Raw genomic sequence first — 42651 nt, 5'->3', positions numbered from 1 at the left:
GCCGCCGGGCCCGTCATGGCCGTCGCGGTCGTGGTGATCGGTGTGGTGTACCTCGTCTGGCGCGCCGGGACGCTGGACGGGACCGGGGTGGCCGGCCGCCTGTTCTACACGGCGGAGGTTGTCAGCTACCTCGCGATCGTGTGGACGGCGGTGATGATGTGCCGGGTGCGGCCCGGCCACGTCCGGCGCCCGCCGGCACCCGCCGGCACCCTCGACGTCTTCGTCACCGTCTGCGGCGAACCCGTGGAGATCGTCGAGGCGACGCTGCGGGCGGCGCTGGCCATCGACTATCCGCACCGTACCTACGTCCTCAATGACGGCCGGATCGCCCGTCGGGAGAACTGGCGCGACATCGATGCCCTCGCCGCCCGGCTCGGCCTGACCTGTTTCACCCGAACCGTCGGTGCGAAGGGCAAGGCCGCCAATCTCAACCACGCTCTCGCGCGCACCGACGCAGAAGCGATCATGACGCTGGACGCCGACCACGTCGCGGTCCCCGACCTGGCCGAGCGGGTCCTGGGCTACCTGCGGGATCCGGAGGTCGGGTTCGTCTGCACCGAACAGCGCTTCGACCTCGGCCGCTACGACGTGCTCAACAACGCCGAGCCGATGCTGTACCGGGCCGTGCAGCCGGCGAAGGACCGGGACGGCGCGGCGTCGTCCTGCGGGAACGGCACCCTGTACCGACGCACGGCGCTGGAGTCCGCCGGTGGCTTCAGCGAGTGGAACATCGTCGAGGACCTGCACACGTCGTACGAGCTGCACGCGCGCGGATGGCGCAGCGTCTACCACCCGGAGGCGGTGTCCGTGGGCATCGCACCGGCCACGGCGGCGGAGTACGCCAAACAACGCAGCCGCTGGGCAATGGACGGGCTGCGCCTCCTGCTGTTCGACAACCCGCTGCGCAAGCAGGGGCTGACCGGTTGGCAACGGGCACACTACCTGCACACCGGCATCGGCTACCTGGTGGCGTGCGTACAGATGATGTTCCTGCTCGGGCCGCCGATGAGCGCGCTGGGCGGGCTGGAGATCGCCTCCGGGGTCTCGCTGACCGGCTACGTCCTGCACGCCCTGCCGTACCTTCTCAGCTCGATGCTGCTCGTCGCCGCCTACGCCGGCCTGCGCGGGGCACAGCGGACGATCGCGAGCACGCTGTTCAACGCGCCTCTGTACGCGCTTGCGTTCATCCGGGTCATGCTGTCCGGGCGCCCCGAGTCCGGGGCCACCGCGAAGGCCGCGCTGCCGCGGATGTCGATCCTGCTGCTCCCCCAGGTGCTGTTCGCCGCCGGGCTGGCTGCCACCATCCTCGCGATCGGACTCGACCCGGCCACGGCCGACCTGTCCGCACTGGTGTGGGCGGGGATACTGCTGGCGATGATCGCCGGGCCGCTGTCCGCGCTCTCGGAGCGGCGGGCTGTGGTGGAACGGGCGCAGGTGCCCATCCGCGCGGTCATCGCGGTGACGGTGCTGGGCTTCGCCATGACGGCCCTCGTCGCCGGCTGAGCATGCCGCCCCGCCCAGAGCCAGGACGGACCCCCTGGATGAAACAGTCGTTCTCGCCCATCGAGCCCCACACGCAGGGGCTGCTCACGGCGGCTCGTGGGGCTCGACGCTGATCCTCGCCTATGCCGAGCGGTATCCCGAAAGGGTCTCGGAGATCGTCCTCGTCGGCGTCACCATGACCAGGCCCGAAGAAATCGACTGGCTCTACCACGGGGTCGGCCGCCTCGTGCCGGCTCCCTGGGAGGCGTTCCGCCGATGCGCGTATGGCCTTCGTCCGCATCTGCGCGCACTACTTCGCGAACAATGCCTGGCTCCAGGACGGCCAGCTGCTTCGCGACGCACACCGACTGGCCGGCATCCCGGCAGTACTGATCCACGGCAGGCTCGACCTCGCCAGTCCACTCAGGACCGCCTGGGAACTGGCGAAGGCATGGCCCGACGCGGAGCTGAAGGTGATCGACGAGGCGGGCCATACCGGAAGTTCCGCCACGCAGGATGCGATTCTCGATGCAATCGAACGGTTCGGCGTGAATGCTCACCGGCCCGCCGGCGAGATCTCCGTCAGGAGACCGTGCCGTCCGGAGGACCACGGGTCGCAGGGCATCTCCCTGCGGAAGAGCCGCGGGGCCGGCTAGCGTGTCCGTCCATGCTCGCCGTGTTCGGGTCGCCAGGTCGCTATGTCCAGGGGCGGGACGCCACCGCCGCCCTCGGGCCGGAGATGGCCCGCCTCGGGCTCACCGGCCCGGCGGTGATCGTCACCAGCAGGGCGCCGCTGCGGCTGTTGGAGGACGCCTGGCGAACGAGCCTGGATGGCGCCGGGATCCCTTACACGGTGCACGTGTTCGGCGGCGAGTGCAGCGACCAGGAGATCGACCGGGTCCTCTCCGCGGCACGCGACCCGGAGGCGACGGTGATCGTCGGCGCCGGGGGCGGCAAGGTCCTCGACACCGCCCGGGCCGCGGCGGCAGCGCTGGATGTGCCGGTGGTGACCTGCCCGACGACGGCGTCCAGCGACGCGCCCTGCAGCGCGTTGTCCGTCGTGTACTCCCCGGACGGGGCGTTCGAGCGCTATCTGTTCTATCCACGCAATCCTGATCTGGTGCTGGTCGACACGGCCGCGATCGCGGCCGCGCCGGCCCGGCTGCTGGTCGCGGGCATCGGCGACGCGCTCGCCACCTGGTATGAGGCGCGCACCGTCCGGGAGGCCCGGCGGGCGAACCAGCTGCACGGGGCGCAGACAGCGTCCGCGGGTGCGCTCGCCGAGCTGTGCCGGCGCATCCTGTTCGACGACGCACCGGCCGCGATCCGGGCCGTGCGGGCCGGGGCGGTGACGCCGGCGGTGGAGCGGCTCGTGGAGGCGAACACGCTGTTGTCCGGCCTGGGTTTCGAGTCCGGTGGTCTCGCGGTTGCCCATTCGGTGCACAACGGGCTGACGGTGGCAGCCGAGACGCACCGTTTCCTGCATGGCGAGAAGGTCGCGTTCGGTCTGCTCGTCCAGCTGGTCGTCGAGGGGCGGCCGGAGGAGGAACTGGCCGAGGTCCTCGCGTTCAGCGCCCAGCTGGGGCTTCCTCGCACCCTTGCGCAGGTCGGACTGGCTGATCCGCCGATCGAGCTGCTGCGCGGCATCGCGGTACGGGCGCTCGCCGAGGGCGAGACGGCGCACAACGAGCCCTTCGACCTCGACCCACCGACGCTGGTGGATGCCCTGCTGGCCGCGGACGCGGCTGGGCGCGCCCAGTAGCTGCCGGGCGGTGGCTGCCGGGCAGCGGGACACTGCGCACCGGCCCGGAGGCCGCATGTTGGCGGGTGACCGGCCACCGACAGGCGACATAAGGGCGACAGAGCTCACGGGGGACCCCATAGCGGCACAACCGCGAGGGACAGTTATCCTTGACAAGAGAATTCCCATCCTCTAGCGAGGCTGACCAGAGGAGGTGGCCGCTGTGAGTCCTGGCGGGTGCTCCAGTAACAGCCGCTTCCTGCTGGTGGACGCCGGCTGACGTTCAGCCCGGCGGCCGGCGTGGTCGGTGCCGTCTCCGCTTTCTGAAGCGGTCCGCACGACCAGTCAGTCCGGCCCGCGTCCATGACACCCAGGTCCTCGTGAGACCCGGGTTTTTCCGGCAGGTGCGGCCGATCAGCGACGTGTCGGTTCGGGCCGCCGTGGGTTCATCTCCTCGCGGCCTGCTCTGGAGTGCGTTTCGGCCTGCCCATGTGCGGCAGCCCGAACGCGGAGGGGACGTCTCCCATGAGCGTGAACACCACCACCCGCCTCGCAGTGCGACGAGGGGCCCACACCGACCGGCTCGACGTGCCGGTCGCCGGACGCTCCCCGCTGATCTCCGCCCGGGTGGATCGTGAATCTCTGAGCCGGGGAGCGGAGACCATCGCCCGTTTCCTCGGCACCGGGCGGTACCTCGCCATTCAGACCTGTGTGGTGATCGTCTGGATTGCGCTCAACGTGGCCATGCCGCTGCTGCGGTGGGACCCTTATCCCTTCATTCTGTTGAACCTGGCCTTTTCCACCCAGGCGGCCTATGCGGCGCCGCTCATCCTGCTCGCCCAGAACCGGCAGGACGACCGGGACCGCGCGTCGCTGGCCGAGGACCGGGCCGCCGCGATCCGGATGCGGGAGGACACCGAGTTCCTGACCCGCGAGGTCGCGGCGCTGCGCCTGGCGCAGAGCGACACGGCCACCCGGCAGTACATGCGGGGCGAGCTGTCGCATCAGCTGGAGTCGCTGCGTGGTGACATCGAGGACCTGATCCGCTCGGCGCTTGTACCGGTGGCGCCGGTGGCGCAACCCCTTGTGGCAACCCCGAACGGGTCCCCGGCGCTTCCGGCCCGCACGGCCGTGGCGGCATCGTCAGCGTCCGGAACGTCAACCGTCGTCCCGCCGACACCCGCGGAGCCAGCTCCGGCCGCCCCTGCCGCGCCGGAACTCGCGCCGTGGGATCGCGCCGGTCAGGGCACCGCGCCCGGCACCGACCCCACGCCGCGGACCGGTGCCCCACCCGAGACGACACCCGCGGACGCGGGTGCCACAGGGGGCCATCTCTTCATTCCGACGCGAACTGGTTCGCGGGGCGGACGAAAGGTGCCTATCCGCACGACCCGCACACGTATCCGAGACACGTGAGCCGAGAAACTCACCAGACGAAGATCGACCGGTAACGTTCGGTAGGTGCACGCCGGCCGCACGCGTCGCCCCTGCCCTCACCAGCCTGCCCCGCACCGCGTCCGGCAGGCGGTCGCCGCGACGGTGGGCGTCGTTGCCACGCTTCTCATCGCGATCACCGTTTTCCCGCCACCCGCCGCGGCGACGTCAGGCCAGGGCCAGGCGAGCACCGGGCAGGCGAGGAGCACCGGGCAGGCGGCGGCCGGTCCGGGTGCTCCTCTTCCGCCCTGGCCGCTGGCCGCCCGGGCGATCCCCGGTGAGCCGCTGGCCGCGGTGCCCCCTGCTGCTCGGCCGGCGGCGACTCCGATACCGGCCGCGGCCGCGGTGACAGCGCCGGCACCCGCGGCAGGGGCGCCAGCCACCTCCGGCGGGCCGGAGGCGGGCGTGTCGCCGCCGGCAGGCATCACCGCCGAAGCCTGGTTGGTCGCGGACGCCACCAGCGGCGCGATCCTCGCCGCCCGTAACCCGGAGCTGCCGGACCTGCCGGCCAGCACGATGAAGATACTCACCGCGCTCGTCGTGCTGCCGAACCTTCCTCCCGACCGCCAGGTGGCGATCAGCGACGAGGCGGCGCGGGTCGACGGCACCCGGGTCGGGCTCGTTCCCGGCGTCCGCTACACCGTGCGTGACCTGGCCACGGCGATGCTCATCGCCAGTGGGAACGACGCCACGGTGGCTCTGGTGGAGGCCGCTGGTGGTCGCCGGGCCGTCCTCGACCGGATGAACCGGCTGGCCGCCGAGCTCGGCGCCCGCGACACCGTGGCCGGGGATCCGACCGGGTTGGACTCCCCCGGCCAGCACACGACAGCCCATGACCTGGCGGTGATCGGCCGCGCGGCGCTCAACCAGCCGGTCGTGCGCGGCTACCTGACAATCCCGCGGGCCTCGCTGCCGGGACGCGGCGGCGAGCGTTTCGCGATCGCGAACCACAACGCGCTGATGGGCACCTATGACGGCACCATCGGGATCAAGAACGGCTACACCGTGGCGGCCGGCGCCACGTTCGTCGGCGCGGCTACCCGCAACGGCCGTACCCTGATCGTCTCTCTGCTGCGCACGGTCCCCGCCTATGCGGCGGATGCGCGGGCGCTGCTCGACTGGGGCTTCGCCCATGCGGCGGACGTTCGGCCGATCGGCCGCCTGGCCGACCCGGCCGAGCCCGGCGGCGCCGCGGCCGCGGCGGGCGAACCGGGTCTGTCCGGCGACGCCGGCGAGGGTTCCGCGGGCGCTGCCGAGACGGCGGGCGGCAGCAGCGCCGGTGATCCTGCCGACGCCAGCGACAGCGGTGACCGCGGTGACGGCCAGACCGGACCGGCGGAGGTCTCGCGGGCCGGCAGTGTCGGAACGGTGACCTGGCTGGCCCTGGCCGTCACCATCGCCGCGACCGTGCTGACCCTCGCCGGGCGCGCCCGCCGCCGAGCTCCCACTCCCCGCCGGGGCGCCCGGCACGCCACCCGCACCGCCACCCGCACCGCCGCCCGACCAGCCCGCGGCCGGAGCCGTGGCCCCGGCCCGTCATGGGAGCCCGCACCCCCGCCGGGCCACCTTCCCGGCCACCGCCGTCAGCCCGGCCACAGCAGCAACCACAGCCGCAGCAGCGCCCGTGACCACGATCGCGACTACGGCGTCCGGCACGGTGACAGGGTTACGAGTCGGGTTGCGACTCGGCAGCGGATGGCACGCGACGCGGCTGGAGGGCAGCCCTGGCGAGTCCGGCCGGACGCCTCGACCGGCTCCGGCGAGACAGTGGCGCGTACCCGGTCGCGCCAGAGCCCGCCCCGCCCGCCCGACGGCCCCCGGCACCTGGTCGGGCTTCCCTCGCTACGTCCTGTACCGCAGCAGGACGAGGCCGAGGGCGAGGGCGAGGATCGACGGCACCTCGAGACTCCGCCCTACGGAACCGTCCGCTCGCCCGCCCCGTAGCCACCCCGTACCTCCGCGAGGTCAGCGCCCGGCAGGAGTCCGATCGCGGTGGTGGGCAGCCTGCCGGCGGCGCAGCCAACGCTGCCGCCAGGACCCGACCTGGCCGGCCGTCCCGCCGGTGGGCGGCCGGTCAGCCTGACCGCGGCCAGGCTGACCGCGGCCAGCCGTCCGGCCGGGCGGCCCCACCGCGGGCGTGCCGTCGGGGCCTGGGCCCGGGGCCTCTGGTGTGCCACCGTGGGCCGCCGCTGCACGCTCGTCCACGGACGTGGCCGGTCGGCCGTCGCCAGTGGCCGGCACGCGTACGTGTCCGTCCACGGGGGGGTCCTGGGAGCTGTCCGTGGAGGCTGTGCCGGAGGGGTCGACGTCCGAGTCGAAGGGCGCCGTCACGGCCCAGGCCGCGACGAACAGCATCCACCGCATCATGATGTTGATCCAGATGAGCAGCCCGACGATGACGGCGAACGCCCCGTACACCGGGTTGGACGTCGTCTGGCCGACCAGCCAGGTCCCGAGGAGCTTCAGCAGCTCGACGCCGAGGGCGCCCAGCAGGGCCGCCCGCAGCACCCGGTGACGGTTCGTGTGCTCCGGCAGCCGCCAGAAGATGTAGACGAACACGACCATGTCGAGGACCAGGGCGAGTCCGACCGCGAGAACGCCGGTGACCCAGGCTGCGGCGGTGTTCCCCTCGAGCCCGATCCAGCGCAGAAACCAGCCGGTGGCCGAGGTCGCGAGGCTGGTCACGACCAGCGATGCGAGCAGGGCGAGCCCGAGGCCGGCGAGGATCGCGACGTCCTTGAGTCGCCGCAGCACGAAGTTCCCGGTCTCCAGGCTCTGGTGCCAGATGATCCGGATGCTGTCACGCAGCGCGGACAGCCAGGCGAGGCCGGCGAGCAGCAGACCGGCCAGACCGATCAGGCCGGCGCCGACCTTCGCGTTGCCGATGCTCGCGACATCCAGGCGGTCGGCGAGACCGGGCAGATAGTCGTTGATCTTCTCCACGATCTTTGCCTGGGCGTCCGGATAGGCGTCCACCACGAAACCGGTGATCGAGAACACCAGCGCCATGATCGGGAAGAAGGAAAGGAAAGCGAAGTACGTCGTGGACGCGGCGACACGGTCACCGCCATCCCCCGTGTAGCGGCCGTAGGCGCGTATCGCGTGGTCGATCAGCGGGCGTCGGCGGCGCACCTCGCCGACGGCATCGCCCACCGAGGCCACGCCTGACTTCACTGCATCCCGTCGTCCTGCCACGTCGGCCTGCCACCCCCGCATGCAAACGGAAAACGACGCAACTGGCGCCAGGCGCAGTCATCTCCGCGTTCGTAGAGCTCGAAACCTGTCACCTCGAACTGCGCACGGTATTTGGCCAGCAACTCGGCGGCGCGATCCATCGACTCCTCGTCGATGTCGTGGGCGACGGTCACATGTGGGTGGTACGAGAACCGGGTCGGGCGATCCAGCGGGCCGGACCGGACAGCCTTCTCCAACAGCTCGCAGCAGGAGATTCCCATCGCGAGGGTCACGAACACCACCGGCGACAACGGGCGGAAGGTCCCGGACCCGCGCAGGTGGATGACGAACGGCTCGCCGCCGGCGGCGACCTCGGCCAGGTGACGTTCGATGGCCGGAAGCTGGGCGATCGGCACTTCGGTAGGGCCGAGCAATGTGATGTGCGGCACGATGAGTGCCGCGTTGGGGTCACCCACCCGTCTGCGCCAGTCCCGGAGTTCTGTGCGGAATGGCTCCGGGATTCCGATGGCCACTCCGATGGAGCGCACGGAGTCCATCACCTGGCGCCGTTCCCGGCCGCCCGTGCGGCGGCTGACCAGGTGGCACGGGACAAGCTCTGCCGACCTACCATGGCGCCATCATGGCCCACGAGACCACGCTGTCTCCTCGGGACCAGAGATGACCTCGCTCCGCTGTCGGACGTGGACGAATCGCACCAGGTCAGCCTTGCCGACCGTGTCCACGGGATGACAGATCGGCCAGACCGGGCGGGTAGATCAGGCCCCGGAATCCGCACCCACGCCGAGCTCGGCGAGGACCCCCGCGGACAGCTCCGGCCACGCCGCGGCGGCCCATTCGCCGAAGTCCCGGTCGGTCAGCGCGACGCAGGCCACGGATGCCTCCGGGTCGACCCACAGGAAGGTCCCCGACCGGCCGAAGTGGCCGAAGGTCCGCGGGCTGTTGGCCGGAGCCGTCCAGTGCGGGCTCTTGTGCCCGCGGATCTCGAACCCGAGACCCCAGTCGTTCGGGTTCTGCGCTCCGAAGCCGGGCAGGATGCCGTGCAGGCCCGGGAAGGCGACCGACGTCGCCCGTTCGAACGTCGCCGCCGACACCAGGGTCGGCGCGAGCAGTTCGGCCGCGAACGCGGTCACGTCCGCCAGCGTCGCCAGCACCCCGAAGGCCGGCGAGCCGGTCAGGGCCGCCGCCTTCATGCCGAGCGGGACGAAGACGGCCTCGGCGAGGTAGGTCGCGAACGGAATGTCGGTGACCTGCTCGAGGTGACGTCCGAGCTCGTCGAAACCGGCGTTGGAGTAGATCCGGCGGGTGCCCGGTCGGGCCAGCACCCGGCTGCTGGCGAACGCCAGGCCCGACGCGTGCGCCAGCAGGTGCGCGACAGTCGACCCCTCCGGCCCGGCCGGGTCGTCGAGGGCGAGGGCTCCCTCCTCCACCGCGACGAGCAGCGCATAGGCGCTCATCGTCTTGGAGACCGAGGCGAGCCGGAACGGCACCTCCGGATCGCCGCTGATGCCGACCTGGCTGACCCCCTCGTCGCCGTGCCGCAGCACGACGGCCGCGGCTGTTCCGACGGGCCAGTGGTCCAACTGCCGGAGCGCGTCCATGCCCGGCACTCTACGAACTGGCCCGGCTCCGGGCCGGCTCCGGCACCCGAGCCGGTTCTGGCCGGGTACCGCACGAAACCGGTGCCCGGTCGGCGTCTCCTGCCGGGCTGCGACACTTGCGGACGTGCCCGACCCAGTATCCAGCCCGCACCCGCACGCCAGGCCCGGAGCGGGGGGCGGCGAGCCCCCTCTGGACCTGCTTGTCGTGGGCGGTGGCCCTGCCGGCAGTGCTGCCGCGCTGCGGGCGCTGCAGCTGCGTCCCGAGGCCCGGGTTCTGATCGTCGACGCCGCGGAGTTTCCCCGCGACAAGACCTGCGGCGACGGCATCGCCCCGCACGGAGTGGACGTCCTGCGCGCGCTCGGAGTCACCGACGTGACCCGCGGCTACCGTCCGGTGGACCGGATGCGGCTGCGCACCCCCGGCGGCGCCGAGGTCGCGACCCCCTCCGAACGGGCCACCCATGTGATCCCCCGGGAGGTCTTCGACGCGCGGCTGATGGCCGCCGCCAGGGCCCGCGGCGCCGCCTTCGCCCGCCGGCGGGTCCGGGCGCTGGAGATCGTCACCGGTGACGGTGCGGAGCCGGTCGTCGCCGTCGACGGCGGCGCGCTGCGTGCCCGCGTCGTGATCGGCGCCGACGGCGCGCACTCGGCCGTGCGCCGGGCGCTCGGCATCGCGCCGAACCCGCCAGAAGGGCTCGCCATCGCCGTACGCGCCTACGCCGACGCGCCCAAGGACGACCGGCCACCCGAGCAGCTCATCGACATGACGGACGAGGGCTGGCCGGCGTACGCCTGGTCGTTCCCGATCGGTGACGGCCGGGCCAACATCGGCTACGGCATGCTCCGCTCGCGGCTGCGCGACAGCGACGGCACGCCGAAGGCCGTCCTGCACGGGACGCTCGCCCGCATGCTCCCGGACACCCCGGCCTACGAGGGCACGCTGCGGGCGCATCACCTGCCGCTGTCCACCCACCGCCCCCGGCTGCCGGACGGACCGGTGCTGCTCGCCGGCGACGCCGCGTCCCTCATCAACCCGCTGACCGGTGAGGGGATCTACTACGCGCTGCTGTCCGGCTCGCTCGCCGGCCAGGCGGCGGTCACCGCGCCCGGGCCGGCTGCGGGACAGGCCTACCGGCGCGCCCTGGGCCGGGAACTCGGCCGGCATCTGAGACACACCACGCTGCTCGCCGACCTCGCCGGCCGCCACCGCCCACTGATGGACGCGGCGGTGCGCTCGGCCAGCCGGCGGACCGAGCTCTACGACAGCCTCGTCGAGCTGGGGCTGGGCAAGGGGACGATCCCCGCCGGGTCGCTGGCACGGCTCGCCGCCCGCCGCGCCGCACGCGGCCTGCGCGGCCGGCACTGACCTCCTGCTGCCTGCTGCCTGCGCCCGGACGTCGGCCCACAGGCCCCGAGACGCGGGCGGTGCGGGCTGTGGGCCGACGCGGTCGTACGTGATCGTGCGGTGTTTCGGTGCTGCGGTGCTGCGGTGCTGCGGTTTCGGTGGTTCGGGGGTCGTGCCTACAGGCTGGCGACGTCCGCCTGCTTGGCGCGCACGGCCTCCGCCGCGGTCTTCAGCGCGGCCAGCTCGCTGTCGGTCAGGTCGATCTCGACGACCTTCTTCACCCCACCGGCACCGATCTGCGCCGGCACGCCGAGGTAGACGTCCGAGATGCCGAACTCACCCTGCACCCAGGCACAGACCGGCATCAGCACGCCGGAGTCCTCGGCGATGGCCTTGACCATGCGCGCCGCGGCCGCGGACGGGGCGTAGTAGGCCGACCCGGTCTTGAGCAGCGCGACGACCTCCGCGCCACCGTTGCGGGTGCGGTCCACGAGCTCGTCGATCTTCGCGGCCGGCAGCAGGTCGCTCAGCGGCTTGCCGTCGACGGTGCACTGCGAGGGCACGGGGACCATCGTGTCGCCGTGCGACCCCAGCGTCAGCGTCCGCACCGACGCGACCGGGACGCTCAGCGTCTCCGCCACGAAGTTGGTGAAGCGGGCGGTGTCGAGCATGCCCGCCTGGCCGATCACTCGCGACCGCGGGAAGCCCAGGACGTTGGCGGCGAGCGCGGTCATCTCGTCGAGCGGGTTGGAGACCACGACGACGACCGCGTCCGGCGACGTCTTCGCGATGTTCTCCGACACCTGACGAACGATCTTGGCATTGACCTCGATGAGGTCCATGCGGCTCATCCCGGGCTTGCGGGGCAGGCCGGCCGTGATGACGACGACATCGGAACCGGCGGTGTCGGCGTAGTCGTTGGTCCCGACGACCTTCGTCTCGAAGCCCTCGATCGACCGGGACTGGTTCAGGTCGAGCGCCTGGCCCTGCGGCTTGCCCTCGACGATGTCCGTCAGCACGACCGTGTCGAAGATGTTGTACTCAGCCAGTCGCTGCGCGGTCGTCGAACCGTAGAAACCGGCCCCTACGACAGTGACTTTTCCCGGCATTGGACTGATCAGCTCCCCAGTATCGCGATGATCGCCAAGGCGATCTCGGCGGTGCCCACGGCGGGGTCGGTACGCGCCGACGAAAAGGTCGCAGGTGACCGACGTGCCCTCGTCCGATCGGATCGGCGGCGGCCTCGCCATCCCCGAGGGGGAGGCCGGTCGATGCGGGCCGGGTGCCGCCGCCGGGTATCAGGGCTACGTGACGGTTCGCCATAGGCGCGGTTCGCCCCGCTCATCTGGGCACGGTTGTCCGATGACCTGCCGAGGCTATCGCGCGAGTCGGACAGACGGCAGGGGACGGCGACGCGCGCCACGTCGCCCGGGCCCGGCCCCCGGACGCCCGCCGACGGCCGACACAGCCGGTAACGGGCCGGACCTCGACCCCAGCAGCCGGTTTCCGCCTCCGGACCCGGTCACCCGCCGACGTGGGGAACCGCCAGGGTGAGGACGATCACAGCCGTACCCAGCACGACGAGGGTGACAGTGTCGAACAGCCGGCCACGGACGGCCAGCATGCCGACTTTCGGGGTGGGAAGACACAGACGCAGCACGGCCCCCACCAACATCACGCCACCCACGGTGAGGATGCCTCGCCGCCAGTGATCCTGGGAGACGAAGAAGAAGCCCAGCCCGACGCCGGCCAACACCCCCGCGAAGAGCACCCGGCCGAACCGCCCGCCGGGCATCGCCCCCGGCCCACCCGCACCCTCCGACCCGGACCCGGCCTGACCCGTCTGACCCGTCCGACGAGGCTGCTCGGCCGCCTGACCTTGGCCTACGGCGGGGTGCTGCGGATGACTCCCACGCCCGCCCGGCCCTCGCACCGTCGGCGGGGCGGCGGTCTCCGGTGACGCGGCGCCCGGTGGCCGTCTGTGGGCCGACCGCCCGTTCGGAGCCCACGGGCCCGGCCCACCCGCATCCGGGGCCCGCACCTGCGGCGCCCGGGTGTCCCGAGCCCACCTGTCCGGCGGTCGGGCCTCCTCGCGGTGATCCGGACGCCACCCCGGCGGGACCCGCCCAGCCGGCGGCGCCGCACCCGGTGATGCTGTGCCCGGCGATGCTGTGCCCGGCGATACTGTGCCCGGCGACCGCGCTTCGGGTGGCGGCCGGCCGCCCGGGCGCTCGCCCGGTGCCCGGGAACGGCGGCGCGGCAGGTCCTGCCCACCGTCGGCGCCCTGGTGGTTCCGTGCCACCGGTGGCCCCCAGGCCCCGGAGCCCCGCCCCGCTCCCTCGTCGCCCCACCCGGGCGGTCCGTTCCACCCGTCTGGCGCGCTGCCGCTCACCTGCTCCCGCCTCCTCGGCCCGTTCCCCCGCCGCGCCGCGCTGCCGGGTGCGGGTCGCGGGGAACGGCCACTCCGAGCCCACACAGTAGGCGCCGTCCACCCGCCGCGGACAGGCAGCCACCCGCCCCACCGACTCCGCCGACCGACGGCGCGCCGCCCCGTGACAGCCAGCCCGGGTCGGCGCCGGAAAGGCGGGCCATCAGCCCCGGGAGCAGCCGACGAACAGCCGGTTCCTCCCGGGCAACCGGCCCGGGATCACCGGAACCGACCAGTGCCGCGATGGCTCCAGCGTGGTACCCCGTCCGAGTATCTCCGGGTCTGCGGACGCCAACGTCATCACAACACGAACACTCGTCGCGCCTGCCGCTCCGATTCGCCCTCGAGCCGCGGAACCCGCTGGCCAACGGCACTCCTCAGCACCCACAGGGAATTCGAGGCCCTACCGAAGCACACATCATGCACTATGGGCGGCCATCCCGGGCCATCCCACCACCAACGACATAGCCCCCCCGAGTGCACACGTCGTGCGCGGCTGGGGGAGACTGCCGCCGCGGTCCCCAAATGGTAGGGAGTTCGACGTGGCAGACGAATCGCCGCACAGCAAGAAGCTTCAGGAACTGATGTTCCGGGCGTGGGAAACCTTCGGGGACGCCCGCCATCTCGACAGTGATGACCGGGTCTTCGTGCAGGCGCTCGCGCGCCAGACCGCGGACCGCATCTCCGTCCTTTACGGGGCGAGCTGGCGAGAGGCGCTCGACTGGGTGGCGCAGCGGTACGTGCCCACTGCGGATCTGCCGGGCGGAACGACGCCGGCGGCACCGACCAGCGCGTCCTCGAACGGCAGCCCGGCCGTGCCCCGGCGCGGGACGGCTGCCGCCGAGGTCGGTTCGACCTCCTGACCGCCGCCCCGGCCGCACTACGGCCCGGTTTATCCCCGGCCTGCCCCCTCCCGCGCCCACGGTCCCGCCGTAGCCCGCAGTAACGGGCGACGGCCGGTCCAGGCGGGGCAGGTTCCGGACGGGTACGAACCGCGCGCTGCGGACGTCCCGCCCCCGCCCCGGTATCACCGTGTACCGGCGTTTCGGTGTACCGGTGTCTCGGTGTCTCGGTGTACCGGTGTCAGTGCGCGAAGTGGCGCACCCCGGTGAAGTACAGGCTTACTCCGGCCTCGCGGGCGGCAGCGATGACGCTTTCGTCGCGCACCGAGCCACCGGGTTCGACGACCGCGCGCACGCCGGCGTCGGCAAGCACCTGGAAGCCGTCCGGGAACGGGAAGAACGCGTCGCTGGACGCCACCGCGCCCTTCGCCCGGTCACCGGCGCGGGAGACGGCCAGGCGGGCGGCGTCGACCCGGTTGACCTGGCCCATCCCGACGCCGACAGTCGCTCCGGCCGAGGCGAGCAGGATGGCGTTCGACTTGACCGAGCGCACCGCGCGCCAGGCGAAGCCGAGGTCGGCGAGAGTGGCCTCGTCCACCGGAGAGCCTGCTTCCAGGGTCCACCCGGACGGGTCGTCGCCCGCGGCGTCGAGGGCGTCGCGGGACTGCAGTAGCAGACCACCGGAGATCTGCCGCAGCTCCACGCCCCGTGGGTGGAGCGGGGGCGCGCAGACGAGGAGCCGGATCGACGGTTTGCGGGAGAGGATCTCCACGGCGCCGGGCTCGTAGTCGGGCGCGACGACGACCTCGGTGAAGATCTCGGCGATCTGCTCGGCCAGCTCGACGCTGACCTGGCGGTTCACCGCGATGACGCCGCCGAAGGCGGACACCGGGTCGCAGGCGTGTGCCCTGCGGTGCGCTTCGGCCGCGGTCGCGGCGACGGCGATGCCGCAGGGGTTGGCGTGCTTGATGACCGCGACAGCCGGGTCGGCGAAGTCGAACACCGAGCGCCAGGCGGCGTCCGTGTCGGTGTAGTTGTTGTACGACATGGGCTTTCCGTGCAGCTGCCGCGCGGAGGCGAGCCCGCCGCCGCCGTCCTCACCGACGTACAGCGCGGCCCGCTGGTGCGGGTTCTCGCCGTAGCGCAGCACGCTGGTCCGGTGCCACTGTGCCGCGAGCACATCCGGCCAGCCGGTCTCCTGCGCCGTCTCGTCAGGTGCCAGCGCACTGGCGAACCAGGATGCCACCGCCGCGTCGTAGGACGCCGTGTGCGCGAAGGCGCGGGCCGCGAGCCGGCGCCGGGTGGGCAGGTCGTAGCCGGATCCGCGGACGGCGGCGGCGAGGTCGCCGTAGTCACCCGGAGAGACGACCACCGCCACGGAGGCGTGGTTCTTCGCGGCTGCCCTCAGCATGGCCGGCCCACCGATGTCGATCTGCTCGATCGCCTCGTCCTCGCTCGCGCCGGAGGCGACGGTCTCCCGGAACGGGTACAGGTTGACCACAAGAAGATCGAAGGGCTCGATGTCGAGCTCCGCCAGGACGGCGGCGTGCTCGGCGTTGCGCAGGTCGGCCAGCAGGCCGGCGTGCACGCGGGGATGCAGCGTCTTCACTCGGCCGCCGAGTACCTCCGGGAACCCGGTGACGGTGCTGACCGGTGTGACGGCCACGCCGAGGCGGGCCAGGCTGTCGGCCGTCGAGCCGGTGGACACCACCTCGACACCGGCGTCGACGAAGGCCGCGGCAAGCTCCTCCAGCCCGCTCTTGTCGTACACGCTGACCAGCGCGCGGCGCAGCCGGCGGTGGCCGGTGGCCACCAGCTCACCCGAGGCGTCGACCCGCGACGCACCACCCGGAACCGCTCCGCCGCCCGTGCCGCCCTGCCCGACCTCGGTCGTCGACGCCCCCGACATGACCCCTCCTGAACCGTTCACGATGCCTCCGTTGGCATGAGCTTCCACCGCTGCGACCTCGGGGGCCGGACCGCCCGACGCGGTGGTTCCCGACGGCCTGCCCTCCCATGAGAGCTCACCGCGGACGAACCGGCCGATCGCTGCGACGAAGAGGCCACGCTCCACGGCCTGGATCCGGGCCCGCAGACTGTCCTCGTCGTCCTCGGGGCCGACCGGGACAGCTGCCTGCTCGATCACCGGCCCCGTGTCGACGCCCTCGTCCACCCAGTGCACCGTCACCCCGCTGATCCGCACTCCGGCGGCCAGCGCGTCACGCACAGCGTGCGCTCCCGGGAAGGCCGGGAGGAGGGACGGATGGGTGTTCACCGTCGGGAAGCGACCGATGACCTGCGATCCGAGGATCTTCATGTAGCCCGCGAGCACCAGCAGATCCGGGTCGAAGCCGGCGATCCGCTCGGCGGTGGCCGCGTTGAACGCCGCCCGGTCGGCACAGTCCTCCAGCCGCACGGTGAACACCGGCACGCCGGCGGCCTCGGCACGCCGCTGCGCGAGGGTGCCCGCCCGGTCCGTACCCACCGCGACCACGCGCGCGTCGAACGCCTCGTCCGCGCACGCGTCCAGGATCGCCTGCAGCGTGGTGCCCGCCCCCGAGGCAAGGACCACTAGACGTGCGGGCACACAACCCTCCGTGAATCATGAAACGACCGGCTCCACCGGCGGTGGCCTACCGGGTACGCGCCCCCGCCAGCACGGGCCCGGAGCGGCAACGGTCCGAATGTACTTTCTCGGTGCCCCAGACACGCCGGACCAGCACGGAACGCACCCGGCACACCAGCCGTGCCGCCAACGACGGGTGCACTGCCGCGTACCCGAGGAGGCGCCCTCAGGCAGCCCAGCCGCCGCCCCAGCCCGCCTCCGGACCGTCCTGGTGCACCATCACCGCGGCCGGCGACCGCACCCAGTCGACGTCGGGGCCGGGGCCGTCACAGGCACGGCGGCTGCGCACCCCGGCGGCGCCGGCCGCATCCGGACCCACCGCGTCATCACCATCCGTGAGGAGGCCACCGTTCTCGCGACGGTACCGGCGAAGGGCACCGCCGACGCCGGTGGCCGGCGGTGTCCGCCCGGGAGCGGCGTCGGCCACGGCCCCCGCCTCGCCGAAGTCCAGCCCGTCCAGCAGATCGCCCGGCCGGCAGTCGTAGAGCTCCGCGAGCCGCGTCAGCGTCAGCGCGGACGGCGCCCGGCCACCCCGCGCCGGCCAGACCTCCCAGTAGGAGATCACTTTTCCCGTCTTCACCGCGCCGGCACCGGGCCACCGCTCGTTCCACCGGCGGGCGACGTCCTCCTGGGTCCAGCCGTGTGCCAGCCGGTACGCGACGCGGGCGTTGAGCCCGTGGCCACGGCGCAGCTCCAGGGCGATGCGCCGATAGCTCCAGCCGAGCCCGCGCAGCCGGGCCGACTCGGCCCGCAGCGCCTTCGAGGTGCGTGGCATCCCACCTCCCAGATCTGATCAACAGGAGCCGGAAGTTACCGGATGGGGCCGACATTCCGGTCCGGGCCGGCCCACGCCCGTCCGACTCCTACGATGTCGTCCAGGGACGAGCCCCGGACCGCCGAAGGCCGGCTGCGCCGCGGGGAAACGGAGAGATCGGTGTCCAACCCGCCTGATCACGACCCCGTCGGCCCGCCGGGATCCGTCCCGGCGCCAGGCTGGCAGGGCCACCACGAGACACCGCCCGGCAGGCCGGGCCGGCGGGAGGCATCGCCCGGCAGGCCGTTCCCGGACGGCATCCTCGCCCGCTACACCCGTCGCGGCACCGACCCCGGCCAGCTGCCGCCGCCCGGCCGCGGCACGGGGCGGCTGGCCCTGGCGCTGGGTGCGCTCGCCCTGGTCACGAGCGTCTTCATCATCGGCGGGGTGATCGGCCTCGCCGCGATCGTGGCGGGCATGCGGGCACGCGCCCACGCCCGGCGCAGCCGGGGTGACGACGTCCGGAGCAGCCGGGGCGGCAGGGGCGGCAGGGGCGGGGAGGCCGCGGGTGCGGGCGGTGGCACCGGAACCGTGGGGCTGGCCCTCGGCGCGCTGTCGCTGCTGATCGCGTTCACCGTCGCCAGCGGGATGTGGGTCTTCTACGATCGGCACGGCGACGATCTGCACGACTATCAGGAGTGCCGGCGCGGTGCCCGCTCCGCCCAGGAGCTCGACGACTGCAGCCGCCGTTTCAACGACGCCGTCCGCACCGATCCCACCTCGAACGGCTGACCGGCGCGGCGCGCCGCCAGTTCCGCCACGCAGGACACGAGCACGGCCACCACCGCGAGCTCCGCGGCCGCGGCCAGGCCCACCGACCACGCCGTCGGCCCGAAACGCATCGACTCGCCGCCCACCCGGCCGGCGGAAAGCGCCGCGGCGAACATCATCAGCAGCCCGCTGACGCCCGCCGCGACGAGTATGCGGCCCAGCCGGCTCCGGTGGCCGGCCCCCGGTGTTCCGCGCCGCACCGACACCGCGAGCATGGTCCCGGCGATGACGGGCACGACGGCCAGCACCAGCCAGCCGCCCCGGGGCAGTGGGCCGGGCGGCAGCGCCGCGAACACCGGCAGGTCGGGAAGCAGCGCCACGTGTACCTCGTCGGGCCGTACGAAGCCGCCGCCGGTCCCGAACCCCGGGCCGAGGGTGTAGGCCAGCGACCACAGGACGAGGTTGGGCAGGATCGCGAGCTGGACCGCCGCCAGGCCGACCCCGCCGACGACGCCGGCCTCGAGCTCGCGGTCCGTCGCCGCGATCTCCGGAAGGGTGGCGGCCAGGACCAGCGCCACTCCGAACGCCGACACGGCGATCATCGAGGTGACCGCGGCCAGTGCCGACGCGACGGGCACCCGCACGGAGCCTGGCAGCGAGCGCCAGGCCGCCCGCAGCGCCCCGTAACCGGACAGCACGCCGATCGTCGCACCCGTCAGGCTGAACGACAGCGCTCCGACGAGCACCGAGAAGATGTCCGGACGAGCCGCCGGCGCCGACACGATCAGAGCGATCACGAGGACGAGGACCGTCTGGGTGCCTGCCACCAGAGCGACGTCGCGGGCCACAGCACCCCACGGCGGCGGCGTCTCGACCCGCGGCGGGCGGGCCGGCCGAAGGCCGAGGCCCCGGGGCCGCGGACCCCGCTCCGGTGGGAGTCGCTCGAGGCCGGCGGTGGCCGTCCGGTGACCGGCGGTCGTCGCCGCGAGGATCGGCAGGAGTGCGAGGCCGAGGGGGAGCAGGTCGACCGGTCCGCCCGGCAGGCGCACGGTGGCGCCGTGTGCGAGCAGCCACAGGTCCGCACCGATTCGCGAGGCGTCCTGCGGCCCGGCGGACGAGCCGGTGTCCGTCCCCCACACGACGAGCACGATGAACTGGATGAGAACGAGGCCGGCTGCGCTGGTCGCCACGGCGCTCACCACCGAGCGGCCGTGGCGCGCCCAGGCCGCCGGCAGGGGGCCGGGCATGACCTGTTCCTCGGTCAGATGGCTTCCGGGCCGCGCCCCCGGGGCAGCTCCGGTCGGCACACCGGAGTTTCGGAGGGAAGCAGCCACGCCGGCAGGCTTGCACGGACGGAGGACCACTTCCGGGACAACACGCCGGGATTACTGAGAACGACTCACGTCGGTAACAGGACAGGGAGAAAACCCCACGCCGGCAGGCCGGGCCGATAAGGTTCCCGGCCCTGTGCCCCCACTCAGGTGGTGTGTTCACCGGCCGCCCGGCCGCCGCCTGTGCGGCGGCTGCCCCTCAGCCGCGCGCCAAACGCCTACGGCCCCAAACGCCTACGGTTCCAAGCGCCTACGGTTCCAAGCGCCTACGGCCGCTGCGAGCGCCGCCTGGCCCAGGCGCAGGCAGCCAACTCGGCGCTGGTGCCCGCCAGGGCCGCGTACAGCCCGGCACCGGCGATGGCAGGCATCCGCGTCCTGCCCGCCATGGAGCGGGCGGGCAGGACCGGATCGACAAAGGCGGGCATCGTCAGCCAGACGACCACGACGGCCAGCACCGCGACGCCGGCCACCAGTGCGGCCGTGCCGGCGGCCGGCACCGGGAGCCGCCCGCGAGCGGCCGCCCGGCCCAGGACGGGGACCCGGCTCGACGCCGCCGGCAGGACGACCACGGAGGTCAGCCCGACACCGAGGGCCATCGCCAAGATCGCCGCAGGGCCGAGATCCGACCCGGCGGCGGAGCTCCGGTAGGAGCTGTCGACCGGGACGGACCAGGGCAGGAAGACCGACAGGCCGACCAGGAGACCACCAGCGAGGATTCCTGCCCTGGCCAGGCCAGGACCGAACTGCTTGCCGGAACGCGCACCGGTGCCCTCGGTCATCGGAACCGCGGGGGGTGGTGGGGGCCGGCGGATCGGCTCAGCGGTCGGAGGGCGGCTGACCATAGCCGGGCTGCTGCTGGCCATAGCCACCCTGGGGCGGCTGACCGTAACCCTGCGGGGGCTGCTGGCCGTAGCCACCCGTCGGGGGCTGCCCGTAGCCGGGCTGCTGCTGACCATAACCAGGCTGCTGCTGGCCATAGCCGCCCTGGGGCGGCTGACCGTAGCCCTGCGGGGGCTGCTGGCCGTAACCCTGCGGGGGCTGCTGGCCGTAGCCACCCGTCGGGGGCTGCCCGTAGCCGGGCTGCTGCTGGCCGTACGGCTGCCCGTACCCGGCGGGCGGCTGGCCGTAGGGCGGCTGGTTCTGACCCGGGTAGCCACCACCGGACGGAGGGGGGCTGCCGGCGGCACCGGACCCGGCGCGCAGGTTCAGCACGTTGAACACCGTCTGCACGATGGCCGCGATGAGGACGATGAACAGGCCGAAGGAGGGCCCGCCGTCGTAGCTGCTCGGGACGGACGGGTAGGCGATCCACCGGATGATGATCAGGAGTACCGCCAGGCCGGACGCACCGGCCAGCACCGCGGTCAGCGGGACGGGCAGCGTGGGCAGACGCAGGTTCGCGAACGTCAGCGCCGCGACGAGGCCCGCCACCGCGATCAGCAGCAGGATCGCCAGCCAGCCCCAGAACCAGCCTCCTGGATCGGTGCTCCATCCGCTGAAGCTGTTCGAAACGGATGAGCCGAAGAAGTCCGTGCTAATGGAGAACCACGGCAGGAAACTGAAGATGAACGTTGCGGCGCCGGCGCCGATCACACCGACGTCGTTGGTCGCGACGCTACGACCACCGATTTGTACCACGACAGGAATCCCCACTTCGTCTGGTCGGTCGGTCAGGTGGGCCGACCATCTTCCCACGACCCATCCTGACCGCAACAGGAGTCTTACAGCAAGGCCGCAAGACGGAAAGCGTTCGCGTCCGCGCCCCCCGCCCCGCGACCCAAAAACTCCTGGACCGCCCGACGCGGGGGCCTCCCTCGTGGCAGAAGAAGACCCCCCGCGAACAGTGTTACAGCGACCGCATGATGTCAGCCATCAGCCGTGCGGTTTCGCTCGGGGTCTTGCCGACGCGCACGCCGGCCTTCTCCAGAGCCTCCTTCTTCGCCTGCGCAGTGCCCGAGGAGCCGGAGACGATGGCGCCGGCGTGGCCCATCGTCTTGCCCTCCGGGGCGGTGAAACCCGCGACGTAGCCGACCACGGGCTTCGTCACGTGCGCCTCGATGTGGGCCGCCGCGCGCTCCTCGGCATCTCCGCCGATCTCGCCAATCATGACGATCGCCGCGGTGGCGGGGTCGGCCTCGAAGGCGTCGAGGGCATCAATATGTGTCGTCCCGATGACAGGGTCGCCACCGATACCGACGCACGTGCTAAACCCGAACTCACGAAGTTCGTACATCATCTGGTAGGTGAGCGTGCCACTCTTGCTCACCAGACCGATCCGCCCACCCGGGGTGATGTCGGCGGGGATGATGCCGGCGTTCGACACCCCAGGACTTGCGATACCCGGGCAGTTCGGGCCGATGATCCGAGTCGTGCCCTTTGACTGGGAGTAGGCAAAGAACTCGGTCGTGTCGTGGACCGGCACGCCCTCGGTGATCACCACGGCGAGCGGGATCGCGGCGTCGACGGCCTCGATCGCGGCGTCCTTCGTGAACTTCGGCGGAACGAAGATCACGGAGACGTTGGCGCCGGTCTCGGCCATCGCGTCGGCGACCGACCCGAAGACCGGGACGCCTTCGACCTGCTGGCCGACCTTGCGCGCGTTGACGCCGGCGACGACCTTCGCGCCGGACGCCAGCATCCGCCGGGTGTGCTTGCTGCCCTCGCCGCCGGTGATGCCCTGCACCACGATGCGGCTGTTCTCGTCGAGCCAGATAGCCATCGGTTGTGTCCTCCGACCCAGGTCAGGCCGCGGCCGCGGCGAGCTCGGCGGCGAGCTTCGCCGCGCCGTCCATCGTGTCCACCGGCTTGACCACCGCGAGGTTGGCCTCCTTCAGGATCCGGCGGCCCTCCTCGGCGTTGTTGCCGTCAAGGCGCACCACCAGCGGGGTGGTGACGTTCCCGACGATGGAGAGAGCCTGGACGATGCCGTTCGCGACGGCGTCGCACGCGGTGATGCCGCCGAAGATGTTGACGAAGACACTCTTCACGGACGGGTCACTCAGAATGATCGACAGACCGTTCGCCATGACCTCGGCGGAGGCGCCACCACCGATGTCGAGGAAGTTCGCGGGCCGCTGGCCACCGAACTCCTCACCGGCGTAGGTCACGACGTCCAGCGTCGACATGACGAGGCCCGCACCGTTGCCGATGATGCCGACCTGGCCCTCGAGCTTGACGTAGTTGAGGCCCTTCTCCTTCGCCTTCTGCTCCAGCGGGTCGACCGCGCCGACGTCGACGAGCTCGGCGTTCTCCGGGTGCCGGAAGTCCGCGTTCTCGTCCAGGCTGACCTTGCCGTCGAGCGCGATGACCCGGCCGTCACCGGTGAGGATCAGCGGGTTCACCTCGACCAGCGTGGCGTCGGACCTGACGAACACCTCCCACAGCTTCACCAGCAGCGTGGAGGCGCCGTCGAGCGCCGCTTCCGGCAGCTTGGCCGCGACCGCGATCTCGCGGGCCTTGGCCGCGTCGACGCCGGTCAGCGGGTCGATGTGGATGCGCGCCAGGGCACCGGGGTTGGTGGCGGCGACCTCCTCGATCTCCATGCCGCCCTCACGGGAGGCCATGGCCAGGAAGGTCCGGTTGGCGCGGTCGAGCAGGAAGGAGGCGTAGTACTCCTCCGCGATGTTGCTCGCCTGCTCGACGAGGACGGAGTGGACCGTGTGGCCCTTGATGTCCATCCCCAGGATGTCCGACGCCCTCGCGAACGCCTCGTCCGGTCCGTCGGCGACCTTCACACCGCCGGCCTTGCCGCGGCCTCCGGCCTTGACCTGAGCCTTGACGACCACCTTGCCGCCAAGCTCGGTCGCGATCTCACGTGCCTGTTCAGGGGTTGTGGCAATCCTCCCGGTGGGTACCGGTACGCCATGTTCGGCGAAAAGCTTCTTCGCCTGGTATTCGAAGAGATCCACGGTCCGTCCAGTCGGATGCGGTCGGTCAGGGGATGCACAGAACGCCTGCGAGCCTACTGACGAGGCACCTGGGACGCTCGGAGCCGGACAGCGGCCCGACGTTGATCCCGGTCACCTCCCCGACCGCGATGCCCCCGACCCCACCCCGTCACAGGGGACCGTCGGCCCAGTGGGCCCGAGCGCTTTCGTGGGGGCCTCGCACACGCAGAAACGTGTCAGACACGCATGTTTCGGTTCGATTCGCGGCCCAGGCGGCCGCCGACACCGGCAACCGAAGGGGCGCCACCCAGCAGCGCACCCCGTGGCGGACAGTCACCGGGCTCCGACCCTGCCGGAAGCCGCATGTTCGCATAGCCCGACGGTGGACGTGGATATGTCCGATCTCACACGCCCCCCTCCGTACACTGATCAGCCTACGGAGGGGGCGAACGCAGGCAGATCCGCGCTATCGGTCAGAAAACCGCCCAGACCGCGGTGCCGATGACAAGAGCACTCACGATGCCGAGCCAGCCCAGACCGATGCCGAGCGTGGCGGCGAACGTCCCGCGCCGCGGGCGACGGCGCAGCTGCAACCGGGCGACCAGGCCCAGAACCACCGCGGCGATGCTGCCCACCCCGAAGATCCACAAGATGCCGAGGGCAAGAGAGAGCAGCGCGCAGGTGTTCCACTGCTCCGACAGCCGGGTCCACACCCCCGCCAGCCCTGCCGTGCGCGGGCCGGGCGGCGCAGGCGGCGGCCCGACGACCCGAGGCCCGGCTGGCAGCCCGGCCACCGCCCCCGACGGATCCGGGCCCTGCCCCACCTGCCAGGACCGCGGATCCGGTGGCGCGGTGAGCGGGACGGCATCAGCCGGGCGGAAGGTCGGCTCGCCGCGGTTGGAGGCCTCTCCCCTCCCCTGGCGGTGCTGCTCCCAACCGACGGCCGGCGGTCCACCGGGCAGAGGGCTTCCCGGCGGCCGGCTTCCGGACGGCCAGCTTCCGGGCGTTCCGGGCGGCGACGCCGGCAGCGGGTAGCTCGGCGGCGACATCGGCACCCGCGCCACCGGCTCGGAGAACGACGGAGGGCTGGCCGGCGGGGCGGGATGGGCCGGCGGCGGCTGTCGCGCCGAGTCGCGGGCCGGGCCCCATGACGGACTCGTGCCCCGCCCCGCGACGCCCGGGCCGGAGGTGGCACGGAAGGACGACGCCGGGGGCGGCGGGCCGACGGGTCCCGCGCGCTGCGGCGGCTGCGGGCTCGCGACCGGAGTCGGTCGCGCCGGGGTCGGCGAGTCGGGAGCGGAGACCCCGAAGACGGGAGACGGCCCCGTCCAGGTCTGTTCCAGGACGGAGCCGGCGGCCCGGTCCGCGTCGGCGACACCGTGGACCTCGTGGCCGACCAACGCGGCCAGCACACCGGCGGGGCCCGGCCGGTCCTGCGGTGCCTTCGACAGCGCCTGGGCGACCAGCCCGCGCAGGTAGCCGGGGAGATGGTCGAGATCGGGCTCGTCGCGCTGGACGCGCTGCGCCAGCAGGTCGGGAGCCTCCGCGTGGAAGGGGTGCCGCCCGGTCGCGGCGTAGGTCACGCAGCTCGCCCAGGCGAAGACGTCGGCAGCTGTCCCGGCTGCCTCGCCGCGCATCTGCTCGGGCGCCATCCATGCGAGAGTGCCGATGACGTGGCCGCTGCGCGTGAGCGTCGCACTGTCGGTGAGCTGGGCGATCCCGAAGTCGATGACCTTCGGGCCGTCCCAGGCCAGCAGGATGTTCGACGGCTTCAGGTCACGGTGGACAACGCCCACCGAGTGAATGGCCACCAGCGCGTCCGCGAGCCCGACCGCCAGCCCGCGCACCAGGTGGGGTTCCAGCCGCCCCCGGCGACGGACGGCGTCGGCCAGGTTCACGCCTTCGACGTACTCGGTCACCATCCACGGCTGGGACGCGGTCGTGTCCGCGTCGAGCACGCTGGCCACGGCTCCGCCGCGCACCCGCAGCGCCGCACGGACCTCACGCTCGAAGCGGAACCGGAACTCGGCGTCCTCGGACAGCTCAGCGGCCGCCACCTTGACCGCGACCGGTTCGGAATCCGGAGTGAAGCCGAGATAGACGGTTCCCATGCCACCGGAACCGATGCGGTTGTGCAGCCGGTAGCGGCCAACCTGTCTCGGGTCTTCCTCCGTCAGCGGTGTGAGCATGACTCCCCTCGCCCGGGCCTGCACCGAACATGACCGCTCCAGGAGCAGAGCAGACCAGAGTATTCCGAACCATATGACGCATGAGGAAGTGGTCTGCGACGGGCGGCGACCGGCGCGGCGACCGCGGACGGAGTATCCGGGACGGCACCCGCGAGGCGCATTCCGGACGGGCCGACCACTGCCCGTGCCGGCGGGGTGCCCACGCGAGACCGATCCCACACAGCGTGGCACCGCTGACCCTGGCAGCAGCGAACATCTGTAGGCATGGCGCAACGCAGGAGCATCCCACCGGCCACGGACTGGCAGGCCGCGCTGCTGGCCGAGGTCATCCGCCGGCCCGCCGGCCCGGGCGCGCCCAACCGCCTGCACTGGCCGGACTATGACGGCCAGCCGGCACTGTGGTGGGGAACCGGCCCGGTCCAGGGGGTGCCGGCGGTTGTCGCGGTGTGGGACTTCAGCGTCCACGGGGGCAGCTTCGGCGAGGCCGACGCGGCCGCCTTCACCGCCGCGGCCGGGGCGGCGGTCGCCGACGCCCTGCCGCTGGTGTCGCTGGTCCGCAGTGGCGGGACCCGACTGCAGGAGGGCGTCGCCGGGCTCGTGGGCCTGGCCCGGGTGTCCCTCGCCCTCGGCGACGTGGCCCGCGCCGGCCTCGCGCACATCGCTGTGTCGGACCATCCCACCACCGGTGGTATGTGGGTCACCGTCGGGTCCCGGGCCGATCTGCGCTGCGCGGTCCTCGGCGCGACCGTCGGCTTCGCCGGGCCCCGGGTCGTCGCGGCCGTGACCGGTGAACTGCCGCCGCCAAACAGCCATACCGCGCTGTCCGCCCAGGCCGCGGGGCTGGTGGACGCAGCCGTCGAGCCGTCCGAGGTCGCGGACTGGCTCCGTCGGGCGCTGCGCTCGGTCGGCTCCCCGAAACCGGCGACCGCGGTCGCCCACGGGGCTCCGGCCGACAGCGCCGGCGACGACCGCGCTGTCGGCCGCGACCGCGCAGTCGGCCGCGACCACGCAGTCGGCCTCAACGGCCGCGAGAAAGGCCCTGCGGAAGACCACCGCGGCGGGTGGGAACAGGTGCAGGTCGCGCGGGGCGGGCCCCGCCGGGCCGCCGGGGTCATCCTCGGCGACCTGCTGCCCGACGGCGTGGACCTGGCCGGTCCGGACCGGACGGTGCGGGCCAGGGCCGGCCGGCTGGCCGGCGCACCGGTGGTCGGAGTCGCCCTGGCGGCCGGACGCGACGAGGCACCCGGCCCGGACGGCTACCGCCTGCTCACCCGCGCGGCCGGCCTCGCCGGGCGGCTGGGACTGCCCCTGCTCACCCTGGTCGACACGCCCGGAGCGGCCTGCGGGCCGGCGGCGGAGGCGGGCGGCGTCGCGAGGGAGATCGGCGCGGCGATGGCAGCCGTGCTCGGCTGCGCCTCCCCGACGATCTCGATCGTCCTTGGCGAGGGCGGTTCCGGCGGTGCGCTCGCCGCCTGCTGCACCGACGTCGTCCTGCTGTCTCCCGACAGCTATCTGACCGCTCTGTCACCGGAGGGTGCAGCCACCACCCTGCGGATCACCCCGGCCGCAGCCGCGGACAGCGCAGGCCTGCTTCCCAGCGACCTGACCAGGCTGGGCTTCGCGGACGACATCCTCACCCGCAGTGACACAGACTTGCCCGGTCTGACGCACCGAGTGATAGATCTCCTGGAAATTCTTGCCGAGAGTAACAGCGACGTCCGTCTTGCGGCAAGGAAGACGAAATGGTCGACAGGCTTGGGTGGCTTTCAGTAGCGTCGGTCACCCGCCCTGCCACCAACGCAGGCCCGCACGAAGGGGACGGTCATCGACACCCGGCTGTTCACCCGGATCGCAGCGCCCCAGCTCGACGGGATGCTCGACGGGATGAAGGGGCTCGTGGTCGAGGCGGCCTGCATCGCCACCCACGCCGCGCTCTACCCGGCCGCCGTGATCGGGCGTCGGCGCGACGGCGGCCCGGCCGACCACTACCGCCTCGGCGAACTGACTCCTCTGCAGCGGGGGCTGATCGTCGGGGACCCGACGACCGCACGCACACCGGTGCTGCTGGTGCACGGCCTGGCCGACAACCGGTCGGTGTTCGCCCGACTGGAGCGCTCCCTGCGCCGGCGCGGCTTCACGACCGTGACGGAGATCGACCTCCCGCTGTTCGCGACCAGTGTCGAGGCCGCGGCGGAGCAGCTCGCCGAGACGGTCCGCCAGGTCGTCGGGCGGCACGGGCATCCCGGCGTGCACATCGTCGCTCATTCGCTCGGCGGGCTCGTGGCCCGCTACTACGTTCAGCGGCTCGGCGGCTGCGACCACGTCCGCACCCTGGTGACGCTGGCGACGCCGCACAACGGGACCCGACTCGCCCGCCGACTCCCCCGGATGGTCGCGTACCGGGTCCTGGCCCAGCTGCGGCCAGGGTCGTCGCTGCTGCGTGACCTCGACGAGCCGGCACCCGGGATCGGGACCCGCTTCGTCGCCGTCGCGGGCGGCATGGACACGATCGTCCGCCCGGACGAGGCGAGGCTCGTCCACCCCGACCTGATCACCGAGAACATCCTGGTGGATGGGGCTGGACACCACAGTCTGCCGTTCAGCAGCGCGGTTGCGCACATGATCGCCGGTGTGCTCGCGCCCGCCCCCGCACCGGCACGGACGTCCGCAGATCGGCACGAAGGTGCTACACCTTTGCGGCTAGTTGGAAGCATCTGTCCGAAACGGACGGTGTAGCCTCCTCCTCGGTTTATGGGATCCCTCCTCCCTCCGGTCCTCCGGCGGGTGCCTTGCGACCATGGGAGTGCGCGTTGACGCGACCGCAGTTCCCGAGATCCGAGCACGGAGAACGCCGACGCAGAAATGCCCCGCCTGTTGACGGGCAGGGCGCGTCCGTGCTCGGAAGATCGGGATTCGCCGCCGTTCAGCTACGGCGTACAGGAGTTGCCACGGCGGTGGTTTCCACCATCGGCCTGGCCATGATCAACACGACCGGCATCGCGCATTCCGAGGCGCCGGCGCAGCTGGAGGCCAATCCTTCCGGCACCGTGGTCGGAGCGTCCTCGCTTCCGGCCGGCAGCAGCGCGCGTGCCATCGGCGGCGCCGTGACCACGCAGGTCGTGGTCGCCGGCGGCGGCACGGACGATCTGCACGGTGACGGCCCCGCCGACGGCGAGACCGCGGAGGCGCAACGCCGGCTGGGTGACCTGCTCCAGGCCCGCGACGAGATCGTCGGCCGGGAGGCCCTCGCCGTCGTGGCCCAGCGCAACGCGGCGATCGCCGCGGAGGCGGAGCGGGCCGAGGCGGCGCGCTGGGTGCGCCCCATCGAGGCGCGGATCACCCAGGGCTTCGGCGGCTCGAACCACCACATCGGGGTGGACTTCGGCGCCGCCCACGGAACACCGATTTACGCCGCGCATCGCGGGACGGTGATCTATGCGGGCTGGGAGACGGGATACGGGAACTTCGTGCAGATCATGCACGAGAACAACGTGGTGACCAGCTACGGCCATCTCTCCCGTATCGATGTCCGTCTCGGCCAGGAGGTCGCCACCGGCCAACAGATCGGCCTGGAGGGCAACACCGGCAGGTCCACCGGGCCGCATCTGCATTTCGAGGTCCGGCTGAACGGCCAGTACGGGACCAAGGTCGACCCGCTGACCTGGCTGGCCGGCCACGGCGTCCACTACTGACCGCCGGGCCGCCGGGCCGCCGGCTCCGGGGCAGCCGGTGAACCACGACCCCGCCGGTTCCGGCTGGTCGTGGGAGCGCCCGGCGACCAGCCGGGTCCGTCAGAGCTTCTCCACCGGGGCGTACCGCAGCAGCAGGTCCTTCGTGCCCGTGCCGGAGCCGAAGTCGACCTTCGCCTGGCGGGAGTCACCGACCCCGCTGGTCGCGACGACGACCCCGAGGCCGAAGGTGTCATGGGTGACCCGGTCGCCGGGGCTCAGGTCGACGATGGGGCGGCTGGCCGGCCGGGCGCTCCGCGCCGCGAACGGGGAGTTCTGCGGCCGGGGCCCTGCCCCACCTGCCCCTGACCCGGACCCGGACCCGCCGGACCCGAAACTGCCGGACCCGAAGCTGCCGGACCCGCCTGAGCCGCTGGAGAACCGGCCACCCGCGGGGGCCGGGGCCGGCTCAGGCAGCCGGCGCCAGTCGACAAGCGACTCGGGGACCTCGCCCAGAAACCGCGACGGCGGATTGTACGCCGGCTGCCCCCAGGCGCTGCGCACCTGCGACCGGGTGAGGTAGAGCCGGGCGCGGGCACGGGTGACGCCGACGTAGGCGAGCCGCCGCTCCTCCTCCAGCCCCGTCGGGTCGCCGAGAGTGCGCAGATGCGGGAACACACCGTCCTCAAGCCCGGTGAGGAAGACCACCGGGAACTCCAGGCCCTTGGCGCTGTGCAGGGTCATCAGCGTGACCACCCCGTCGGAGCCGTCGTCGTCGGGGATCTGGTCGGCGTCGGCGACGAGGGACACCTGCTCCAGGAACTCGGCGAGCGTGCCCTCGGGGCGCCGCTCGGCGAACTCCTGGACAACCCCGACCAGCTCACGCAGGTTCTCGACCCGGCCCTGAGCCTCGATCGTGTCCTCGGCGACGAGCTCGGAAAGGTAGCCGGTCCGCTCCAGCGCGGCCTCGATCACTGCCAGCGGGCCCTCGGGCAGCAGCTCGCGCAGGCCGTCGAGCAACGCGGCGAAGTCCCGGACGGAGCGGGCCGACCGGGCGGCGACGCCGGGCACCTCGTCGACCCGGGTGAGCGCCTGGGCGAACGGGATCCGCTCCCGCTCCGCGAAGGCCGACAGCATCGCCTCGGCGCGGTCCCCGATGCCCCGGCGGGGGACGTTGAGGATGCGCCGCAGGTTCACCGTGTCCGTCGGGTTGGCCAGCACCCGCAGGTAGGCGAGAAGGTCACGGACCTCACGCCGCTCGTAGAAGCGGACACCGCCGACGACCCGGTAGGGCAGGCCGACCCGGATGAAGATCTCCTCGAACACGCGGCTCTGGGCGTTCGTCCGGTAGAAGACCGCGACGTCTGCCGGCCGGGCCAGCTTCTCGTCGCCGAGACGGTCGATCTCCTCGGCGACGAAGGCGGCCTCGTCGTGCTCGTTGTCGGCGACGAACCCGACGATCCGCTCGCCGTCACCGGCGTCGGACCACAGGCGCTTGGGCTTGCGCTGGGCGTTGCGGGCGATGACCGCGTTGGCCGCCGAGAGAATGGTCTGGGTGGACCGGTAGTTCTGCTCCAGCAGGATGACGGCCGCGTTCGGGAAGTCCTTCTCGAACTCGACGATGTTGCGGATGTTCGCCCCGCGGAACGCGTAGATCGACTGGTCGGCGTCACCGACCACGCACAGCTCCCCCGGGGGAACCGCACCGGACGGCGGGACCGCACCGGCACCGGCCCCGGCGTCGGCCCCGGGTTCGCCCGAGTCGGCCGCACCGGCCCGGCCCGGCCGGCCGACGAGCTCGCGGATGAGGACGTACTGGGCGTGGTTGGTGTCCTGGTACTCGTCGACCAGTACATGCCGGAACCGGCGGCGGTAGTGCTCGGCGACGTCCGGGAAAGCCTGGAGCAGGTTGACCGTGGTCATGATCAGATCGTCGAAGTCCAGCGCGTTCGCCTGTATGAGGCGTTGCTGGTAGGCGGCGTACACCTCGGCGACGGTGCGCTCGATGTGGTTCGCCGCCCGGTCCCTGGCCGCCTCCCAGTCGACGAGCTCGTTCTTCAGCGCGCTGATGGCCACCGCCAGTCCCTTGGCGGTGTGCCGCTTGGGGTCGAGATCGAGATCCCGGGTGACCAGAGTGATCAGGCGCTGCGCATCCGCCGCGTCGTAGATGGAGAAGGAGGAACCGAAACCGAGACGGCCGGCCTCCGAGCGGAGGATGCGCACGCAGGCCGAGTGGAAGGTGCTGACCCACATCGCCCGGGCCCGCCCACCGACGAGGGCCTCGACCCGCTCCCGCATCTCGCCGGCGGCCTTGTTCGTGAAGGTGATCGCGAGGATCTCCCCCGGCCGCGCATCCCGGGCCGCCAGCAGGTAGGCGATCCGGTGGGCCAGCACCCGGGTCTTGCCGGACCCGGCACCGGCGACGACGAGCAGCGGGGCGCCCGCGTGCACCACGGCCGCGTGCTGCTGGGGGTTGAGCCCCTCCAGCAGTTCGTCCGGGTCGAGGCGGGGCGGTCGGGGGCGGCCCGCACCGGCTTCCAGCGCTGCCGGGCCGAAGCCGGGGCCGGGCCGATCACCGCCTGTGGCACCACCACGCGGCCCAAGGCCGCCAGGAGCCGCCGGGCCGCCCGGCGAACCGCCGTCGACCAGGCCCCCGGGGCCGAAGGTGTCGTCGAAAAGAGTGCTCATCAGACCTCGATCGTACGTTCGACGGACGAACCGCCCGACGCCGTGGTCAGGCTGGCCACCGCGTCATGATGCCGGGTGGGCCCGACACTTCCACGGCCGGCCCCGGCGCCGGTGGCCGGGTCTCATCCCACCCGCGCGGCGGCGAGTGCCTCGACCCGCCTGTCGACAGCCGGGTCGAGGTTGCCACCGGAGAGGATGACGGCTGTCGGCCCGGAGGCGAGGTGCGGCATCCGCAGCAGTGCGGCGACTCCGGCGGCACCCGCGGGCTCCACCCGGTGGCCGGCACGCCGCAGGATGACCATCCCGTCCCAGAAGGCGTCCTCGTCGACCGTGACGACGTCATCCACCAGTCGCGCGGCCAGCGCGAGGGTCAGTCGACCGGGGGCGCCTACCGCCATCCCGTCCGCGACAGTGCCCGCCGGTGGCCGCTCGTGACCGTCGCCGGCCGCGGTACCGGCCGCACGGCCGCCGGGTGGCACGGTCAGGCGGCTGCCGGCGTGGAAGGATGCGGCGAAGGCGGGCGCGGCGGCCGCCTGGACGCCGATCACGCGGACGTCCGGGCGCTGGTTCCTGATCGCCACCGCCAGCCCGCACAGCAGACCGCCCCCACCCACTCCGGTGATCACGGTCGACAGGTCCGGGATCTGCTCCAGGAGTTCCAGGCCGATCGTGCCCTGGCCGGCGACGACCGCCTCGTCGTCGAACGGGTGCACCAGAAACGCGCCGCTGTCGGCGGCGAAGGCCGCCGCTGTGCGGATCGCGGCGTCCACGCCTCCCGGGACATGCTCGACCCGGGCGCCCAGGCTGCGGGTCCGGGCCACCTTGGCCGGGTTCGCGCCCTCCGGTACGAAGATCGTCGCAGCGGCGCCGAACCGGGCGGCGGCGAAGGCGACACCCTGGGCATGGTTGCCCGCACTCGCGGCCACCACCCCCCGCCCGCGGGCCCGCGGGCCCGCCGCAGCGATCCGGTTGTAGGCGCCGCGCAGCTTGAACGAACCGGTGTGCTGCTCGTGCTCGCACTTGAGCCAGACCGGTGATCCCGGGTCCCCGGTGATCTCCGGCGCCGCGACGACCCGGGTACGGCGCGCGACACCGTTCAGGCGGGCCGCCGCTGCCCGCACGTCGGCGACGTCGACCGGCAGCACGGCCCCGCCGACCGAACGGGTGGCATTGTCCCGCCCGCGGGGGCCGGTGCGTGCACCGATCGCATGGCACGCGGACGGCGCCGGACGGGCGCGGTCCGGGCGGGGCAGGCCCACCCGCGTGCTGATCCGGGCGGAGGCGACCACCGCTCCGCCCTGGCGATCTCCGCCGCCGTCGGCATCATCCGTGCCGCCCGGATCGTCCGCGGGGGACGCCGGGGCAGCGACGGCCGACGGTTGACGTACCGATGGTGATGTCATCAACACTCTCCCGGTGGCTCGGCGGCCACCTCCACCTGCGGCCGCGGCAAACAAAAAAGCCCCCCGCCATAGGGCGGAAGGGCTCGGCGCGCGACCCGCTCGGGGCGGTCGCGCGCCTACGTAATCACCATGAGGGACTGCGGCACCTCTCCAGGGTGCGCCGCGACCGGGACGTAGTCAAACCAGGCCTACGCCGTCCACGCACGTACTGCCTGGACGGGCGCCCGTTCGACCCGGCGCCGGGTCGACCCGGCGCCGGGTGGCGTGCCCGGGTCCCCCCGACCTGGGCCGGCCATCTCGCGCGCAACCGCGGCCCGCGCGAGGCGTTCGCCCGTCACCCGCGTGGTTCGCGCTCCGCCCACATGGGCGGAGGGACGGCTGGCCCAGCAGCCCGACACCTGATCGAGCTCCTACGGCGACCAGCACCGGAGGGAGGGACGATATTGGCGCGGAAGCAGAGAAGAGGGGTTGCTCCATGTCAACAACTCCGACGTTAGGGGTTGATTATCCCTAATGTCCGGTTCGACAACGAGTGAGCCGTTACCGGCGCATAGCGTGACAATGCCAGGCGGCCGACAAGCGGCGAGCCTGCGCGTGAATCATCGCGCCACGATCGCGACACGAACGCCTCGTGAACCAGCGGCCGAACCCGCAACCAACCAGTGCGGGAATGAGCGGCGGACACACCCACGGGATGTCGCCGCGGAGTGCTACAGATCCCGATGACCCCACCACAACCGAACAGCCGGCCACCCCGTCCGCCGGACACGGCATCTCACCCGCCCGGACGGGACCTCCCGCACACCCGGCGGGACCGCGGCCGCAATACGCACACCCTGGCAGCCGCTATCGGGCTCCAGCGGCCGCATCCGCATGAAATCCACGACTGCGACACTGACCGACACTGACCACCGCAATGGCGAAACACGTATTTCCCAACACGGCACGCTGCCACATACGCCCTGCCGACGGATCCGGCGCGGCCCCCGCACCCCGGCCGGGTCCGCGCGCGGCCCGCTGCTGCCAGGTTTCGCCGCACTGCCGCCCGCACTGCCGCCCGCACCGACCCCGCGTCGGCAACAGCGGTGCAGCGGCGGTGCGGCGGCGGTGCGGCCGGCGCTACAGCAGCGACTCGAAGCGGGTGCGGGGGCGCGCGAACCAACCGCCGGCAAGCCTGCGCGGGCCGCCGGCGGCGGGCTGGTCGCCACTCCCACCCAGCTGGTCGCTACTCCCACTCAATCGTGCCGGGCGGCTTCGACGTGATGTCGTAGACGACCCGATTGACCTGCGGGACCTCGTTCACGACCCGGTTGCTGATGCGCTCGAGCAGTGCCGCCGGCAGCCGGGCCCAGTCCGCCGTCATCGCGTCCTCGCTGGTCACCGCACGCAGGACCACGGGGCAGCCGTAGGTCCGTTCGTCGCCCTGGACCCCCACCGACCGGACGTCCGCGAGCAGGACCGCGAAGACCTGCCAGATCTCCCGGTCGAGACCCGCCTTGCGGATCTCCTCACGTACCACGGCGTCGGCGGCGCGCACGATGTCGAGCCGTTCGGGCGTCACCTCGCCGATGATCCGCACGGCCAGGCCGGGGCCGGGAAAGGGCTGCCGCCAGACGATGTCCTCGGGCAGCCCGAGTTCCTCGCCCAGCCGGCGAACCTCGTCCTTGAACAGCGTGCGCAGCGGCTCCACCAGGGCGAACTGAAGGTCGTCCGGCAGCCCGCCGACGTTGTGATGAGATTTGATCTTGGCGGCCGTCGGCGAGCCGGACTCGATGACGTCCGGGTAGAGCGTGCCCTGCACCAGGAAACCGATGTGCGCCCCCTCGGTCTCGGCGGCGCGGGCATCGAGCTCGCGGGCGGCCTCCTCGAAGACCCGGATGAACTCCCGCCCGATGATCTTGCGCTTCTGTTCCGGGTCGGTGACTCCCGCCAGCGCCGCGGCGAACCGGTCGGCCGCCTTCACGTGAACGAGGTCGACGCCGGTGGAGGCGACGAAGTCCCGCTCGACCTGCTCCGCCTCGCCGGCCCGCAGCAGCCCGTGGTCGACGAACACACAGGTCAGCGCCTCACCGACCGCGCGCTGCACCAGGGCGGCAGCCACCGCGGAGTCAACTCCACCGGACAGCCCGCAGATGAGGCGTCCGCCGCCGACCTGCCTGCGCACCGAGGCGACCGCCTCGTCGACGATGTTGAGCATGGTCCAGGACGGCCGGCAGCCCGCACCCACGAGCAGGAAGTGCCGCAGGACGTCCATCCCCCGGTCGCTGTGCATCACCTCGGGGTGGAACTGCACACCGTAGAGCCGACGGGCGAGGTCCTCGAACGCGGCGACCGGCGTGGACGGGGTGGAAGCGGTGACCCGGAAGCCGGGCGGGGCCGCGGTCACGGAGTCGCCGTGAGACATCCAGACCTGCTGTGAGGTGGGCAGATCCGCGAAGAGCACACCAGGGTCGTCGACGCGCAGGCGGGTCGCACCGTACTCGGCGGTACCCGTACGGGCGACCGTTCCGCCCAGCGCCTGGGCCATCACCTGGTGGCCGTAGCAGATCCCCAGGACGGGGACCCCGGCGGAGAACAGCGCCGGATCGACCCGCGGCGCACCCGGCGAGTACACCGACTTCGGGCCTCCCGACAGGATCAGCGCCGCCGGGCGGCGGGCCAGGATCTCCGCCACCGGCGTGTCCCACGGGACGATCTCCGAGTACACATGGCACTCACGAACGCGGCGCGCGATCAACTGGGCGTACTGCGCGCCGAAGTCGATCACGAGAACCGTGTCGTATCCGGGATGTGCATCGGTGGAGCCATAGCTGCCACGAGGTGACTCGTTCACCCATCAAGCGTACGGAGCCCGCGGCGGGCCCGCGCCGGGTGGCACGACCGCCGGCACTGCCGCCACATTGGAGGTGTCTTCGGACCGCCCGGACGAACCAGCCGACGAACCGCCTCCGAAGACCATGAAGCCCGGATCGGATCGCAAAGGTCGGAGAAGGGCACCGGTGAGTGATGCATCGGCCGACTGACAGTGCCCGCAGAGATGGGCATCAGTGACAAACGTGGACGGCAAACCGCCACAACTGGCCCGCGCTCCACAACGGGCGTACGGTGGGCGCCTTTCGGGTGCTCACTCTGTACCGCTAAGGTGCGTTGTGAGGGACATCCGGGCCCCGATACCGAGCCATCCTGGTACGACCTGTTCCGGGAGGCTGGCGGAGAGGTTGCGAAGGTACGTGCGCAGACAACCGATGGCCAGCACCACGGGCATGGCCGCAGATCAGCCGCCGATGCCGGCTGCTGGTTCGCCCGTCGAAGGCGACGGGCATCACGACGACCAGCCCCCCATGCCGCCGCGCCCGGAAAGATCCGGCCGCCGCGGCCTCCGCCAGTTGGTGACCGACCCGACCAACTGGCGGGTGCGCACCAAACTGATCGCAATTCTTGCCGTACCGGTCGTGGCCATCCTGGTCAACTCGTCGATCCAGGCGGCGTCGGTTCTGACCAGCACGCGTGATGTCAACCGAATCCGCGATCTCATCGAGATCAACAGGTCGGCCGCACCTCTGATCTACGCCCTGCAGCAGGAGCGGACGTTCACCACCAGTTTCGTGGCCACGCGTCCCGGTGGCGTCGCGCCGTCGGTGACGGTCCTGCAGACCGCGGTGGACGACGCCCTCGCCGGCTACCGGAGCACCGCCGACCGCCGCCGGGGCTCCTTCGGGCCGGAGGTCAGCGAGGCGCTGGTCAACGCCGACACGGCGCTGGGCCGGATCGAGGGCATCCGTACTTCGGTCGCGCGGATCGCGGACCCGGACTCGGTGCGCACCGCCTACAAGCCGATCATCGACTCGCTCATCGACCTCGTGATCCTCATCCCGCAGGGAAATGACGATCAGGAACTACTCACCAGCGTCAACGCCAATGATCACCTTGTCCGGGCGGACGAGGAACTCGCCAACGCACAGGCGCTTGCGCACGGCGTCATCGTCGGCGCGCAGCCATTCTCGACCGACGACTACCGTGAGTTCCTCACCACCTACTCGCAGCGCACCGAACTGATTCGCGCATTCGAGAGAGATGCGACGCCCGCCCAGCTCGCTACCTACCGTGACAATGTCAGCGTTGAGAATCCGGACATCGCACTCACCGCTCTGTATACGGAACAGATTCTCGACGCTCCCACGGACGTGCCGCTGACGACGCCGGCGGCGCCCGCGTCCGACAAGTGGGCGCGGGTGACCAAGGAGACCCTCGACCGCAGCAACGAGGTCAGCGCCAGCCTGGTCAACGACGCCGACGACCGGGTCGACGAGCTGCGCGGCGGAATCCAGCGCGGGGCCCTGCTCTCCGGTCTGCTGATCGTCTTCATTCTCGCCACCGCGCTGCTCGCGGCCGTGGTCGTCGCCCGGTCACTCGTCCGCCCGCTGCTCTCGCTGCGAACCGCGGCCCTCGACGTCGCCGGGCGCCGACTGCCCGAGGCCGTCCGCCGCCTGCGTGACTCCACCGACCAGACCCTCGACGACGACGTCGAGGCGATCGGTATCGACTCCGACGAGGAGATCGGTGAAGTCGCGCGGGCGTTCGACGCCGTCCACCGCGAGGCGGTCCGGCTCGCCTCCGAGCAGGCCGTCCTGCGGAACAACGTCAACGCGATGTTCGTGAACCTCTCCCGGCGAAGCCAGGGCCTCGTCGAGCGCCAGCTTCGCCTGATCGACGATCTGGAGAACCGCGAGCAGGACCCGGACCAGCTCGCCAACCTCTTCAAGCTCGACCACCTCGCCACCCGTATGCGGCGGAACAACGAGTCCCTGCTGGTCCTCGCCGGGACGGACACCGCACGCCGGTGGACGCACCCGGTGCCGGTCAACGAGGTCGTCCTCGCCGCCATCTCCGAGGTGGAGCAGTACACCCGGGTGAAGCAGACCGGCGCCGCGCCGGTCTCCATCGCCGGCAGCGGTGTCAGCGACGTGGTCCATCTGATCGCCGAGCTGCTGGAGAACGCCACCTCCTACTCGCCGCCCGTCACCGATGTCGCGGTGTCCAGCCACTCGCTGGGCCCCGGCGCCGGCGCGATGATCGAGATCGAGGACCAGGGCATCGGCATGCCCGCCAAGGAGCTCGAACGGGTCAACGAGCGGCTCGCGAACCCGCCGGTCGTCGACGTCTCCGTCTCCCGGACGATGGGTCTGTTCGCTGTCGGCCGGCTGGCCAGCCGCCACGGCATCCGGGTCCAGCTGCGCGAATCCGCCTCCGGCGGTATCACCGCAGTCGTCCGCCTGCCCGCCAAGCTGGTCACCGGTGACAGCGGTGCGCTGCCGAGCGGACCGCGCCCGGGCGCGATCGCCCCCGCGAACGGGCGGGACGCCGGTTCGGCCGGCGGCCGCGGCCCGGCCGGCCCGGCCGGCCCGGCCGGTCCGCCCGCTCTTCCGCCCGCGCCCGAGCGCAACGGCATCGGGTCGGGCCTGCAGACCACGAGCTTCAACCCGATCGTCGACCCGGCGACCGCCTCGGCCGCAGGTGGCTCGTCCGTCGCCCCCGGCGGCAACGGTGCCGGGTTCGGGCAGGCACCGGGCGGTGGCTTCACCAGCCCCGGCGGAGCATCGCTGTTCGGCGGGCCCCGCCCGCCCCGGCCCGACTCCGCCGAACCCGCTGGCCGCGGTGAGCGGGACGGCTGGGGGGAACGGGACGACCGGGCCGGGCGCAACGGCCAGTTCGCCCGGGACACTGGCAGCGGGCCCGGCTCCACCGGGCCCGACCGGTTCGACGCCGGCCCGCCTGCCGGCTTCCCCGACCAGGGGCGGAGCGGCCCCGAGGATTCCGCCGAGTACCCGCTCGAGGCCTTCGACTCCGGCTCGCTGCCCCACCGGGGCGGTACCGGCTACGACCAGGGCGGCTATGACCAGGGCGGCTACGCCGAGGAGCCGCACACCGGCGAGCGCCCCTACACCTACCCGCTGGAAACCGGCGGGCGGCGGGCGGAGACCGGGCCACAGCAGCACACCGGGCCGCGTGGGTACACCGGCCCACAGGAGCTCACCGGTCCCCGGGAGCACACCGGCCCGCTGGAGCTTCCCGGGCACCTGGACCGGCCCGGCCCGAACCGGGGCCCGGACGCCGGGCGAGGGCTCACCGACTCCAACGGCTACCCGCTCGCGGACGTCCGCGGTGGGGACGACCTGTCCGGCCCGCTGCAGATCGGGCCGCCCTCGGGCCCGAACCAGGTCTACAGCGAGCCCGACACCGACGCACTGTCGCGCCCGGGCGGGGTGTTCAACCGCGGTGCCGGGCGGCCCGCACCCGACACGGGTGACCCGTTCCCGCGCACCGGCCCGGGCCTGGCTGCGGCCTTCCGCGGGAACCGGGAGATCGGCCCGGGCGAGACCGGGCCGAACCAGAGCTCCACGTTCGGCCATGCCGAGGACACCGGCGAGACGGCGACGGGCGAGCTGGAGGACGACGAAACCTTCACCACGCCGATCTTCGACTCGGTGTCGGCCTGGTTCCAGCGCAAGACCCCGCCACCCGCGAACGGCGCCGGCAACGGCAACGGCGCGGTGAACGGTCGGCCCGCTCCGGGCCGCCGCGGGCAGGCCCCGGCGGGCCCGCCCGTCCAGGCCACACCGCTCCCCCGGCGGGCCCAGCCGGCCCAGCCGCAGGCTCCCGCCCGACCGGGCACCGGTATCCAGCCGCCGGGCCCGCCGCGGTCACCGCTCCGCGGCGAGCCGGCACTGGACTCCCCCGGCCGGGGGATCCGCCGCCCCGGTCCCGGCGTGCAGGTCCCCGCCGCCGCGGCTCAGGCTCCCCGCCAGGTGCCGCAGACCGGTCCGCAGCCCATGGCTCCCGCCGGGCAGGCTGCGGACGGATCCTGGTCGTCCGCGGGCGACGAGGGCTGGAAGGCCGCGGAGCAGCTCCGCCAGCCCAGTGCCGGCGGCACCACCCGGTCAGGACTCCCGGTTCGAGTTCCCATGACCCATCTCGTGCCCGGCAGCGCCGAACCAGCGCCCAGCCGGCGTCCCCCCGAGCCGGCGGCGACACGCTCCCCACAGGCCGTCGGTGGCCGGCTCGCCAGCTTCTACCAGGGCGTGCGGCAGGGACGTGATGTCGGAGTTGACACCACGAGAAATCCCCGACGTGACGCGCAGGAGGAACGGTGACACCCGTGAGTTCCGAGGCCCAGAACCTCAACTGGTTGATCAACAACTTTGTTGACCGGGTTCCGGGCGTCGCCCACACCGTGGTGGTTTCCGCCGACGGACTGCTGCTGGCCGTCTCGGACGGTTTCCCCCGGGACCGGGCCGACCAGCTCGCCGCGGTGGCGTCCGGGCTGGTGAGCCTCACCGGCGGCGCCGCCCGGGTCTTCGAGGCCGGTGCGGTGACGCAGACCGTCGTCGAGATGGAACTGGGCTTCCTGTTCATCATGGCCATCAGCGACGGGGCCAGCATGGCCGTCCTCGCCGCACCGTCCTGCGACATCGGGCTGGTCGGCTACGAGATGGCGTTGCTCGTCAGCCGCGCCAAGGACGTCCTCACTCCGGCCCTGCGGGCCGAGCTGCAAGGGACGCTTCCGCGGTGAACGGTAAGTCCAGGGAGTCAGGGTGAGCATCGATCCCGAGAACGCGCCCGGACCGGTCGTCCGTCCCTACGCGATGACCGGCGGGCGAACTCGGTCACGCTACGAGCTCGCCATCGAGGCACTCGTCTTCACGACCCCGCTCGGTGAGGAGCGGGCACTAAGCCTCAACCTGGAGCAGCAGACCATCGCCGCGATGTGCCGGCAGGTGCGGTCAATCGCTGAGATCGCAGCCGGTCTGAGGGTGCCTCTCGGGGTCGCCCGCGTCCTGGTAGGCGATATGGCGGACGAAGGCTTCGTCCGCGTCCATCAGCAGCCGGACCGCGATGAGGCGCCGGATCTCGCGTTGCTCGAAAGGGTTCTCAGTGGCCTTCGAAAGCTCTGACCACCGACGGGTCAACTCCGCCGTCGCCACGACCTCGGTCAAGATCGTGGTGGCAGGCGGGTTCGGCGCCGGCAAGACGACGTTCGTGGGCTCCGTGTCCGAAATCGTCCCGCTGCGCACCGAGGCCGTCATGACCGAGGCCGGCGCGCATGTCGACGACCTCACACACCTCGTGGACAAGACCACCACGACCGTGGCGATGGACTTCGGCCGTGTCTCCCTCGATGAGGACCTGATCCTCTACCTGTTCGGGACGCCCGGGCAGTACCGGTTCTGGTTCATGTGGGACGACATCGTGCGCGGCGCCATCGGCGCGATCGTGCTGGCAGACACCCGGCGGCTCGCGGACTGCTTCGCGGCCGTCGACTACTTCGAGCAGCGCCAGCTGCCGTTCGTGGTCGGGGTGAACTGCTTCGACGGCATCCTGCGACACTCCATCGAGGATGTCCGGGAGGCGCTGCAGATCAACCAGGCCGTCCCGATCATCACCTGCGACGCCCGCAACCGCGACTCCACCAAGACCGCCCTGATCGCGGTGGTCGAGCACACGATGACGCGCGCGGCGGCGCGTACCTGACCCTGGGCCGTGGGTTCGACCGCCCCACTGCCCGCACGATGGCTGTGACAACGGCGCGGGGGGTGCATCCCCTTTCGGGATGCACCCCCCGCGCCGTCTGCGTCACCGGGACCGGCCGTCCCGAACGTCAGTTGCCCTCCTGGGACCTCAGGTCGACCATCCTCTGGTCAGGCTCGACGGTGACGTTGAGCCCGGGGGTGGTGGCGCTGACGACGTGCAGGCCGAACTCGTTGTTCTGCTGCGTCCACACCCCGCCGGCCAGCGGGACACTCGCGACGTTCTTCGGAAGCTGTTTCGCCTGATCCCCGAAGGTGACGGGGCCGACAACAGTGCGGGCCTGCTGCAGCCCGGAGATCGCATCGGCGATCCCCTGCGGCTCGTCGATGGATTCGACGGTGACCAGTGCCTGCGCGAGCACCTCGAACATCGCGTGGGTGAACCCCAGGATCGGGGGCCAGGGCCCAGGGCTGCGCGAAGATCGCCTAGTGTGACGATCCATTGCCCTATGTAGCCAGGTAGTGGAGTGCCCGGTAGCGGTCGCCGGCGATGCGCTCGAGGGTTTCCTTGACCTTTCGGACTCCGTGGAGGCGGAGGAGACTCAGCGCGAGGTTGCGGATGGTGGCGAGGTTTCTGGGCCCGTTTCCTCGGGAGGCGTGGCAGGCGTCCTCGCGCCAGGCGGTGTCGCGGATGTAGTGGAGGCGGTTCTCGATTCCCCAGTGCAGGCGGACGTGGGTGTGGAT

The 42651-nt window shown here is 72.3% G+C and carries 31 protein-coding genes and 2 pseudogenes; 15 read left to right on the top strand and 18 right to left on the bottom strand.

All coding sequences use genetic code 11. The features are described 5' to 3' along the window. From B207_RS0123115 to B207_RS0123095, 5 genes and pseudogenes are all read left to right on the top strand, one after another. On the top strand, positions 1-1503 hold a 1503-nt coding region (locus B207_RS0123115; RefSeq protein ID WP_026311357.1), incomplete at its 5' end, for a glycosyltransferase. Between the two features lie 85 nt (positions 1504-1588). After that, positions 1589-2030, top strand: a pseudogene (locus tag B207_RS42995) (alpha/beta fold hydrolase); the annotation flags it as partial. A 119-nt stretch (positions 2031-2149) separates the two neighbouring features. Beyond that, entirely contained in the window at positions 2150-3244 is a 1095-nt protein-coding gene (locus tag B207_RS0123105; RefSeq protein ID WP_018638976.1) for a glycerol dehydrogenase, read from the top strand. 504 nt (positions 3245-3748) lie between these two features. After that, on the top strand, positions 3749-4639 hold the full coding sequence (locus tag B207_RS0123100) for a DUF1003 domain-containing protein (RefSeq protein WP_018638975.1): 891 nt from the start codon (positions 3749-3751) through the stop codon (positions 4637-4639). Between the two features lie 123 nt (positions 4640-4762). Then, complete coding sequence (locus tag B207_RS0123095; protein ID WP_018638974.1) at positions 4763-6601, top strand: D-alanyl-D-alanine carboxypeptidase family protein; 1839 nt, start codon at positions 4763-4765, stop codon at positions 6599-6601. Between the two features lie 21 nt (positions 6602-6622). On the opposite strand, the gene B207_RS35110 is transcribed toward B207_RS0123095, so the two are convergent. The 3 genes from B207_RS35110 to B207_RS0123080 all read right to left on the bottom strand — a co-directional run bounded on the left by B207_RS35110 (position 6623) and on the right by B207_RS0123080 (position 9450). Next, entirely contained in the window at positions 6623-7831 is a 1209-nt protein-coding gene (locus B207_RS35110) for a YihY/virulence factor BrkB family protein (protein WP_326828841.1), read from the bottom strand. Next, entirely contained in the window at positions 7828-8388 is a 561-nt protein-coding gene (locus tag B207_RS0123085; protein ID WP_018638972.1) for a 2'-5' RNA ligase family protein, read from the bottom strand. The genes B207_RS35110 and B207_RS0123085 overlap by 4 nt, the downstream gene beginning before the upstream one ends. A gap of 219 nt (positions 8389-8607) precedes the next feature. Beyond that, positions 8608-9450, bottom strand: coding sequence for a serine hydrolase domain-containing protein (locus B207_RS0123080; protein WP_018638971.1), 843 nt, complete (start codon positions 9448-9450; stop codon positions 8608-8610). Positions 9451-9574: 124 nt separating this feature from the next. On the opposite strand from B207_RS0123080, the gene B207_RS0123075 reads away from it, so the two are divergent. Further along, positions 9575-10816 carry an NAD(P)/FAD-dependent oxidoreductase gene (locus B207_RS0123075; RefSeq protein ID WP_407671453.1) on the top strand — a complete coding sequence of 414 codons (1242 nt, stop codon included), beginning with the start codon at positions 9575-9577 and terminating at the stop codon, positions 10814-10816. 155 nt (positions 10817-10971) lie between these two features. Here B207_RS0123075 and mdh read toward each other — a convergent pair whose 3' ends face one another. Both mdh and B207_RS35105 read right to left on the bottom strand, forming a co-directional pair. Beyond that, on the bottom strand, positions 10972-11904 hold the full coding sequence (gene mdh / locus B207_RS0123070; RefSeq protein ID WP_018638969.1) for a malate dehydrogenase: 933 nt from the start codon (positions 11902-11904) through the stop codon (positions 10972-10974). A gap of 413 nt (positions 11905-12317) precedes the next feature. Then, positions 12318-12590: a DUF3017 domain-containing protein gene (locus tag B207_RS35105; protein WP_018638968.1), complete on the bottom strand. Its 273-nt coding sequence runs from the start codon at positions 12588-12590 to the stop codon at positions 12318-12320. 1175 nt (positions 12591-13765) lie between these two features. Between B207_RS35105 and B207_RS0123060 the strand changes: the two genes are divergently transcribed. Continuing rightward, a complete protein-coding gene (locus B207_RS0123060; protein WP_018638967.1) occupies positions 13766-14086 on the top strand; it encodes a hypothetical protein in 321 nt (106 codons plus the stop codon). A gap of 220 nt (positions 14087-14306) precedes the next feature. On the opposite strand, the gene purH is transcribed toward B207_RS0123060, so the two are convergent. Together purH and B207_RS0123045 are read right to left on the bottom strand one after the other, a co-directional pair. After that, positions 14307-16652: a bifunctional phosphoribosylaminoimidazolecarboxamide formyltransferase/IMP cyclohydrolase gene (gene purH / locus B207_RS0123055; protein ID WP_084692276.1), complete on the bottom strand. Its 2346-nt coding sequence runs from the start codon at positions 16650-16652 to the stop codon at positions 14307-14309. 205 nt (positions 16653-16857) lie between these two features. Then, positions 16858-17466, bottom strand: a complete 609-nt coding sequence (locus B207_RS0123045; protein ID WP_018638966.1) for a helix-turn-helix transcriptional regulator — start codon at positions 17464-17466, stop codon at positions 16858-16860. 159 nt (positions 17467-17625) lie between these two features. On the opposite strand from B207_RS0123045, the gene B207_RS0123040 reads away from it, so the two are divergent. Next, entirely contained in the window at positions 17626-18237 is a 612-nt protein-coding gene (locus B207_RS0123040) for a hypothetical protein (protein WP_018638965.1), read from the top strand. On the opposite strand, the gene B207_RS0123035 is transcribed toward B207_RS0123040, so the two are convergent. From B207_RS0123035 to B207_RS0123010, 6 genes are all read right to left on the bottom strand, one after another. Next, positions 18138-19463, bottom strand: coding sequence for a cell division protein PerM (locus B207_RS0123035; protein ID WP_018638964.1), 1326 nt, complete (start codon positions 19461-19463; stop codon positions 18138-18140). The two genes, B207_RS0123040 and B207_RS0123035, sit on opposite strands and share 100 nt — an antisense overlap. A 350-nt stretch (positions 19464-19813) precedes the next feature. Further along, the gene (locus B207_RS35095; RefSeq protein WP_018638963.1) at positions 19814-20326 is read right to left on the bottom strand and encodes a hypothetical protein; all 513 of its coding nucleotides are present in this window, start codon (positions 20324-20326) and stop codon (positions 19814-19816) included. Positions 20327-20363: 37 nt separating this feature from the next. Further along, positions 20364-21185, bottom strand: coding sequence for a DUF5336 domain-containing protein (locus B207_RS0123025; RefSeq protein ID WP_154675560.1), 822 nt, complete (start codon positions 21183-21185; stop codon positions 20364-20366). Positions 21186-21393: 208 nt separating this feature from the next. Then, entirely contained in the window at positions 21394-22266 is an 873-nt protein-coding gene (sucD, locus tag B207_RS0123020; protein ID WP_018638961.1) for a succinate--CoA ligase subunit alpha, read from the bottom strand. Positions 22267-22288: 22 nt separating this feature from the next. After that, positions 22289-23455 (bottom strand): ADP-forming succinate--CoA ligase subunit beta, encoded by a 1167-nt coding sequence (gene sucC, locus B207_RS0123015; RefSeq protein WP_018638960.1) that lies wholly within the window; start codon positions 23453-23455, stop codon positions 22289-22291. 452 nt (positions 23456-23907) lie between these two features. After that, complete coding sequence (locus tag B207_RS0123010; RefSeq protein ID WP_018638959.1) at positions 23908-25623, bottom strand: serine/threonine-protein kinase; 1716 nt, start codon at positions 25621-25623, stop codon at positions 23908-23910. Positions 25624-25887: 264 nt separating this feature from the next. Between B207_RS0123010 and B207_RS0123005 the strand changes: the two genes are divergently transcribed. From B207_RS0123005 to B207_RS0122995, 3 genes are all read left to right on the top strand, one after another. Beyond that, the gene (locus B207_RS0123005; RefSeq protein WP_018638958.1) at positions 25888-27396 is read left to right on the top strand and encodes a carboxyl transferase domain-containing protein; all 1509 of its coding nucleotides are present in this window, start codon (positions 25888-25890) and stop codon (positions 27394-27396) included. Positions 27397-27507: 111 nt separating this feature from the next. Next, positions 27508-28359: an esterase/lipase family protein gene (locus B207_RS0123000; RefSeq protein WP_154675559.1), complete on the top strand. Its 852-nt coding sequence runs from the start codon at positions 27508-27510 to the stop codon at positions 28357-28359. Positions 28360-28577: 218 nt separating this feature from the next. Next, positions 28578-29315, top strand: a complete 738-nt coding sequence (locus B207_RS0122995) for a M23 family metallopeptidase (protein ID WP_018638956.1) — start codon at positions 28578-28580, stop codon at positions 29313-29315. Positions 29316-29414: 99 nt separating this feature from the next. Here the strand turns inward: B207_RS0122995 and pcrA are convergent, their stop codons facing one another. The 3 genes from pcrA to guaA all read right to left on the bottom strand — a co-directional run bounded on the left by pcrA (position 29415) and on the right by guaA (position 36215). Continuing rightward, positions 29415-31979 (bottom strand): DNA helicase PcrA, encoded by a 2565-nt coding sequence (gene pcrA / locus B207_RS0122990; protein ID WP_026311351.1) that lies wholly within the window; start codon positions 31977-31979, stop codon positions 29415-29417. Between the two features lie 122 nt (positions 31980-32101). Then, entirely contained in the window at positions 32102-33382 is a 1281-nt protein-coding gene (locus tag B207_RS0122985; RefSeq protein ID WP_026311350.1) for a threonine ammonia-lyase, read from the bottom strand. A gap of 1225 nt (positions 33383-34607) precedes the next feature. After that, on the bottom strand, positions 34608-36215 hold the full coding sequence (gene guaA, locus B207_RS0122980) for a glutamine-hydrolyzing GMP synthase (RefSeq protein ID WP_026311349.1): 1608 nt from the start codon (positions 36213-36215) through the stop codon (positions 34608-34610). 412 nt (positions 36216-36627) lie between these two features. Between guaA and B207_RS0122975 the strand changes: the two genes are divergently transcribed. The 4 genes from B207_RS0122975 to B207_RS0122960 are packed head-to-tail and all read left to right on the top strand — an operon-like array spanning position 36628 to position 41911. Then, positions 36628-40533: a nitrate- and nitrite sensing domain-containing protein gene (locus tag B207_RS0122975; RefSeq protein WP_018638951.1), complete on the top strand. Its 3906-nt coding sequence runs from the start codon at positions 36628-36630 to the stop codon at positions 40531-40533. Then, entirely contained in the window at positions 40530-40952 is a 423-nt protein-coding gene (locus tag B207_RS0122970) for a roadblock/LC7 domain-containing protein (protein WP_018638950.1), read from the top strand. Before B207_RS0122975 ends, B207_RS0122970 begins: the two co-directional genes overlap by 4 nt. 22 nt (positions 40953-40974) lie before the next feature. Continuing rightward, the gene (locus tag B207_RS0122965; RefSeq protein ID WP_006541596.1) at positions 40975-41334 is read left to right on the top strand and encodes a DUF742 domain-containing protein; all 360 of its coding nucleotides are present in this window, start codon (positions 40975-40977) and stop codon (positions 41332-41334) included. Then, positions 41315-41911 (top strand): GTP-binding protein, encoded by a 597-nt coding sequence (locus B207_RS0122960; protein ID WP_018638949.1) that lies wholly within the window; start codon positions 41315-41317, stop codon positions 41909-41911. The genes B207_RS0122965 and B207_RS0122960 overlap by 20 nt, the downstream gene beginning before the upstream one ends. 127 nt (positions 41912-42038) lie before the next feature. Here the strand turns inward: B207_RS0122960 and B207_RS0122955 are convergent, their stop codons facing one another. Beyond that, positions 42039-42338, bottom strand: a complete 300-nt coding sequence (locus B207_RS0122955) for a hypothetical protein (RefSeq protein WP_018638948.1) — start codon at positions 42336-42338, stop codon at positions 42039-42041. Between the two features lie 76 nt (positions 42339-42414). Beyond that, positions 42415-42651, bottom strand: a pseudogene (locus tag B207_RS40785) (ISAs1 family transposase); the annotation flags it as partial.

Origin of the sequence: Parafrankia elaeagni (assembly GCF_000374165.1) — a bacterium.
In the GTDB taxonomy this organism is placed as follows: Bacteria; Actinomycetota; Actinomycetes; order Frankiales; family Frankiaceae; genus Parafrankia; species Parafrankia elaeagni.
The sequence above is the reverse complement of the archived record's forward strand: the minus strand, read 5'-3'. Positions and strand labels throughout refer to the sequence as shown.

What these genes read in the sequence shown, in the direction of transcription:
- B207_RS0122985 (WP_026311350.1), bottom strand. Translation starts at nt 33,382, where the DNA reads ATGACATCACCATCGGTACGTCAACCGTCGGCCGTCGCTGCCCCGGCG.
- B207_RS0122955 (WP_018638948.1), bottom strand. Translation starts at nt 42,338, where the DNA reads ATGTTCGAGGTGCTCGCGCAGGCACTGGTCACCGTCGAATCCATCGAC.
- pcrA (WP_026311351.1), bottom strand. Translation starts at nt 31,979, where the DNA reads ATGAGCACTCTTTTCGACGACACCTTCGGCCCCGGGGGCCTGGTCGAC.
- B207_RS0123010 (WP_018638959.1), bottom strand. Translation starts at nt 25,623, where the DNA reads ATGCTCACACCGCTGACGGAGGAAGACCCGAGACAGGTTGGCCGCTAC.
- B207_RS35095 (WP_018638963.1), bottom strand. Translation starts at nt 20,326, where the DNA reads ATGACCGAGGGCACCGGTGCGCGTTCCGGCAAGCAGTTCGGTCCTGGC.
- B207_RS0123105 (WP_018638976.1), top strand. Translation starts at nt 2,150, where the DNA reads ATGCTCGCCGTGTTCGGGTCGCCAGGTCGCTATGTCCAGGGGCGGGAC.
- B207_RS0123100 (WP_018638975.1), top strand. Translation starts at nt 3,749, where the DNA reads ATGAGCGTGAACACCACCACCCGCCTCGCAGTGCGACGAGGGGCCCAC.
- B207_RS35105 (WP_018638968.1), bottom strand. Translation starts at nt 12,590, where the DNA reads ATGCCCGGCGGGCGGTTCGGCCGGGTGCTCTTCGCGGGGGTGTTGGCC.
- B207_RS0123080 (WP_018638971.1), bottom strand. Translation starts at nt 9,450, where the DNA reads ATGGACGCGCTCCGGCAGTTGGACCACTGGCCCGTCGGAACAGCCGCG.
- B207_RS0123005 (WP_018638958.1), top strand. Translation starts at nt 25,888, where the DNA reads ATGGCGCAACGCAGGAGCATCCCACCGGCCACGGACTGGCAGGCCGCG.
- B207_RS0122975 (WP_018638951.1), top strand. Translation starts at nt 36,628, where the DNA reads ATGGCCAGCACCACGGGCATGGCCGCAGATCAGCCGCCGATGCCGGCT.
- B207_RS0123000 (WP_154675559.1), top strand. Translation starts at nt 27,508, where the DNA reads ATGAAGGGGCTCGTGGTCGAGGCGGCCTGCATCGCCACCCACGCCGCG.
- sucD (WP_018638961.1), bottom strand. Translation starts at nt 22,266, where the DNA reads ATGGCTATCTGGCTCGACGAGAACAGCCGCATCGTGGTGCAGGGCATC.
- B207_RS0123085 (WP_018638972.1), bottom strand. Translation starts at nt 8,388, where the DNA reads ATGGACTCCGTGCGCTCCATCGGAGTGGCCATCGGAATCCCGGAGCCA.
- B207_RS0123035 (WP_018638964.1), bottom strand. Translation starts at nt 19,463, where the DNA reads ATGCCCGGCCCCCTGCCGGCGGCCTGGGCGCGCCACGGCCGCTCGGTG.
- B207_RS0123045 (WP_018638966.1), bottom strand. Translation starts at nt 17,466, where the DNA reads ATGCCACGCACCTCGAAGGCGCTGCGGGCCGAGTCGGCCCGGCTGCGC.
- mdh (WP_018638969.1), bottom strand. Translation starts at nt 11,904, where the DNA reads ATGCCGGGAAAAGTCACTGTCGTAGGGGCCGGTTTCTACGGTTCGACG.